Here is a 57,186-nt window from a genome sequence, read left to right as displayed (position 1 = left end):
CGCCGATGACGGCCAGGCGCTCGATCGGCGGGTAAGGCACGAAGTGCAGGTCGGCCTGGTCTTCGGCGGTCATGTGGTCAGTCATTGTTGGCGCTCGAACGAGCGGCTGAAGGCGTCGTGGAAGCGTGTGGCGACGCTCATTTGAAGCGGCCCGGCTGGTTCACCGTCGGCGTGACGTCGAGGCCGGTGACGATCATGGAACAGGGCTCGTCGCCGACGGTGCCGGACAGATGACCCTTGCGGCCGGTCCTCTCCCTCGTGTTCTGGTCCTCGCCCATCATCAGTTCGCCCGGGCCCATCTCGACGCGATGGCCGTCCATGGTCTCCACGAACCAGCGGCCGGTCAGTATGGCAATCCACTGGGGCTTCGGGTTCTCGTGCCAGTCGCCCACCCAGCCCACGGGCAGCACCGTGAAGGTCACGCCGGCCTTCGACGGATCCATCTTGTCGTTCCACTGCGGCGCCACCTCGGGGTTGACGCCCTTCAGCTCGAACTCAGTCAGCTCGAACTTGTCCTGGCGGCTCACACCGTCAGAGTCCGTATACACGTGCCAGTAGGGCATCTTGGGCTTGTCGGCAGCCTGGCTCATGGAGAGTTCCTCGATGTGTGAAGTCCGCGGTCTGCTCGCGCAGGACGTGGGTGGAAATTCGGCTTCGGATGCGTGTCGATCCCGCGCAGATGCATCCGTTAGCAGGGCGGGTCCTACTCTTCAGATATCGCCGTGCGCCGCGAGGGCCTCGATGCGGTCCGCCGTGCGCAGCGCGATGGCCTGGATGGTCAGCGACGGGTTGACGCCGCCCACCGTCGGGAACACCGAGCCGTCGCAGACGAACAGGTTCGGCACGTCCCAGGAGCGGCAGTCCGCGTCCACCACCGACGTGCGGCGGTCGTCGCCCATCTTCACGGTGCCGCCGAGGTGGTTGGCGTCCTCCTCCTGCCGGAACAGGTCGGTGACGCCCGCCGCCTCCATGCTCATCTCCATCTGGCCCAGCGCGTGCTTGATGAGCGCCTTGTCGTTCTCGCCCCAGCCGAACGTGACCTTGGCGACGGGCAGGCCGTAGCGGTCCTTCTGGTCGGCCAGGGTCACGGTGTTGTTCTCGCTCGGCAGGCATTCGCCCACCATCTTCACGCCGACCTGGTAATTGTAGTCCTGCATGGCGAGGCGCAGCTCATCGCCCCAGATCCCGCGCGAGGCCGTGACGGTCTTGGCCCACTCGATCGGCAGCGGCCCCTGCCCCATCCAGCAGTAGCCGCCGTGGAAGTCCTTGGCGTCGTCGTAGTTCCAGTGCTCGGTGATGGCGAGCGACGGCGGCCCCTTGTTCCAGCGGATCTCGTCCTTCGACTTGCCGTAGACCGCCTGGTTGGGCTGGGTCATCAGGTACTTGCCGACGAGGCCCGACGAGTTGGCGAGGCCGTCGCGGTGCCGGTCGGTCGCGGAATTCAGCAGCAGCCGCGGCGACTCCACCGCGTAGCCGGCGGCGACCACGTTGCGGGCGCGCTGGAAGCGCCACTGCCCCTCGCGGTGGTAGTGCACGCCGGTGGCGCGGTCGCGCGCGTCCGTCTCGATGCGACCCACCATGGCGAGGTCGCGGATCTCCGCCCCGGCGCGGATGGCGCGCGGGATGTAGGTGTTCAGCGTGCTCTGCTTGGCGTTGGTGGAGCAGCCGAAGCGGCAGAAGCCGCGGTAGGCGCAGGGATGCGCCTCGCCGCGCGGCGCCGACACGGTGGCGAGCGGCGTCGGCGTCCAGGCCATGCCCATGGCCTCGCAGCCGCGCGCCAGCACCTCGGCGGCGGCGTTCATCGGGTGTGGGCGGTAGGGGTAGCGCGGGCGCGGCGGGCCCCAGGGGTAGTCGACCGGCCCCGAGATCGAGAGATCCTTCTCGACCTGGTCGTAGTAGCGCCACATCTCCTCCCAGCCGATCGGCCAGTCGGCGCCGTAGCCGAGCGTGCTGCGCGACTTGAACCACTCGGGCCGGAAGCGCAGCGACACCATGGCGAAGTGCACCATGGAGCCGCCGACCGTCTTGCCGGAGTTCTTGCCGCCCATGACGATGGGGTCGGCCCCCTCCACCACGCGCGGGTCGTTCCAGTAGAGCTTCTCCTGCTCGGTCTCGTCGGAGGCGAAGTCCTCCAGCGGGCGGAAGTAGGGGCCGGCGTCGAAGGCCACGACGGAGTAGCCCTTCTCGGCGAGTCGCGCCGCCAGCGTGCCGCCGCCCGCGCCCGTGCCGACGATGGCGAAATCGACCTCGTCACTGTCCCGATGCTGCTGCATCGGGATCCAGCCGCCCATCTTGAAGACGTCCGGGGCGCGGCCGCTCGCGGCGCGGGGGCGCTCGAAGGGGTCAGACGACATGCTGGTTCTCCCGGAGCGCGCGCTCCTCCTGGCCGGGCTTGCCTTCCGCGGCTTCCCAGGGGTCGCGGCGGTTCTTGTCCATGCGCACGTAGCCGCGCGGCGCGGCGGGGCCGCCGAAGCCGATCTCGTTCCAGGCGGTCGGGTGGCCGTAGTAGGCGTCCGTCACGTCGTGGACGATCCGCTTGGTGAAGAACAGCTTCAGCGGCATGCCGCGCCAGTGGTCGCCCTCGAGACGCCCGTGCTGCATCTCGCGCAGGATGCCGTCCCGATCGGCGCGGCTGAGGTCGCGGAAGCGCGCGTTGTGGCGGGCCTTCGCCTCGTGGTCGAGCGCCGCCAAGCCGATGCGCCACGCCTCGCCCTGCGGCGGCAGGTCCGCGAAGCGGTAGCCGTCGCCCTTGCCCTCGAAGATCTTGGCGTCGACGGTGGCGGCGAGCGGCACGGGGTCGGCGCGGTCCGCGGGCTGCGGCAGGATGCGGTCGCAGACGGCTTTGAGCGTCGCGAACTCGTCCGAGGTGAAGAAGCGCGGCTCGCGCGGCACCGCCAGGCGCGCGTCGATGGCGCTGCGGGTGGCGTCGTTCCAGGACGGCGTATCGCGTTTGTCGAGGACGTCATAGCCGGGGAAGGACCGCTCAGTCATCGCCGTGCCGCTCCAGGAGTGCCAGGGCCGCGAGGCCGGCCATGGCCAGACCCGAGAAGGCCGGCGGCGCCGGGATCGGCGGGCCGTCGACGAGGTTCTGCCGCCAGTTGCGCCAGCCGCCCGAGTAGCGGGACGTGCCGTAGGCGTGGGCCGCGACGCCCGCGACGCCGAGCGCCGCCGTGATGCCGAGCCACAGCTTGGCCTGCGGCCGCGCCCGCCTGTGGGGGCGCAGCGCCGCCTCGGCGGTCAGCGCGGCCGCGATCGGCGGCAGCGCCACCGGAAGATACATCAGCTTGTTCTGGAAGTTGCCGCGGAAGTGCAGCAGCGATACCTCGGCCGTGGTGCCCATCAGCCCGAGCGCGGTCAGCCCGGCCAGGGCCGGGGCGGCCGGCAGGCCGAGCAGCCTCGGGCTCTCGCCCGGCGTCTCGTTCCGGATGCCTTCCGCGGCGAGACCGAGCAGGCCCGACAGCGACAGAGCCGCGGGCGCGCCGATCGGCGCCTGGTAGAACAGGTTCTCCCAGGAGATACCGCCGGGCTTCTTGGTGATGTTGTAGACGTGGAAAGCGGTGCCGACCACGCCCACTACCATGGCGATCCCGTAGGCGGCGAGGCGGAGCGGATGGGCAGCCCTCTCGGAGCGCAGCGCGCCGTCGGCGCTGGCGAGGATCGAAAGGCTGGCCGACACGAGCGGCGTGAACATCGCCGGGTTGTGGTACTGGCCGCGGCTGTGCTCGATGCCGCTGTCGGCCAGCACCGACAGGGCCAGCATGGCGGCGGCCCCATGAACCATGCGGACCTGACCGATCTCAACCGAGGCGAGTTTCGCTACCTCGCCGAAGCGGGCCGGGGCGGTGGCCAATGCGTCCCCCGGGCGGGGGACGCGTGCCGTGTGGGCGGGCGCGGGGTCGTCGGCGAGGGCGGCGAAGTCCGCCTCGCGCGTGGGTCCGGACATGAATGGGTTCCTCAAGCGACGCGATAGGGTTCGGCGTCAGCTCGCCGCAGCGCGAGCCCGTGGCCGGGGCGAGACAGGTCGGGCCGAATGGCGCCGTGCTCGGGCGCGGGCGCGCCGTCGAACAGCATGTGCTCGATGCGGACGTGGTCGTGGAACCATTCCAGGTGGCGCAGGTTCGGCGCCGCCAGCGCGGAATGGCGATGCATGGAGGGCGCGCAATGGCCAGACAGGTCGATGTGGTGCGCCTCGGCGAGCGCCGCCACGCGTAGGAAACCCGTGACGCCCCCGGTGCGCGTGGCATCCGCCTGCAGGCAGTCGACCGCGCCCGCGACGAGCATGCGGCGCGCGTCGTCGAGCGTGTATCCGTATTCGCCGGCCGCGACGTCCATGCCGGCGGGGGCGCGCTCGCGCACGAGCCGCAGCCCGTCGAGGTCGTCCGACGTCACCGGTTCCTCGAACCAAGCGACGTCGTATTCCGCGAAGACGTCCGCGAAGCGCAGCGCCTCCTTCACGGACAGCGCGCCGTTGGCGTCGACGAACAGCGTCGCGCCGCCGATGGCCCGCTTTGCGACGGCGACGCGGTGCGGGTCGCGCGACGGATCGGTGCCGACCTTCATCTTCATCCAGCGGCAGCCGTCGCGCTCGACCCAGCCGCCGAGTTGCGCTTCAAGCTCGGCGTCCGTGTAGGTCGTGAAGCCGCCCGAGCCATAGATCGGAACCGCGTCGCGCGCCTGGCCGAGCAGCCGGCAGAGCGGCAGCCCATGCAGCTTGGCCTTGAGGTCCCAGAGCGCGAGGTCCACGGCCGAGATCGCGGTCGCGCAGAGGCCCGGCCGGCCGAGGTTGCGCACCGCCCGCTGCATCGCGGTCCAGGCCCGCGGCGGGTCGAAGGCCGACAGGCCCTCGATCGCCTTCTTCAAGGGGCCGCCGATCAGCTCGGCCGCGGCCGTCCCCGTGTAGGAGAAGCCGAGGCCGGTCTCGCCGCCAGCCTCGACCTCGCAGAGGACGAGGGTGGTCTTGTCCCACGCGAAGGTGCCGTCGGCCTCCGGCCGGTCGGTCGGCACCGTGAAGGCCGAGGTCTTGACGACACCGATGGGCGGGGCGTCGCTCACTTGTCGCCGTGGCCCGGCAGCAGCGAGCCGATCACCTGGCGGGCGGCGCCGAGGATCACGTTCTTCTCGCGCTGGTCGCCCTTGGCCAGCGTCGACATGAAGTTCGTCGCCTGCTCGAAGGTGATGTGCGGGGGCAGCGGCGGCACCTCGGGATCGGTCTTCACCTCCAGCACCACGGGCACCGTCGAGCGCAGCGCCTCGTCCCAGGCTTCGGCGAGGTTCTCCGGGTCGTCGACGTAGAGGCCCTTGAAGCCGATCAACTCGCCGAACTTGTGGTAGGGAACGCTCGGGATCGCTTGCGAGGCGACGAACTTCGGGTTGCCCTCCATCACGCGCTGCTCCCACGTGACTTGGTTCAGGTCCTCGTTGTTCCACACGCAGACGATCCAGGTCTTGTTGGGCCACAGGTGGTGGTACTTCGCCACCGTGATCAGCTCGGCCATGTTGTTCATCTGCATGGCGCCGTCGCCCACCAGCGCCACGACGGGCCGGTCCGGATGGGCGAACTTCGCCCCGATGGCGTAGGGCACGGCCGCACCCATGGAGGCCAGCGAGCCCGACAGCGAGCCCATCATGCCGCGGCGGACCTTGATGTCGCGCGCGTACCAGTTGGCGCAGGAGCCCGAATCCGAGGTAACGATGCAGCGCTCGGGCAGGCGCGGCGACAGCTCAAAGGTGACGCGCTGCGGGTTGACGGGGTGCGCTGTCTTCTTGGCCTGCGCCGCCGCAACGGCCCACGAGCGCTTGCTCCAGCCGACGATCTTCTCCTGCCAGGAGCGGTCCTGCTTCTCCTGCAGCAGCGGCAGCAGCAGCTTCAGCGTCTCGGCGGCGTCGCCCTGGAGGTTGCACTCCATCGGGTAGCGGATGGAGAGCATGTCGCCCTTGATGTCGATCTGCACGCCGCGGGCCTGGCCCTCCTTGGGCAGGAACTCCGCCCAGGGGAAGCCCGAGCCGACCATCAGCAGCGTGTCGCACTCGGCCATCATGTTCGACGACGCTTCCGTGCCGAGCAGGCCGATGGTGCCGGTGTTCCAGGGCAGGTCGTCGGGCAGCACGAACTTGCCGAGCAGGGCCTTGGCGCAGCCGGCGCCGAGCTTCTCGGCCACCGCGATGACCTCGTCGACCGCGTCGACGCAGCCGGCCCCGATCAGCATGGCGACCTTCTTGCCCGCGTTGAGGATCGCGGCCGCCTCCTGCAGGTCGCGCTCGTAGGGCACGACCTTCGGCCGGGCGTAGCCGATGCCGGAGAAGGTGAAGCCGTGGGCGCGCTTGGGCTCCTCGTAGGGCTCGTCCTGGAGGTCGTTGGGGATGATGAGGGCGGTGACGACGTGCTCGGACACGGCGGTGCGCACCGCGCGGTCGACGAGGTGGCGCATCTGCGCGGGCGCCATGGCGGTCTGCACGAAGGCGCCCGCCACGTCCTTGAACATGGAGTTGAGGTCGAGCTCCTGCTGGTAATGCGCGCCGACCGAGGTGCGGGCCTGCTGGCCCACGATGGCCAGCACCGGCATGTGGTCCATGCGGGCGTCGTAGAGGCCCGTGAGGAGGTGCGAGGCGCCGGGGCCGGAGGTGGCGATGCACACGCCGAGTTCGCCCGTGAACTTGGCGTAGGCCGAGGCCATGAAGCCGGCCATCTCCTCGTGGCGCACCTGGATGAACTCGATCTTGCCCTCGGCCCGCTGCAGCGCGCCGAACACGCCGTTGATGCCGTCGCCCGGGTAGCCGAAGATCTTGCGCACGCCCCAGCTGTGCAGGCGCTCGATCAGGAAGTCGCCGACGGTCTGGCTCATCTGTAGTCTCCGGAGAACAGGTTGGGGAGGCCGGGCGCCGGCGCCTCGAATGAGAAGAGACCGCCCTCGTCGAGGTGGCGGGCACGCTCCTCCGGCGACAGGGCGTGCGTCGCCGAGGTGAGCCCCCGCATCGTCATTCATTCTGAAGCTGGAACTTCGGACCACGGTTCCCTTCGATCGTTGAACAAATTCCGATGCAGAGTGTCGGGAACTGGTAGAAGTACCTGCCGCTTTCACGACATCTCAACGAAATGAACCATCTTCGAGCGCCGGCGACCTCATCCTCTGAGATCAGAGCAAACCGCTGCCCCGATGGCACATGGGACGGCGGCAGGGCCTTTCCTTCAAATCCCGAACTGTTGCTCGATCGAGCTTCCACGCCGCCGCACGCGAGGTCAAGCGTAGTTGAAACATTTCCACTTAGGGTGTTTTGGTCACGAGGGACCCTATCACTCGCTCGTGCTCGTCCTCGGCGACCTGGTAGGCATCTCCGGCCAATTCGACCAGTTTCGCGCGGTTGCGGACCTCGATACGGCCGCGTTTGTTCCGGATCGAGCCCATCCCCTCCAGTGCATGCGTGGCGCTCGTGACACTGGGACGCCTCACGCCCAGCATGGCAGCCAGGAACTCGTGCGTAAGCAGCACCTCGTTGTCGCCGGTGCGGTCCTGGGTCATCAGGATCCAACGGGCGAGCCGCGCCTCGATGTTGAACGTGAGGTTCATGTAGGTGGTCTGGCCCATCTGGACGATCAGCGTATGCGTGAAGAGGAGAAGCGGGAGAAGGATGGACGGGGAGGTCTGGATCGCCGCGCGGAGGTCCTGCGTGCTGATCCGCAAGGCCTCACCGGCGCCCTGTACGACAGCTGCATGCGGGGTCCTGTCGGCGCCCTGGATGACCGGGAAGCCGACCAGCCCCTCATGCCCGACCAACCCGACCTCGATCCTGCCTTCTGCCGTGTCGGCAACCATGGAACTGATGCCGCTCTCCGGGAAATAGACATGCGGGATCGGCTGATGGGGCTGAATCAGCACCGTGTGCAAGATCATCGGGACGCGTTCGAGCTTCGGTTCGAGCAAGGCGAAATCGCTCCGGGAAAGGACCGAGAGCAGGCGATTGTGAACGATCGACGACTGAAAAAGGGCCACGTCACTCTCCCTTGAGGGGCAAGAGCGCGTGTCAGCGCCCAAGGCGTCGGCAGACGATCTCCTGTGCTAAACGTTCCGAACCGCAATTGCAGCCCCCAGTCGCTGATTGTCAGGTAGCAGACTCTTCTCTCGTTTCCAATGGCGCAGGATGAAACTGACGATGTATCTGCTGTGGTATAAGAGCAGGTGGCTCGAAACTAACCTATGATCATAATTTTCCAGAGTTCCCGAAAATGGTCCCACTGCGAGCCTCTGCAGGCAGTTCGGATCGAGCGCTGCGGTCCAAGCTGGACGGCTCGGAGGCGTTGCTTGAGGCCGTCGTGCGGGAGCGGACCGTGGAGGCGCGGTCGGACGTCTTGCGCCAGGGTGAGGTGCCGTCGGTCGCGCATGTCCTGCTGCATGGCCACACCTGCCGCTACCGGCTCCTGAGCGACGGACGTCGGCAGATCACCGCCGTGCTCTTGCCGGGCGACATGTGCGACCTGGAAGCCGTGATGCGGGGCCGGGCCGACTACGGCGTCGGCGCTCTGACCACCTGCATCCTCGGCGAGATCCCGGCGGAGCGGGTCGCCGACCCGACGACCCTCGACCCCGAGATGAGCCGTGCGCTCTGGCGGCGTCTGCTGAGGGACGAGGCGATCTCCAGAGAGTGGCTGGTCCGCATAGGCCGCCGCACCGCCCTGGAGCGCGTCGCGCACCTCCTGTGCGAGCTGCGGGTCCGTGTGGACGCGATCGGCCTCGCGGTGGCCGAGGAGTTCGACATGCAGTTCACGCAAGTCGAGTTCGCCGACATCCTCGGCATGTCGACGGGTCACATCGACAGAGTTCTGCAGCAACTGTGCAGGACCGGATTGATAGCCCTCTCGCGCGGGGTCATCACCGTCCTCGACATGCCCACCATGGAGATGGTGGCGGGCTTCGACCCCAGCTACCTGCGGGCGGCCTGAGGTGTCTGCGCTGCCGCGGTCCGAGTTCATTCGGAGCATCTGGCGTGTGCCTCCGCTGGCGGCCGCCCACAGCACTCCGGCTTTTCGCGTCCTCCGTCGAATCGTGAGGGGCCCGTGAGCACTCAGAAACCCGCATCGAAACGTCACTTCACCGCTGCGGCACGAGCGGCGGCCATCGAAGGGAGACGGCGCAAGAGGGAGGCAGCGCCTCCGAAGGACGCCCCGGAGGTGTTCGTCGTCCGGAAGCCCGACAACGATCTCGTGTTCGGATGGGAGATCCGCCGCTTCGGCGCCCTCGTCATCGAGAAGGGCGGCGCCGGCTATTCCACGATCCACGACGCCCGGACCGCTGGGGAAAGCGCCCTATCGGCTTTGGGGGTCGAGGCATGAGCGCCCGCTTCAACGCCGGCGAGCCGGTGCGGGAGGTCCCATCCACGGCACGACCGGCCCGTCGGACCATCACTCGCTCCCAGGCATCGGCCTGTCTTCGACGGCTCTGCGAAGCCGTGCTGTCGCGCATGGCTCGGAGGGCGATGCAGTGAATAAGATCGGCTCGAACTATCCCCAACGCGACATAATGCGCGAGCTTTTCAAGGCGCTCGGCGACGATCGCGAGATGGTCTGCTTGGCCTACATGGAGGCCGAGCGGGACGGAAAGGTCGCCAGGCCACGCGGCGCCGAGGACATGGCATCCGGCACTCACGCCAAGGCGCTCTGGCGGGAGGGCAAGCTCAAGGGCTGGTTCGCATGACGTCGGCGACCGAACCGCGCCCGATGTGTTTCACCCTGCGTCGCATTCGCCCTCTCGGCGACAGCGGTGGCAAGAGCCGCTGTGGATGGACGGTCTATTCCTACCCGGATCTTGCCCTCCTATGCGACGGTCGGATCATCGGCGACCTCGAGAAAGCCGAAGGCATGGCCCGCACCGCGATCACGGCCATGGGCGGGACACTCGAATTCCTGTGGGGCGCCCGACCGCACCGGAGAAGATCGCGCTTCGGAAGGTCATGAAACCTTGCGGGCTCTCGTGGAGCAACACGAGGCCTGAACTCGGGCGCTTTTTGCCGAGAATCGACGCTGCGGCCCATCATGCATCGAGACCGAACTCGTGACGCAACTGAACCTCACGGAACTGCTCACATCATGGCGCTCTACGCAGCATGATCATCATGTCGGTGTTTCACCGCGGCGAAGCGTCGATGGCGGGCGCGGAGGATCGGACCCACCGAGCGAGACGCCGGTCCGAGTCGGAGACGCAGCTCCCGCACAGCACCGCTACGCCATAGCGTCGTCGGCCGGCTCCGACCTCCTGCGCCGGGCTATCGGCGGCTTCGATGGCTACCTCAGTCTCTTTTGTGGCGTGAAACCCTACAGCCGCGACGCGCGCTGTCTCCTGCGCTGCGCCGTCATTCCCTCTCCTTGCGCCTTCACGCTGTCGGACGGCGCCGCGCTCCGGCCCGGCGACCTCGTGATCGACCTCCATCTCTGGAACGAGCACATCCCGCCGATGCCCGCGTCCGGGCCGGATCTCGCCTGGGGACGCCTCGTCGCGGCTTGGATGCGGCATTCCCTCGTCCTGCTCGCGGGAGCGCTCGACGTGGATCCCGGCCTGCGCGACGCCCGGGCGATCCGTGCCAGGACCAATTTCGTGGGCTGGGGGGAACGGAGCGAGAGCCTGACGCGCCTGATCGCGCGCTTCGGCTTCGAGGACGTCGATGAGCCGCCCTCCCTGCACGAGCGCGTCCACGACGCGTTCGAGAACATCCTGATCGGGGCACTCACCTGGACCCACAATCCCGAGGCGCTGCGGCGCGACCGGCTGATCCGCCAGCGACGTCCCGTGTGGATGTCGGTGGAGGCGCTCCGGCGCCTGCACGGAGGCTGACGGCGGTGCTCCTCGCGGCGGCGCTGTTCGACGCGGCCCTCCTGTGGGCCATCCTGCGGATGGTCGGGCAGGCCAGGGTCTACGAGAGCCTGCGGCCGCCGGATGATGCCGCGCCGTCGTCCGGCGGCGCCTCGGCCTGCTGTCGCTGGAGCCGTCCCAGGAACTCGGCGGAACGGTCGCGCGCGACGGGAAAGTGGAGCGGCCGCGTGGCGCCGAAAACCTGACGCCGGGCACCCGTGCCAAGGCGCCCTGAGACGAAGGCAGGCTTAAGGGATGGCTCGCCAGATGAGATCCTGGCCCCCCCGTGCGATGACGTTTCAGATTCGGCCGGCCGGAGACGGTGCCTCCGAGGCGCGATGGCGCTGGTTCGTGTACGACCGTGGCGGCGAGGATTTCCTCCGCAATGGTCAGACCATCGGCAGGCGCGAGGATGCCGAGAGGGCCGCCCAGGCCGCCATCGCGGTGATGGGCGGAGTGGTGGTGGAGCCGCCCCGGTGATCGACCGCGCGTGGCTCACGGTCTTCAAGACGCTCGCCGGCATCATCGGCTCGTCGCAGCCCTATGACGCTTCGGGCGGCTTCCTGCTCCTGCATTCCATCGATGCCACGCTGGAATCGCGCGAGCTCGGAGGATCGCATGCCGCGGCCCGCCACCACCTTATGGCGACCCTGGACGCGCGCGCGGATCGTCTCGAGGCTGCCCGGCGCTCGATGGTCAGGATCTGCTTCGAATTGGAGAGCCTTCTCCAATCGACCGCTTGAGCCGCGTTCGCGGACCGCTCATCGCAGGAAACGACAGCGACATGAACGACACCGAAGCCGCGTTCCGGATTGACGTCGGCCGTTCGCCCCTCCCGGTCGGGTCGCCCTTCACGGTCGCGTCCACCCGTGCTCCGGCACGGCTGAAACCTCGCCGAGGCAGGCGCCATGACCGGGCCTGAGATGTCCTGCGACCGCCGGAGCGGCGCGGAGCCGCCGGGCTGGGCCACGGCGGCGACGATCACCGGCGTTCTGGCGATTCTCTACTTCCTGCGCTACGCGCTGATGCCCATCCTGCTCGTCGCGGCCCTGGCCTTCGTGCTGCGCCCGATCGTGCGCTTCCTGCAGCGCCGCCTCCGCGTGCCGAAGCTCGCCGGCGTCCTCGTCGTCTACGTCGCGGTGCTGGCCGTGGCGGGGCTGGTGGCATGGTACCTCGTCGGAGAGGTTGGGGAGAAGGCCGTCAAGGGCGCGTCTGATGCGCCGCATCTGCTGACCGAGGAGATCAGGCGCCTGTTCGGGCCGCAGGTCCACGCCTTCGGCCGGGACGTCAGCGCCGAGGACCTGTCGCGACGCATCGTCGACGGCGTCGAGAACGCCGTCGCCAAGCCCGAGCTGGCGCTCCTGGCCGGAGGCGCAGTTGTGGGCGCCCCAGCGGTCAGCGTGTTGATGCTGGTGGTGCTATTCTACTTCCTCAACTCCGGCCGACAGCTTGTCCAGGGCCTGCTGCACCTGTTCCCGCCGCGCTACCGCGCCCACCTCACCCACCTCGGCACCCGGGTCGAGCCGATGCTGCGCCACTACGTGCGCGGCGTCCTCGTTGTGACGATCTACACGGCCGCCGTCTCCGAGCTGGTGCTGGGGCTCGTCTTCCACGTCTCCTTCGCGCCCCTGGTGTCGGTCGCGGTTGGCGTGCTGGAGATCATCCCCGTGGTGGGTCCGGCGGCCTCGATCGCCCTATTCGCCGTAGCGGCCGTGGTGGACGGCCACGGTCTGTGGACCTTCGCGAGCTTCATGGGGCTGGCGATCTTCCTGCGCGTTTCCACCGACAACGTCGTCGGCCCGCTCGTGCTGGGGCGCGCCGTCACGCTCCACCCCGTGGTGATCATCATCGCCTTCCTGATCGGCGCCTCCCTGTTCGGCATCATCGGCGTGTTCGTCGCCGTCCCGGTCGCGGCCGCGGTGAAGATCGTCCTCGCGGTGTGGTACGGCGAGGACGACGGCCAGGGCGAGAGGGCATCCTCGTGACGGACCGGCCGATCAACGCTGGCGCGATCTGGCCGAGCTACGGCCGCGTCCTGCGCTATGCCGCCGTGGTCGTGGGGGTGGCGCTCGTGCCCGTCCTGCTGTGGAAACTGTCCGACGTCGTCCTGCTGACGGTCGGTGCGGTGCTGCTCGCCACGCTGATCGAGGTCGTGGCCGAGCCGCTCGAACGCTGGACGCCGTTGCCGGGCTGGTCGCGCCTCGTCGTCGCGGGCCTCGTGGTCCTCGGCCTCTTCGGCCTTGCGGCCTGGGTGTTCGGCTCGCAGCTGGCGTCCGAGCTGACGGATGTCACCGAGCGGGCGACGGCCGCCGTGGACCAGTTGCGCGAGCACCTCGACCGGTCCGGCATCGGCCGCACCATCCTTGAGCGCGCGGGCAGCACGGATGTCTCGGTCATGGCGACCGGGCGGGAAGCGCTCGCGCTCGGCGTCTCGGCGCTCGAAGGCTTGGTGGTCATGGCGATCAGCGCCGTCTACCTCGTGGCGCAGCCGGAACCCTACCGGCATGGCATCGCGCTGCTGTTCCCGCCGCGCGCGCACGGCCGCGTGTATGCGGCCCTCGACGAGGTCTGGCGCACGCTGCGCCTGTGGCTCCTCGGGCAGCTCACACAGATGCTGATCATCGGCCTCCTGACGACGTTCGTCGTTTGGCTGATCGGCGTGCACTCGCCCCTGGCGCTCGGCCTTATCGCCTTCGTGGCGGAGTTCGTCCCCTACCTGGGCCCGATCCTGGCGGCGGTGCCCGCCCTGCTGGTCGCCTTCACGCAGAGCCCTGAACTCGCGCTGTGGACCCTGGGCGGCTACCTCGCCATCCACCAGGTCGAGGGCAACATCGTCACGCCGCTGATCCAGCGACGGCTGATCGTCATCCCGCCGGCCCTGATGCTGATCGGCATCGCCGCGGTGGGCTCCTTGTTCGGCACCGTGGGCGTGCTGTTCGCCGGGCCGATCGTGGCGATGCTCTATGCCGGCATCCGCCAGCTCTACGTGCGGGACGCGCTGGACGAGGAGGTTTGACGCCAGGTGTGGCCGAGCCTTCGGCCCTCCCCGAAGCTGGGCTCCCGCTTCGCCTCAACTCCAGTCCGGCGCGCTTTCCGTCGCCTCGGCATCGCCCCCGTAGAGCGCCTCCCGCGTCCAGGGCCGCGCCGCCATTGCGACATCGCTCTCCGGCTTGTAGGCCACCACCTGGGCGAGGCGCAGCCAGCCGCGATCGAAGGCGTAGCCCATGCCGGCCATGTACATGCGCCAGATGCGGTAACGCTGCATACCAGCGGCGGCCTGCGCGGCCTCGGCGTTCGCTTCCAGCCGCTCGACCCAGCGCGACAGCGTGCGGGCATAATGGGGGCGGAGATCCTCGACGTCCGTCACCTCTAGTCCAGCCTTGGACACTTCGTAGACGACGCGCGACAGATGCGGGATCTCGCCGCCCGGGAACACGTAGCGGTCGATGAAGTCGCCGCCGGCCGGACCCGTGGCGTGCCCGTTGGGATCGCCGGCCGTGATGCCGTGGTTGAGCGCGATGCCGCCTGGCCTGAGCAGCCGCGCCATCCCGGAGAAGTAGGTGCCGAGATTCCTGATCCCGACGTGCTCGTACATGCCGACCGACACGATCCTGTCGAAGCCTTCCGGGTCCTCCACGTCGCGGTAGTCCTGCAGGCGCACCTCGATCCGGTCGGCCAAGCCCTCGGCGGCGATGCGGGCGCAGGCGTAGTCGTGCTGCTCGCGGCTCAGCGTCACGCCGACGCCGGTGACGCCATAGTGCATCGCGGCCCAGCGCAGGAGCCCACCCCAACCGCAACCGATGTCGAGCAGGCGGTCCCCGGGCCGGAGCCGCAGCTTGCGGCAGATGTGGTCGAGCTTGCGCTTCTGGGCGACGTCGATGGTCTCGGTACCGTCGCCGAAATACGCGCAGGAGTAGATCATTTCCCCTTCGAGCCACAGCGCGTAGAACTCGTTCGACACGTCGTAGTGGATCGCGACGTTCTCGGCGTCGCGCCTGCGGCTGTGGCGGCCGGGGATCCTGGCCGCCAGCGGCGCGAGGCGCTGCACGAGCCGCGAGTGCCCGACGCCGTCGGCGATCTTCAGTCCGACGTGGAGCACGTCGCGCACCGCGCCCTCGACCGTGAGGTCGCCCCGCACATAGGCGTTGCCGAGGCTCGACATGTCGCCCAGGGCGAGGCGGCGGAGCACCGCAGCGTCATGGATCGCGATCGTGACGGCGGGCGCCGGCACGAAGTCGAAGCGCTCGCCGTCCCAGAAGGCCAGCCGCAGCGAAGGCGGGTCGGCCCTCATCCGCTCGCGGACGGCACCGAGGACGCGCTGGCGCAGGCTCATGGAAACCCTGTCTTCGTCACCCGACTGCTCTCCTCGGCTCTCGTCGGCAATGCGATCGATCCGAGACAGGTCCCCGGATGATCTCCCCGCGCAGGCGCCGCAGTGCATAGCCTTGGAACCCGGTCCCGTTCGGCATGGTCATCCGAGGCGGACCGAGGAAGAAGCCCCACGATCCAGCCCCGCGACGTCCCGATGGAAAGAACCGCCTCATGAAACAGGACACGTCGCTGCTCCCGGGCCGGCTGCTCCGCCAAGCCGGTGCATCGAAGAAGATCGAGAGCTTCACCGGCATCGAGGTCCACGACCGCCGTCTCGAAGAGGTGCTGTCCGCCGATGCCGAGCCGGCGATCCTGTACCAGTTCACCCTGCACGGCGAGGGGACGATCTGGGATGCGCCGAACAACCGGCTGGTGTGGTCGGACGTGCCGAACCGGCGGCTCCTCGGCTGGTATCCCGACGGCCACGTCGAGGTGGTGATCGACAACACCGAATTCATGAACGGCAACGCGCTCGGTGCCGACGGCGTGCTGGTCCATTGCGAGCATGGCCGGCGCTGCATCAGCCGCTCGGACGGGCGCGGCGGCGCCGACCCGATCGTCACGCACTACGAAGGCGGACGCCTGAACTCGCCCAACGACGTGACGGTGGCGGCCGACGGGGCGATCTGGTTCACCGATCCCACCTTCGGCATCCTGATGCCCAACCAGGGCTCCATCGTCGAGCCGGACCTCGACCACCGCAGCGTCTACCGCTTCGATCCCGCCACCGAGGACCTGCGGCGCATGGCCGACTTCGAGCAGCCGAACGGGCTGTTCTTCTCGCCGGACGGTCGGACCCTCTACGTGTCCGACACGGCGCGCTCGCTCGGCGAGATCATCGGCGGCCACGAGAAGGACACCCACGAGATCGTCGCCTTCGATGTGGCGTGCGACGGCACGCTGTCGAACCGTCGCTTCTTCCTGCGCACCGACCACGGCTATCCGGACGGCTTCGCGGTGGACGCGCGCGGGTGGGTGTGGACGACGTCGGGCGACGGCATCCAGATCTACGCGCCGGACCGCACCAAGCTCGGCTTCTTCCCGACCCCGGCCACGCCGTCGAACTGCTGCTTCGGGGGCCGGGGCATGGACCGCTTCTTCGTCGCCGCCAAGAGCGACCTGCTCGTCCTGGACCTGAAGGCAGCCGCCGCCTGATCTGCCGCTGCGCCTCGCGGCGATCGGCGCGCCTTCCCCTCGCCATGGAGCCGTCGCCTTGGGCCCTTCCCGTATCACGATCATCCGGCACGCGGAGCAGCATGCCGACCGAGGCGTGACCATCGAGGGGCAGCCCGAAGAGCACAGCCTCACCGTGCGGGCGTGGCAGCGCGCGGGCGCCCTCGCGCGCCTGTTCGGTCCCGACGGAGATTCCGCGCTGCGGCCGCAGGTCGTCTACGCTTCAACGGTCGGTCCAGGAACGCGAGATGCAACTGACCAGGAACGCTTGATGACGTTTTGCGAAACGCTCTCCGGCAACCCTCTTGGCCAATGAGAAAATCTGTACTCACCCTCGTTGGAGTGCGGTCGGTAAACGGAGGCTCACGCGTTGGTTGGACAGCCAAGTGGTAGCATCAATCAATAGCGTCCGCTTAGGAACTTCCAGGACCGAGGGCGGCCGATCCGCTGTCCACCCTGCCTCGCCATTCGATCGTTGCCGGCAGGTGTCGACCCAAGCCGGGCATAGCTACGCAGCCAAAGCACCGCCGAAAGCGGCCGTTCAGGGCAGCGAAGATCCTTACTGCCGAGCGCTCGCGGCGCTCAATGCCTCGCTCTGGGTCCCGGTGAGCGACGATCCCTCGGGCGTGCTTCCCAGGGCCGTCGAGGCCTCCCGCCGGCTGACGGCCGGCCTACTGGCGGCGGCTTGACCGCCGTCCCTTACCCCTTTCCGGGCGGCACGATCCCGAGGTTGTCCTTAGGGATCGCGGCCAGCGTCGCGTCGCTGAGGCCGAGATGCTGCTTGACCAGCTCCGGTGGCAGCGCCGCGATCCAGTTGTTCAGCGACACGTCCTGGTAGACCGGCGCCTTGAACATCTCCAGGTAAACGAGATCCTCCGTGCCCGTATTCTCGATGTAGTGGGGCAGGGTGGCGGGCGCGTAGCCGACGTCGCTCGGGTTGAAGTCGATGGTGCGCGCGTCCGAGTGGTTGGCGAACAGCGTCATACGCCCCTTGCCGGAGATCCAGAACTGCCACTCGTCGGCGTTCTGGTGCCAGTGCAGCGAGCGCATCGCGCCGGGCTTCACCACCACGTAGGCGGCCGCGACGTTGCGCGAGATGGTGAAGTTGCGCGAGTCGACGACGCGAATCGAGCCGTTGGCGTCCTCCTTGGTGGGCTTCATGTCGGTGAGGCCGAACGCGAAGTCGATCTTCGACATCGGGTGCGACGCCGTCATCGCGGCCGCGTCCTGCGCGAGCGCGGGCGGCAGCGGCGCGGGGAAGATGTAGCGGCCCTCCGGCGGGATGGCGTCGAAGGGCTTCAGGGCGTCGACGCCGACGCCGAAGTTCTTCGCCACCACCTCGCGGGGCGTGTGGATCAGCCAGTCCGAGATCAGCTTGGTGTCGTCCTCGGAGAAGGTGCCGTCGTCGAACACCAGGAGGAACTCGCAGCCGTCCGGCCCGAGGCCCTGGATCGAGTGCGGCAACCCCTGCGGGAAGTACCACAGGTCGCCGGCCTTGACGTCCTTGACGAAGGGACTGCCGTCGTAGTCGAGCGCGGTGATGCGGGCCGTGCCGGTCAGCATGATGGCCCACTCGTCGGCGGCGTGCCAGTGCAGCTCGCGGATGCCGCCGGCCTCCAGCCGCATGTTGACGCCGGCGATATCCTTCGAGATCGGGAAGTCGGTCACGTTGACCTGGCGCGCCCAGCCGCCCCGCTGGATGCGGCGGTGCGCGAGGCTCATCGAGGACCAGAACTGCTTCACCGAGCCGTGGTCGGAGACGGGCGGCATCCCCGAGTCGGGCAGCATGGTCCCGAGCGGCACGTTCTGCGGGCCGGGGTTGGTGGCGCTGGCGCCCGCCATGCCGGCCTCCGTCGAGGCCCGGGACTGCGCCAGCGCGGCGCTCGACAGCGCGGCGCTCGACGCCGCGAGGCCGAGCCCCGCCGCGCCGGCGCCAAGCAGCCCGCGGCGCGATGGGGCGAAGCCCGCTGGCTCGCGGCGGGGCGGGGGCGTGGCGGGGTCGGTCCGGTCGGTCATCGGGCTCTGTCCTCGGGGGCGCTGTCGTCGCGCTCCGAACGCCCGCGGCCGGTGCGGGGTCCCGCGCGGGCCCGGATGAGCTTGCCCACAGTCGGCGGGGAACCCCGGACGGCGCCGGCGGCGTTACGTTACGTCCACGGTGAAGCCGTCGCTGGTGGGCCGGAGTCCGCGCCTTGCCCCTGATCGACCGTCGCCTGCTCCTGTCCGGCGCCGCCCTCGTGGTGGTGGCCGGCACGGCCCGCGCCGGCACGATCGCAGGATCGCTGCCCTGGGCGCCCGGCGCCGGCGCCCCGCCGCAGCCCGTCGTGCCCGGCCCCTGGCACTTCTTCACGCCGGCGGAAGGCCGCACGGTCGAGGCCATCGTCGACCGGATCATCCCGCCGGACCCGGACGGCCCGGGCGGCAGGGAGGCGGGCTGCGCGGTGTTCATCGACCGGCAGCTCGCCGGGCCCTTCGGCCGCGCCGAGGGCCTCTACGACCGCGGCCCCTTCCTCACCGGCACGAAGGAGCAGGGGCCGCAGTCGCGCCTCGACCCTGCCACGCAGTACCGCGGCGCGCTCCGCGCTATCGACGCCTACGCGGCGCAGCACTACGGCGGCCACCCCTTCGTCGAACTGACGGCCGCCGACCAGGACGCGGTGATCGGCGCGATCGAGGACGGCAGCCTGCCGATCGAGGACGTGGTCACCAAGGACTTCTGGACGGTGCTCCTGAAGAACACGCGGCAGGGCTTCTTCGCGGACCCGGTCTACGGCGGCAACCGCGACATGGCGGCGTGGCGCTGGATCGGCTTCCCGGGCGCCCGCTACGACTATTCGGCCTGGATCGACCGCCACAACGAGCCTTACCCGCACGGGCCGATCGGCATCGCCGAGGCGCCGAGCTGGCAGCCCGCGGCCGCCAAGTAGCCCGAGGACCCAACCCCTTTGCGCAAGCTCCCCCACAAGGACGTGGCCATCATCGGCCTCGGCTGGACCGGCTCCATCATGGCGCACGGGCTCAGCGAGGCCGGGCTCGACGTGATCGCCTTCGAGCGCGGCCCCTGGCGCGACACCGCTCAGGATTTCCCGCCCACCTACGCGCCGGACGAGTACCGCTACCGCGTGCGGCATGAGCTGTTCCTGCGCCCCGCGCAGATGACCTTCACGTTTCGCAACAACGCTTCGCAGACCGCGCTGCCGATCCGCGACTGGGGCGCCTTCATGCTCGGCAACGGCGTGGGCGGCGGCGGCCTGCACTGGAACGCCGAGATGTGGCGCTTCGAGCCTTCGCAGTTCGTGCTGAAAACGCACCTCACCGAGCGCTACGGCGCGAAATTTCTGCCCGCCGGCATGACGATCCAGGACTGGGGCGTCACCTACGACGAGCTGGAGCCCCACTACGACCGCTTCGAGTACCTGTGCGGCACGGCCGGGACGGCGGGCAACCTCAAGGGGGTGGTCCAGCCCGGCGGCAACCCCTTCGAGGGCCCGCGCTCGCGGCCCTACCCGACCCCGGCGCAGAAGCAGCCCTACAGCGCGACGCTGTTCGCGAAAGCCGCGCGGGAGATGGGGCACCAGCCCTTCCCGCAGCCGTCCGGCAACATGAGCCAGCCCTACACCAACCCGCTCGGGGTGACGCTCGGCCCTTGCACGTTCTGCGGCTACTGCGAGTGGTTCGGCTGCGGCAACTATTCGAAAGCGAGCCCGCAGACCACGATCCTGCCGGCGCTGGTCAAGAGCCGGGGCTTCACGGCGCGCGACAATTGCGAAGTGCTGCGCATCACTCTCGACGGCGCGGGCAAGCGCGCCACCGGCGTCGTCTTCGTCGACGCGGACGGCGAGGAGTGGGAGCAGCCGGCGGACCTCGTGCTGTCCTGCGCCTTCACACCCTTCAACGTGCAGATGCTGATGCTATCTGGCATCGGCCGGATCTATGACCCCGCTACCAAGCGGGGAGTCGTCGGCCGCAACTTCACGCATCAGACGGTATCGACCGCCCAAGCGTTCTTCGACCCGAAGACGGTGCGATTCAACCCCTTCATCGCGTCGGGCGCGATCGGCATGTGCATCGACGACTACAACGGCGACAACTTCGACCACGGCCCCCTCGGCTTCGTCGGCGGCGGCTACATGGGCCAGGTGCAGACCAACGGCCGGCCCATCGAGACGACGCCGGTGCCGACCGGCACGCCGACCTGGGGCGCGAAGTGGAAGGCTGCCGTCAAGGAGAACTACAACTCCTCGATCTACGCCGGCTCGGGCGTCCACGGCTGCTTCTACGCCTACGACGACGTCTTCATGGACCTCGACCCGACCTACAAGGACCGCTTCGGCCGCCCGCTCGTGCGCATGACCATCGACTTCCACGAAAACGAGCACAAGATGAGCGCGTTCCTGACCGACCGCTATGCCGAGATACTGCGCGCCATGGGGGCCACCCGCGTCGACAAGCTGCCGCGCACGGGCCACTACAACGTCACCGACTACCAAACCTCGCACCTGTGCGGCGGCGCCGTGATGGGGGCCGACCCGCACAGCTCCGTGGTGAACCGGTACCAGCAGAGCTGGGACGTGCCGAACCTGTTCGTCATCGGCGCCTCGTCGTTCCCGCAGAACGCCGGCTACAACCCGACCACTACGGTCGGCGCGCTCACCTACTGGACGCTGGACGCGATCGTGAACCAGTACCTCAAGGCGCCCGGCCCCCTGGTGCAGGCCTGAGGGGGCCGTCATGCGCAAACTCCTCCTCGGCGCCGCCGCGGTCGCCTGCCTCGGCGCCGGCGCGCTCGCGGCCGCCTACGTGGTGACCGACCCCAAGCTGCCCTCCGGCCCGCAGGCCGAGAGCCACGGCGACGCGCAGAGCTTCTCGGAGGTCGAGTACGGCCGCACCATGCTGACGATCGCAGACTGCGCGGCCTGCCACACCGCCAAGGACGGCGGCGAGCCCTTCGCGGGCGGGCGGGCGATCGAGACGCCCTTCGGCGTAATTGTGTCCTCCAACATCACACCGGATCGCGAGACCGGCATCGGCTCGTGGACCGACGACGATTTCGCCGACGCGCTGTGGCACGGCTTCGGCAAGGACGGGCACCAGATCTACCCGGCCATGCCCTACCCCTACTACACGCACATGACGCGGCGGGACGTGGACGCCATTCACGCCTACCTCAAGACGCTGAAGCCCGTGCACAAGGAGGTCGTGTCGGACACGCTGCCGTTTCCGCTGAACATCCGGCTCGGCATGCGGGCCTGGAACCTGCTCTACTTCCGCGACGCCCGTTTCGCGCCCGACCCGGCCCACGACGACGTCTACAACCGCGGCGCCTACCTGGTGACCGGGCCGGAGCACTGCGGCGCCTGCCACACGCCGAAGACGATCCTCGGCGGCGACGAGACCGCGAAGCTCTACCAGGGCAACGTCATCCAGGGCTGGACGGCGCCCAACATCACCGGCGACCAACGGCGCGGCATCGGGTCCTGGTCGGTCGAGGACGTGGTCGAGTACCTCAAGACCGGCCACAATAGGCAGGCGGCCTCGTCCGGGCCGATGGCTGAGGAGGTCGGCCTGTCGTCCTCGCGCATGGGCGACGACGAGCTGCGGGCCATCGCGGTCTATCTCAAGGCGCAGCCGGGCCAGGACGACGCCGGCGCGCCCGTGCCGGCCGGCACGCCCGCCATGCAGGCTGGCGCCGCCATCTACGCGGACAGCTGCGCGTCCTGCCATCGCGGCGACGGCTCGGGCGTGCGCGGCCTGTTTCCGACGCTGGCCGGTGCGCCGGTGGTGCAGCAGCTCGACCCGACCAGCCTGATTCGGGTGGTGCTGCAGGGCGCCCGCAGCGCCGCGACGCCGAGCGCGCCGACTGGCGCCGCCATGCCGTCCTACGACTGGCGGCTCGACGATGCGCAGGTGGCTGCGGTGGTCACCTACATTCGCAACGCCTGGGGCAATCAGGCGCCGGCCGTCGAGGCCGGCGCGGTCGCCAAAAGTCGCAGAGCGTTCGCGGAGCAGGCCCACCCTGTCGAGTAGAGGTCAACGGCGCCCATCGAGATGGGATTGTAACGACGCCAGACACCGATTGAGGCCAACCCGGGGAAGCGGTTCGATCCGCCCAGCCTACTTCGCCATCAGGCCGTTGCCGGCTGGAGTCGACCCAAGGACGTCGTTCCAAGCGCCTTGTGGCGCACTCTTAAGCTGACGCCCGATGACTCCGGCGCTCGCTTTGCCTCGGTCGCAGCGACACTCAGCGGGGGCGGATGGAGGGATCATCGGCAAACGAACTTAGCCGCGCTCGATGGACGTCTCGGTCCTGTCCACCTTCGATCTGGTCATCCGCTTCCCCCTCCTTCGCGAGCGATGGGCCGCGCGAGCGCCGTCCGTTGACCTCGGTCGCGCTGCAGAATAGGAGTCGGGATAATTATGTTATAACGTAGCGCTGAGGTCCATGGACACGCCATCAGTCGGGACGCAGGTAGGCCCGCTCGCACCCTGGGGCATGTTTCTGCACGCTGATCCCGTGGTGAAGACCGTGATGGTCGGCTTGGCTGCGGCATCGGTGGTGACCTGGGCGCTGCTGCTCGGCAAAGGCGCCGCGCTCGCCGCCGGCGCGACGCAGGTGCGCCAAGCTCTCCGGCAGCTCGCAGAAGGCGACGCGTGGAAGGAGGTCGCGACCTCAGGGCCTGTGGCGGCCCTGATCACGGCCGCCCGCGAGGAGATCGAGCGGTCGGGGCCGCTGCCGTCGGGAGGCATCAAGGAGAGGGCGGCGCTGTCGCTGGCCCGCATCGAGGCCCGCGCGGCGCGGGGCATGGCCCGCGGGACGGGCGTGCTGGCCACGGTCGGCTCGGTGGCGCCCTTCGTCGGGCTGTTCGGAACCGTGTGGGGCATCATGGACAGCTTCGTCGGGATCAGCCGAGCCCACACGTCGAATCTGGCGGTCGTGGCGCCCGGCATCGCCGAAGCCCTCCTCGCGACCGCCATCGGCCTCGTGGCCGCCATCCCGGCCGTGGTGATCTTCAACGGCTTCGCGCGCGGCGTCGCGGGCTACAAGGCGCTGCTCGGCGACGCCTCGGCCGAGGTCATGCGCCGCCTGTCGCGCGACCTCGACAGACGGGACGCGGCCCGCGCGGCCGGCCTGCCGGCGCGGGCCGCGGAATAGCGCATGGCTGTCAAGCTGAATTCGGGCGAAGGCGACGACCTCGCGCCCCTCGCCGACATCAACGTCACACCCTTCATCGACGTGGCGCTGGTGCTGCTCATCATTTTCATGGTGGCGGCGCCGCTGTCGACCGTCGACACGCCGGTGGACCTGCCGATCTCGAATGCCGCCTCGCAACCTCGTCCGAAGGATCCCGTGTTCCTGTCGATCGGACGCGACCTGTCGTTGAAGCTTGGCGAGGCCGAGGTCGCCCGGGGTGCTCTCGCCGACGCGCTCGACCGCGCCACGTCGGGGGACCATGACGCGCGCATCCTGCTGCGCGCCGACCGGGCCATCCCCTACGGCGACCTCATGGGCGTGATGAACGCGTTGCGCCGCGCCGGCTATCTGCAGATTGCGCTAGTCGGCCTCGACCTCGGCGACGCGCCGGCGACGCCATGACGCGCCTCCCGGCCGGGCAGCCGGGCGAGAACGGCTCAGCGGCGCTGCGCTGGATCGCCGCCGCCGCCTTGGCGCTGGGGCTGCACGCGGGCGTCGCGCTCCTCCTGGTGCGCGAGGCCCGGCCGGAGCCGCTCGACGCCGGCGGCGGCGACGCCGTCGCGGTGGAGCTCGACCCCGTCGAGGGCGAGGTCGCCAAGCCCGACGAGGTTCCGCCCGCCGTGCCGGCCGACGAGGCCCGGGACGCGACCGCCGCGGCGGCGGCCGCGCAGGCGAGCCGGGCGGCCCAGCAGCCGCTTGCCGAGGTACCCCAGCCGACGCCGGTTCCCCCCGAGATTCGGCCGCCTGAGCCGCCCCCGTCCGAGGTCGTGCCCGACGCACCCGCGCCTTTGCTCCCCCCCGAGCCCCCACGGCCTGAACCCCGGCCGGAGCCGCAGAAGCCCGCGACGCCGCCGGTCCGGGCGGCGCAGTCATCGAGCGCATCCCCGTCCTCGGCTGCCGCGGACGAGGCCGCGCCCACGGTGCGGAGGCTGTCGGCGGCGCGCGTCGCGACCTGGCGCGGCAAGCTGGTGCCGCACCTCAACCGCTTCCGCCGCCCGCTGGCCGGCACCGAGGGCGGCACGGCGCGGGTCGGCTTCACGATCGACGAGGACGGCCGCGTCACCTCCGTGTCGCTCGCGGCGAGTTCGGGCGATGCGGCGCTCGACGCTGCCGCCGAGGCGATGATCCGGCGCGCGAGCCCCTTCCCGCCGCCGCCGCCCGGGTTGGGCGGCGCGGCGCTCAGCTTCGTCGTGCCTGTGCACTACGACGCCCGTCGCCCGTGATCGAGCTGATGCATCTGAGCAACAGCTCATCCGTCCTCGCCGCAGCCGCCGCGGAAGCATTGACGGCTGAGGAGCAACTCCGGCATGAGGTATGTTATAACGTAACTTGAATTGAGGTTCGTGATGCCGCCGCGAGATCGACTTCTGGCCACCGTCGGTCTGTCGGCCCTCGCCTGCGCGGCGCTGTCGGCGGCGGCCGCCGCGCAATCCGAACTCCCGCAGGTCACGGTCGCCGCCCCGAAGGCGCCCGCCGCGAAGCCGAAGCTCAAGGCGTCGCCGAGATCCAAGCTCATGGCGGCCGCACCGCGGCGGGAAGTGCCGCATCCCGTCCTCGTCCGGCGCGAGGAGGCGCCGGCCGTGCGAACCCCGCTGCGCGCCGCATCGGCGGCCGGGCTGGCCGCGCGGGGCGCTGTGGGAGCGGGCGGCGGCGCGGGCGCCGGGGGTGGGGCGGGCACGGGTGCCGGCCTCGGGGCCAGAGCGGGCGTCCCGTCCAATATCGGGCCGGACGCGCCGGTCCAGTCCCGCTTCGACGCCGCCGAACAGCGGCTGCAGACCAAGGTCGGCACCAACGAGACGACCATCGGCCGCAAGGGCATCGAGGAGCTGCCGCAGGGCGACAACACGCCCATCCAGGATGTGCTCCAGCAGCTGCCGGGCGTCGCGCGGGATTCCGCGGCGAGCGGCGACTTCCACGTGCGCAACGAGCACGCCAACGTCCAGTACCGCATCAACGGCATCCGCTTGCCCGATGGCGTGTCGGGCTTCGGGCAGCTCCTGGAAACCAGCTTCGTCGGCCGTCTGACGCTGGTCGACGGGGCGCTGCCGGCCGAGTTCGGCCTGCGCACAGCGGCCCTCATCGACGTCCAGAGCCGCACCGACGCCTTCGACAACGGCGGCAAAGCCAGCCTCTATGGCGGCACCTTCGGCACGATCACGCCGCTGTTCGAGGACGGCGGCCACGTCGGCGCCTGGGACTATTTCTTCACGGGCCGGTACTTCAAGAGCGACCTCGGCATCGAGAACCCGGCGCCGACCCAAGACCCGATCCACGACCTGACGCGTCAGGGCCGCTACTTCCTGTTCGCGGGCACGCAGCTCGATCCCGACACGCGCCTGAGCGTCATCAGCGGCGCCGACTATCAGACCTTCCAGATCCCGACGTTACGGGGCCTCGTGCCGACCTTCGCGGCCTACGGGATTGACAGCTTCGATTCGGCCAGGATCAATGAGAACCAAGTCGAGCGCAGCGCCTTCAACGTGGTGGCGGTGCAGCGCGTGGTGGGCCAGTGGGACGCCCAGCTCGCCTATTACTCCCGCTTCAGCGACCTGCGCTTCGCGCCCGACCAGATCGGCGACCTCGTGTTCAACGGCGTCGCATCGGGCGTGTACCGGCAGAGCTACGTCAACGGCCTGCAGGGCGACGCGTCTTTCGCGTTCAACAACGCCCATACGCTGCGCTTCGGCTTCTTGGGCGAGGTCGAGCGCTCGCGCGCCTCGTCAGCCTCGACGCTGCTGCCCACCGACGACGGTGGGAACCCGATCGACGCGCCGTTCCGATCCTTCGACGGCTCATCCCTGATCGGCGGCCTCGCGGGCGTCTACGCCCAGGACGAGTGGAAGATCACGCACGAGCTGACGCTGAACACGGGTCTGCGCTTCGACCAGCAGCTCCAATACACGGACGCGAACCAGCTCAGCCCGCGCGTGAACCTTCAATATGCGCCGTTCGTCGGCACGGTGTTCCATGCCGGCTACGCGCGCAACTTTACCCCGCCCGAGCAGTCGCTGGCGGCCCCGACGAACCTCGCAGCGGTGGGGAACACGACGCAGCAGCCCGCCGTGCCGATCGACGATCCCGTGAAGCCCGAGCGCGCCAACGTTTACGACGTCGGCGCGACGCAGCAGCTGACGCGCACCCTGTCGGCCGGGCTCGATTTCTACTACAAGAGCGCGCGCGACCTGCTCGACGACGGCCAGTTCGGCCAAGCCTACGTGCTCACCGCCTTCAACTACGCCAAGGCCTACAATCGCGGCGTCGAGGCCAAGGTAAACTACGACGACGGCGACCTGCGCGCCTACGGCAACGTGGCCGTGGGCAGCCAGCGCGCCAGCCAGGTGATCTCGAACCAGTTCCTGTTCGACCAGGACGAGTTCGACTATATCTCGAACCACTCCGTCTACACGGACCATTCGCAGACCGTGACGGCCTCGGCGGGCGCCTCCTACCTGCTGTGGGGCACGCGCTACAACGTCGACATGATCTACGGCTCGGGGCTGCGGAGCGGCTTCGCCAACACGAGCCACGTGCCGGGCTACGTCGTCTTCAACGCGGGCCTGACCCGCGACTTCGCCGGCATCGACGGCAAGCCCGCGACCTTCCGCTTCGACGTGATCAACCTCGCCGACCGCACCTACGAGCTGCGCGACGGCTCAGGCATCGGCGTGTTCGCACCGCAATACGGGGAGCGGCGGGGTTTCTTCGCCGGCTTGGCACAGAGGTTCTGACGCCCGACGGCCGTCTGTTTCTGCCATGCTCATGATCGAGAGCGGCCGTTCCGCTGTCTGAAGGGTTTCAGATGCCGGCCGTCGACGAGGGTTTGACCGGGCTCACGGCCGGCGTCTGAAAGCCTTGGGAGGAGGAAACCGCGAGCCGGTGATCCCGTCCCGCTCCGGTGCGCAGGGCGCCCCTATGGGGATTGGGGCCTGGTGAGCCGTCTCCGGAAGGGTGCCGCACGCCGGTGATCGCGGCTTCCGCGCCCCTGCCGGATCGCGCAGGGCCGTGCCGGAGCGGTTGTGAAGGAGGGACAGCCTTCGCACCGGCCTGTCCAGTGGCAGGACGGCCAGGATCGGGACGAGGCCCTGCGTGGCTCGGCGGCGAGCGGCCTGCGGTCGGGACGACAGTGGCTGTGGGCGGCCGTGAGCGAGGGCGTCATGACGTGTCCACCGTGAAGGCGGAAGGGAGCCGCGAACGCGGCGCATGGCCGCGCTCGAACGTCTCGATCACCAGCATGCGGCCGCCGCAGCACGGGCATGGGCGAAGCTCCCGGGACGGCTCCTCGGTTCGGTCCTCGGCCTTCCGGTCGGGGCGGTCCGGGGGCCGCGTCACGGCGAGGAGTTCGCGGGCGCGGGCGATGGCGGCGGCCCGAGCGCCGCTGGCCAGCAGGCCGTAGTGCCGGATGCGATGGAAGCCGCTCGGCAGCACGTGGATCAGGAAACGGCGGATGAACTCGTCCGCCTTGAGCGTCATGGTCTTGATCCAGCCCTGGCCCTCGGCCTTGCCGCGGGCGCGGTAGTCCTTCCAGCGGAAGGTGACGCCCTCCTCGTCGCTCCGGATCAGGCGGCTGTTGGAGATCGCGACGCGGTGCGTGTAGCGCGACAGGTAGGCCAGCACGGCTTCCGGTCCGCCGAAGGGACGCTTGGCGTAGACCACCCATTCGGCCTTGCGAAGGGGCGCGAGGTGGGCCGCGAAGGCGTCGCGGTCGGCCAGCCCGACGGCCTCGCCGAAGAAGGCGAGGCGGCCGGCCGCATGCAGGGCCAGGAGCCCGTCCAGGAACAGCCGCCGGAACAGGCGCGACAGCACCCGCACCGGCAGGAAGAAGCCGGGCCTGCAGGCGATCCAGCGCGTTCCGTCAGGCGACAGGCCACCGCCGGGCACGATCATGTGCACGTGCGGATGGTGGGTGAGCGCCGATCCCCAGGTGTGCAGCACGGCGGTGAGCCCGATGCGGGCGCCCAGGTGCCTGGGATCCGCCGCCACCGTGGTGACGGTCTCGGCCGCGGCTTTGAACAACAGGTCGTAGACCGCGGCCTTATTGGTGAACGCGATGGTGGCGATGGAGGCCGGCAGGGTGAACACCACGTGGAAGTTGAACCGCCCCGGGTTTCTCGGAGGCTGATTGGCTTGGAATTTACGCCGCCATCGGGGGGGCCTCAAGCGCGGCGTAGAAGGCTGCTTCGGCTTCGGCCGGCGGAACGTTGCCGATCGGCTCGAGCAGCCTGCGGTGATTGTACCAGTCGACCCACTCAAGTGTGGCATATTCGACGGCCTCGAACGACCGCCATGGACCCCGCCGATGGATCACCTCGGCCTTGAACAGGCCGTTGATGGTTTCAGCGAGGGCGTTGTCGTAACTGTCTCCTATGCTGCCGACAGAGGGTTCGATGCCGGCTTCGGCAAGTCGTTCTGTGTATTTTATGCTGACGTATTGTACTCCACGGTCAGAGTGATGAATGAGAGCGCCGACAGGTCGGCGCTGGTGTAGGGCCTGCTCCAGGGCGTCCAGCACGAAGCTGGTCTGAGCGGAGCGCGAAGCTCGCCAGCCAACAATGCGGCGGGCGAACACGTCGATGACAAAAGCCACATAGACGAACCCGGACCAGGTCGCGACATAGGTGAAGTCCGACACCCACAGCGCGTTGGGACGAGGGGCCTTGAACTGCCGGTTCACCCGGTCGAGCGGGCAAGCCGCCGAGGGATCCGGCACTGTGGTGCGGGCCTTTCTTCCCCTCACAACCCCTTGCAGCCCCAAGACACGCATCAGGCGCGCCACCGTGCAGCGGGCGACGCGGATGCCCTCGCGGTCGAGTTGCCGCCAGATCTTCCGCACCCCGTAGACGCCGAAGTTCTCGTCGAACACGCGGCGGATCTCGACCATCAGCGTCGCATCGCTCCTGGCCCGCGCCGATCGCTTGGTGGGGTCGGCCTGCCGGGCCGCGTGCGCGTGGTACGTCGACGGGGCGATCGGCAACACTTTGCAGATCGGCTCGACCCCATGAGCATCCCGATGCTCGTCGATGAAGGCTTTCATGTCCGTGAGCGGCGGTCGAGCTCCGCCATGGCAAAATACGCGCTCGCCTTGCGCAGGATCTCATTCGCCTGCCGCAGCTCGCGGACTTCGCGTTCCAGCGCCTTGATGCGCTCGCGCTCGTCCGATGCAGGGCCAAGCCTCGCGGCTTTGCTGCTCTCTGCTTCCTTGATCCAATTGCGCAGGGTTTCCCCCGAACAGCCGATCTTGGACGCGATCGAACGAATGGCCGCGTGCCGCGAGCTGTGCTCGCCTTGATGCTCCTGCACCATCCGGACCGCGCGCTCGCGGACCTCGGGAGAAAACGGGGGTGTGCGCTTCGTCATGGCTCCAGTCTCGCAAGATCAGGAGCCTCCGGGAAACCCGGGGCGGTTCAGTGCCCGCATTGTGCTGCTGTCGGACGAGCGTCTGCCCGTGCTGGAGGTGGCCCGGCAGGCTGGCGTGAGCCGCCCCATGGTGTGGCGCTGGCAGCAGCGCTTCGCCGAGGAGGGGCTGGATGGCCTGTTGCGCGACAAGACGCGGCCGCCCGGCACGCCGGCGACCCCGCAGCAGGACGTGCAGGCCGTGCTGGAGCGTACGCTCACGGGCGAGCCGCCGGGCGAAGCCACGCACTGGACGGGACGGGCCATGTCGGCGGCCTGCGGCCTGTCGCTCCGGACGGTACAGCGGATCTGGGACGCCCATCGCCTGCAGCCGCACCGCGTGCGCACCTTCAAGCGCTCGACCGACCCGCACTTCGCCGTCAAGCTCGACGACGTGGTGGGCCTGTACATGGCGCCCCCGCGCCACACGATCGTGCTGTCGATCGACGAGAAAAGCCAGATCCAAGCGCTCGACCGCACGCAGCCGGGGCTGCCGCTCAAGCCCGGCAAGTGCGCGACCTTCACCCACGACTACAAGCGCAACGGCACCACCACGCTGTTCGCGGCGCTGAACACGCTGGAGGGCACCGTATTCGGCCGCTGCGCGCCGCGCCACCGCCATCAGGAGTTCATCGCCTTTCTCAACCAGATCGAGGAGGCCGTGCCGGTCGGCAAGGTGATCCACGCCATCATGGACAACTATGCCACCCACAAGCACCCCGAGGTGCTGGCTTGGCTGGCCGACAACCCGCGCTGGACGTTTCACTTCACGCCGACCTCGTGTTCCTGGCTGAACGCCGTCGAGGGCTTCTTCTCCAAGCTGACTCGGCAAGCGCTTCGACGCGGCGTGTTCCGCTCCGTCGAAGATCTCGTGACCACCATCGACCGATACATCGCCCACGCCAACGACGATCCGAAGCCCTTCGTGTGGACCGCCTCCGCGGCCAGCATCATGGCCAAGCTGAAGATGCACCTTCCGTCTGAGTCAAAGCACTAGCACAATAACCGAGTGCCTCAAGAGGGTAGACCAAGCTATAGGAGCGGCGCTGTTCAAAGCCGACATAGGCGGATACGGATCTTCTCTCTCGCCAGCCGGTATAGAATTCATCCGGTCTGGCGAGATATTTCTCAAAATTTACCAGATTCTACGAAAGCAGGTCCAGAGAGCGGTCAATGATTTTTGATGCTCAAATCGCATCACAGCCGGACGGCAGGCCGGGGGAGGAGTTTACGCCCGAGACCGAAGGCCCCCCGCACCAGAGGCTCGGAGAGCTGACCTTCAGTACGCCTACGCCGAGCACCGCGGAAACGGCTCTTGCGGTTTCCGGCGTGGCGTGATCGCGGCTGGAGGTGGCGAGGACGGGGTCAGGGGTACCCGGATCAAGCCGCGGCGTCGAGGTCTGCGGCCGCCGAGGTCGATGTCCAGTTCCAAGGCAGCAGCTCGGTGAGGCGCTGGGCCGGGTGGGACGCGATGCGGCCGAGCACGTCGGCCAGCCAAGCCTGAGGATCGACGTCGTTCAGCTTCGCCGTCACGATCAAGCTGTTGAAGAACGCCGCCCGCTGGCCGCCGCGGTTCGAGCCGGCGAAGAGCCACGCCTTCCTGCCGAGGGCCAGGCCGCGCAGTGCCCGCTCCGAAGAATTGTTGGTCATGCACACGCGCCCGTCATCGAGGAAGCGGGCGAAGGACGGCCAGCGGTCCAGCATGTAGTCCATCGCCTTGGCCACCAGGGCGGCGCGCGGCAGGCGGGCCCGCTCGGCCCGCATCCAGGCTTCCAGGGCCGCCACGATGGGTGCCGAGCGCTCGCGCCTCATGGCCAGCCGTTCAGCCGCGGGACGGCCGTTCACCTCGCGCTCGATGGCGAACAGTTCGTCCATGCGCCGCACCGCCTCGAGCGCCAGCGGTGCGATCACCGCCACCTTCTTCCGGGCCCTCTGGCGCGCCACGGCCTCGATGTCGGCCAGCTCGAAGAACTTCCTCCGCCCGTGGGCCCAGCACGCGGCCTCGATGATCGGTGCGGGCTTGCGCTCGCCGAAGTACAGCTTGCCGTAGCCCCCGTAAGCGTCGGCCTGCAGCACCCCGGTCCAACCCGTGAGGTGCGCCTGCGGGTGCTCGCCGCGCCGGTCGGGCGAGAAGTGGAACAGGGCCGCCGGGGGATCGGCACCGCCGAAGGGACGGTCGTCACGCACGTAGACCCACACGTGCCCCGTGCTGGTCTGGCCCTTGGCCAGCACCGGCACGACGGTGTCGTCGCCATGGAGCCGTCCCGCTGCCATCACGTGCGTCTCGATGAGCCGGAACAGCGGCTCCAGCACGCCCGCGCAGGTGCCTACCTGGTCGGCCAGGGTGGACAAGCTGAGCGGCACGCCCTCGCGGGCGTAGCGCTCGGCCTGCCGGTTCAGCGGGACGTGCTGGCCGCACTTCTCGAACAGCACCATGGCGAGCAGGCTCGGCCCCGCCCATCCCCGCGGCACGGCGTGGAAGGGCGCGGGCGGCTGGGTGATGCTCTCGCAGGCCCGGCAGGCGAAGCGCTCGCGCACGGTCTGGATCACCGTCCATTGGCGCGGCACCACCTCCAACGTCTCGGTGATGTCCTCGCCCAGCTTTGACAGGCGCGCGTCCCCGCAGCACGGGCAGGCGGTCAGGCCCGGCACTACGACGCGCACGCGTGGCAGGTGGGCCGGGAAGGGCTGGCGCGAGGGCTTGCGCCGTTCTGCCGGCGCCGGCACCGCGGCCTTGGCGGCGGCCTTCTCGGCCGCGAGTGCGTCCGCGGCCGCCGAGGCTTCGAGTTCTTCGAGCTGGAGCTCGTATTGGTCGATGAGGCGCTGGGTGCGCTCGGAGCGCTGTCCGTAGAGGGTGCGGGTGAGCCTGGCGATCTCGAGCCGCAGATGGGCGATCAGCGCGGCGTCGCCCGACAGCCGCGCCTTCACGGCGGCGGCCTCGGCCTCGACGCGATCGACTGCGGCTTGAGCCTCGTCGGCACGCTGAGTGGCCTGATCAGCCCGGGCCTCGGCGGCCACGAGAGCCGCGCGCAGCGCTGCGACGTCGACGATCTCGGGCTTGATGCGCTTTGGCATGGGGAGAGTGGATCACAAGTTGGAAGGAAATGCCACGACGGTCCGAGTCGATCCTGTGTATATCTACTCCAATATCATCCAGCTTTGCTCGGCCGCCAAGTCTGCTGTGGGTGGCGCCAGTCTATCCCTTCGAGTAAGTATCCAAGCTGCGCGGGAGATATGGGCACGCTGTCGCCCGCCGTGGACGGCCACACGAAGCGGCCCCGGTCCAAGCGTTTCGAATACAGCGACAAACCCATCCCGTCGTGCCACAAGCATTTCAGCAGATCGCCGCGACGTCCACGAAAGACGTAAAGATCGCCCGCGAAGGGATCGCGCTTGAGGCCCTCCTGCACCAGCAGCGACAGCCCATTCATGCCGCGGCGCATGTCGGTGTGGCCGGCCGCGATCCACACCCGGATGCCGGACGGGACCGGGATCATCGCCGGTCCAGAACGTCGAGCACGCGGGCGAGCGCCTCGGCATCGACGGCACCGTCCACCACTACGCGCCGGCCCCGCCCCACCTCGATTACCATGCGGCCCTGCGCGGCCTGACGCGACGCTCTCCGGCGCGGGACGGGCTTGGCCGCGAGCGGCCGCTCCGACACGACGACGGCGGGCACGAAGGCCGGCACCGGAGCGGGCTCGGGAGCGATGCGCTCGACCTTCAGCGTCCGGCGCCAGTCCGAAAGCAGCGAGCGGGTGATCCCGTGCCGTCGCGCGACAGCCGACACCAGCCGCGGTGCAGCCAGGCTCTCCATTACGATCCGGAGCTTCTCTTCTTCCGACCAGCGACGGCGGCGGCCGAGTTCGACGACGGTGAGGCGCTCTGGCAAGACACTGACCTTATGGCTGTCCATACGGTCACTTTCCCTCGCCCGTACCCTCCCTCACAAGGCGGCCCTCACCGGACGAATACCACCTTCACGGCCTACCATGCCCAGGTGGCTGCGCTGTCCATCTTGACCAGTCACATCGACGGCCGAAGCCTGATGCCGACACTCTCGGCCGCGCACGTCGACATCCGGCCCCATCAGGTCGAGTGCGCGGTCTTCGCTCTCCAGTCCCCGCTCGCGCCGGGGGTGTTGCTGGCCGATGAGACGGGCCTGGGCAAAACGGTCGAGGCAGGCATCGTGGTCGCCCAGCGATGGGCGGAGCGTCGGCGCGCGATCCTCCTGATTGTGCCCGCTTCGCTGCAGGTCCAGTGGCGCGACGAACTCGCCAACAAGTTCGGGTTGCGGGCCGACATCCTAGGCGGACCTGGGATAGATGCGGCGCTTGAAGAGCGGAGCATTTTGGCGGACGCACGAATCCTGATCGTCTCGTTCGGCGTCGCGAGCGCGAAAGCTCTCGCCCTACAACAAACGCCGTGGGACCTCGTCGTCGTGGACGAGGCCCATCGCTTGAGAAATGTGTACAAGGCCGCATCGAAGAGTCAGTCGCGGGCCATCAGGACGGCCCTGCGGGGCCGCACCAAGCTCCTGCTCACCGCGACGCCCCTGCAGAACTCGTTGGCGGAGCTTCATGGTCTGATGTCGTTCATCGACGATGACATGCTCGGCGCGATCGATGACTTCGCCGTCCTCTACAAGAAAAACCCGAAAGCAGCCGACTTTGAGCGTCTGGCAGACCTGATCAGGCCCGTCGTCAAGCGTCACTTGCGGAGTGACGTACAGAAGAGCGGCCACGTCGCCTTCACGGACCGGATCGCGGCGACATGTGTGTTCGATCCATCGGAACAGGAGCACGCGCTCTACGAGTTGATCTCGGCGTACCTGCAGCGGGACGCGACGCTCGCCTTCGGGTCGCCGCCGAACCCGCTGATCATATCGACGGCGCGCAAGATCCTGGCCTCCTCCACCGCAGCGACGGCGGGGTTTCTGCGGCACGTCCTGCTTAGGCTACGTAGGTTCGAGGCCATGGACGCGGCGGCGCTCGACGATGTCGAACACGTGGTCGCCGCCGCGCGGGAGGCACGGGATGTCGAGGACGCCCGCGCCCGGCCCAGTACTGACGCAGTCCTGGCAGGCCCGTATCCACCAACCGATACCGGTCGTGGAGCAGCCCCATCGGCCTTCACCGGAGAGATCGAAGAGGTGGAAGGCTATCTCGCGCTGGCCGAAGCGATCACGGCCGACGCGAAAAGCGACAGGCTGATCGAGGCCCTTCCGGGCATGCTCGACGACATCAGTGCGCGAGGAGGTCGACGCAAGGCTGTGCTCTTCACCGAATCGCGCAGGACACAAGAGTTCCTCACGGCCCTGCTGCGCGAACGAAGCTTGGTGGAGGAGGTCATAACTCTCAATGGCAGCAACGCGGACCTCGAGAGCGCCATATTCTACCGAGAGTGGTGCGACCGTCACGCGACCGACGGCTCGGTCAGTGGCTCGCGTGGCGCCGACATGCGGGCGGCCATAGTCGAGGCTTTCCGGAACGCTGCGTCCGCAGTCCTCGTCTCGACCGAGAGCGGGGGGGAGGGCGTCAACCTTCAGTTCTGCTCTCTCGTCGTCAACTACGATCTGCCATGGAACCCGCAGCGGCTGGAGCAGAGGATTGGCCGCTGCCATCGTTACAGTCAAGCCGTCGATGTCCTGGTTCTCAACCTCCAGAACGGGCGCAATCGCGTCGAGGAGCGTGTGCTCCACCTCCTCACAAGAAAGTTCAAGATCTTTGAAGGCGTCTTCGGCGCCAGCGATACGGTGCTCGGGGCGGTCGAGGCGGCGGTGGACTTCGAGGCGGAGGTGTCCCGCATCGCGCAGTCGTGTCGGTCGGATGCGGAAGTAGAGCGCGAGTTCGCGGCGCTCGAGCGGCGTCTCGAAGTCGCCATCGCGGGAGATCTCGCGGCGGCCCGACGCGCGCTCTTCGATGCCGTCGACGAGGGTGTCATCGCACGGCTCGAGGCGCGCGACAGGAGCACGCTCGCCCTGCTCGATGACTTCACGCGTCGGCTCGGCATCGTGGTGCGGGCGGAACTGCCGGCTGCGGTCCTGGATGACCGTGCGCCGCTCACCTTCCGCATCAACGATATGGCCTGGACGACGCGGTGGACGGATGTGCGGGCGGACGGCGCCCGCCACTTCGCGCTCGGGGACGATAGCTGGGCGAGCGAGATCGTCGGTCGTGCAGCAGCACGTTCGCTGCCCGTCGCGGGAGTGCGGTTCGACCTCGACGCGTTGCGCCGGGCCGGCTTCGCCCGCTTCAGCGACGTCGAACACTATGCGGGACAAGGCGGCTGGTTCCGCGTCGCACATATGGCCTTCATCACCGCGCTCGAGACCGCCTCACCGCGGGGAGCGCTGGTCTTCGCAGGTTTCTCTGACGACGGTGAGGTACTCGACGCAGAGACGGCCCAGCGCTTCTTCCTGGTGCCAGGCCAATTGTTCGATATCTTGGACGTCGCAGTCCCTGGCGCGCAATTGGACGAGGTGGAGGGAGCCGAGCAGGCGCGGCTCATCGACCTCGCCAGGATGCAGAGTGCCGCTTGGCAGGCGGCGGAGGGCGACAAGCTCGATATGCGGGTGCGGGACGTGCGACGGGCGGAGGAGCTGCGCAGCAAGGAACTCAGCGAGGAGGCGGACGGGATGCGCGCGCGGCTGAGGCGGAGGCGGGACCTGTCGCCGATCGAGATGCTGCAGGCCCGCCGCGAGATCGAGAAGATCGAACGTGAGAGCGACGACATCATATTCAATCTGGCGCCCAGGCTGGAGGAGCTGAGGGCAAAGCGCGACCGCAGCCTCGACGACCTTGAGGCCGGCCTGAAGATCTCGCCTAAATCGAAGCACCTGTTCGAGATCCGTTGGGAGCTAACATAGCCGCAATTGTTCAGTCCGCTTGGAGGCTGGTGACGAATAGGTGGCGAAAGACCAACGCGATGGAAGATGTATCTTTTGCCACCTCGGGTCAGATATCGAGTCCGGCACGATCGCAATGGCGAAGCCGGTGAGCTATGGTGGAAGCTGGGTGACAGCACCGATCAGGCGACGCGGTCTTTCGGGACGTCGATGACTTCGGTCCCGTCTCTGAACGTGACACCGGCGACGACTTTGGGCAACAGCTTCTCGCCTTTCAGCCTCCGCCAGGTCCTGGCAGCCGCCATGACGAGCTTGAACACTATCAGCTTGGCGGTGGTCGGCGACAGCGCCCCCTTGGTGCGGACCGTCCGGTGACGGACCGTGGCAAAGAAGGGCTCGATTGGGTACGTGGTCCGCAGGTGGTCCCAGTGCTAGGCCGGCAGTTCGAAGAAGGCAAGTAGAGAGTCACTGTCCTTGCTGCGGCAATCTACTGCTTTGGAATACTTTGCCCCGTACTTCTCGACGAAGACCGCGATGGCCTTCTCGGCCTCGGCCCTGGTGGGCGCCGCCGAGATCCCGCGCAAGTCGGCTCTCATCCTGCCCTGGACGGACTTCGGCACCTTGTCGAGGACGTTCATGACGTTGTGCAGCCAGCATCTCTGATGGCGCGTACCGGGAAACACCTCGTCGAGCGCCTTCCAGAAGCCGAGCGCGCCGTCGCCGACCGCGATCTTCGGCGCGACCGACAGGCCGCGGCGCTTCATGTCGACCAGCAGCTCACGCCAGCTCTGCGCGCTCTCACGCACGCCAGCCTGAAAGCCGATCAGCTCCTTCTTGCCCTCCGGCGTGGCTCCGATGAGCACCAGCATGCACTCGGCCCGGTCCTCCATCCGGGCTTGAAGATAGATCCCGTCGGCCCACAGGTACACGTACTGTCGCGCCGACAGGTCCCGCGCCTGCCAACGCCCGTACTCGGCCTGCCACTCGCCCGTCAGCCGCCCGATCACCGAGGGCGACAGGTTCGGGGCGTCCTTGCCCAGCAAGGCCGACAGCGCTTCTGGAAATCTCCTGTCGACACGCCGCGCAGGTACAGCGTCGGCAGCAGGGCATCGAGGCTGCGCGTCCGCCGTGCCCAGCGCGGCAGGATCGTTGAGGTGAACCGGATGCGCTCCCCGTCCTCGCCAGCGCCACGGTCCCGCACCTTGGGGCGGGCCACCGCGACGGCCCCGATCCCGGATCTGCACGGCGGGCTCGGGCGCATGACCATGGCGCACAAGGCGCGCCCGCCCGTCCGGCAGCAGCCTCAACCCGGCCCGCTCGGCCAGAAAGGCCTACACCTCCAACTCCACGGCCCACGCCGGGAGCCGGCGCGCGCCGGCCCGCAGCACCTCCGTCAGGGGATCATCGATCGCGTCAGGCTGACGAAGGCCAATGACGTTGCCATGCTGTTCCATGGCGTATCGCTCTCTCCGGAGGGGTTCTTGCAGGCTTGGACACCCGCCTCGATACGTCGCCCTTCTCAGCCCGCCGTCACCCAAAATCCCGCATGGCTCACCAGCGATCGAACAGCGTCACATACCCCAAAAGCTGTTTCTGCGGCCGCCGGCGACGCGTGCTTCCCGCTCCCGTCCGTCGATCAGATAACGATCTCAATCACGTAGGTGTTTGAACCGCCCCGGGTTTCCCGGAGGCTCCTGATCTTGCGAGACTGGAGCCATGACGAAGCGCACACCCCCGTTTTCTCCCGAGGTCCGCGAGCGCGCGGTCCGGATGGTGCAGGAGCATCAAGGCGAGCACAGCTCGCGGCACGCGGCCATTCGTTCGATCGCGTCCAAGATCGGCTGTTCGGGGGAAACCCTGCGCAATTGGATCAAGGAAGCAGAGAGCAGCAAAGCCGCGAGGCTTGGCCCTGCATCGGACGAGCGCGAGCGCATCAAGGCGCTGGAACGCGAAGTCCGCGAGCTGCGGCAGGCGAATGAGATCCTGCGCAAGGCGAGCGCGTATTTTGCCATGGCGGAGCTCGACCGCCGCTCACGGACATGAAAGCCTTCATCGACGAGCATCGGGATGCTCATGGGGTCGAGCCGATCTGCAAAGTGTTGCCGATCGCCCCGTCGACGTACCACGCGCACGCGGCCCGGCAGGCCGACCCCACCAAGCGATCGGCGCGGGCCAGGAGCGATGCGACGCTGATGGTCGAGATCCGCCGCGTGTTCGACGAGAACTTCGGCGTCTACGGGGTGCGGAAGATCTGGCGGCAACTCGACCGCGAGGGCATCCGCGTCGCCCGCTGCACGGTGGCGCGCCTGATGCGTGTCTTGGGGCTGCAAGGGGTTGTGAGGGGAAGAAAGGCCCGCACCACAGTGCCGGATCCCTCGGCGGCTTGCCCGCTCGACCGGGTGAACCGGCAGTTCAAGGCCCCTCGTCCCAACGCGCTGTGGGTGTCGGACTTCACCTATGTCGCGACCTGGTCCGGGTTCGTCTATGTGGCTTTTGTCATCGACGTGTTCGCCCGCCGCATTGTTGGCTGGCGAGCTTCGCGCTCCGCTCAGACCAGCTTCGTGCTGGACGCCCTGGAGCAGGCCCTACACCAGCGCCGACCTGTCGGCGCTCTCATTCATCACTCTGACCGTGGAGTACAATACGTCAGCATAAAATACACAGAACGACTTGCCGAAGCCGGCATCGAACCCTCTGTCGGCAGCATAGGAGACAGTTACGACAACGCCCTCGCTGAAACCATCAACGGCCTGTTCAAGGCCGAGGTGATCCATCGGCGGGGTCCATGGCGGTCGTTCGAGGCCGTCGAATATGCCACACTTGAGTGGGTCGACTGGTACAATCACCGCAGGCTGCTCGAGCCGATCGGCAACGTTCCGCCGGCCGAAGCCGAAGCAGCCTTCTACGCCGCGCTTGAGGCCCCCCCGATGGCGGCGTAAATTCCAAGCCAATCAGCCTCCGAGAAACCCGGGGCGGTTCAGTTCTCAGTTTCATTCTCCCTGGCGCGCCAGAGTAATTCAGATGGGGTGATTGGGGCTCCAGCCCAGGCCCAACGGTGGCTGCTCCTGCCCGGATGGTTCAACGTGGTCCGTGTCGAGCGGCCACAAGCATCGCGACAGGAGCAACCATGACGTACTATGCCGGACTGGACGTGTCCCTGGAAGAGACCGCGATCTGCGTGGTCGATGACGCGGGTCGGATCGTGAAGGAGCTGCGCGCCGCGAGCGCGCCAGGGCCGCTGGTTGCGGCCCTGCAGGGCTTGAAGCTGCCGATCGAGCGGATCGGCCTCGAAGCCTGCTCGTTGACGGCTTGGCTGCACGAGGGCCTGCGCGCGGCGGGGCTGGCGGCGGTCTGCATCGAGTGTTGAATTCCGCTGAGAAGTGACCCAGGGGGCACGAACTTTTCCACTGAGATTTGACCCATGTTTTCACCTCCTCCCACGCGGCTGTGTGGGGGGCATCGGAGTGATCGACATGGAGTTATTGAGCGTCATCCGACGCTGGCACTACCGGGACCAGCTTTCGATCCGTGAGATCGCCCGACGCACCGGGCTATCGCGAAACACGGTCCGCAAGTATCTGCGCTCAGAAAACGTCGAACCCCGCTTCAAAGCTTCCAAGCGGTCGAGTAAACTCGACGCATATGCTGACAAACTTTCGGCGATGCTGCGCATCGAGTCGGCCAAGACGCGCAAACAGAAGCGGACGATCGGGCAGCTGCACGTCGATCTCGTCGGGCTCGGCTATGAGGGCTCTTACAATCGGGTGGCCGCCTATGCCCGTGATTGGAAGGCTGCCCGACAGCGTGAGCAACTGAGCAGTGGTCGCGGCACCTTCGTGCCCCTGGCGTTCACGCCGGGCGAAGCGTTCCAGTTCGACTGGTCAGAAGACTGGGCTCTGATTGCCGATGAGCGAACCAAGTTGCAGGTCGCTCATGTTAAACTGTCCTATAGTCGTGCCTTTACCCTCCGGGCCTACCTACTACAAACCCACGAGATGCTGTTCGACGCTCATGTCCACGCGTTCCGCGTCCTGGGTGGAGTGCCGCAACGCGGCATCTACGACAACATGAAGACTGCCGTCGACAAGGTCGGCCGCGGCAAGCAACGACAAGTCAACATCCGTTTCTCGGCCATGGTCAGCCATTATCTTTTCCAGGCTGAGTTCTGCAATCCAGCCTCCGGTTGGGAGAAGGGGCAGATCGAGAAGAACGTGCAGGACGCCCGTCATCGGCTTTGGCAGCCCATGCCGAGCTTCCCTTCCCTGGATGCGCTCAACGACTGGCTGGAGAAACGATGCAGGGAGTTGTGGGCTGTGACGCCGCACGGATCGCAGCCCGGCACGATCGCCGAAATTTGGGCCGAGGAAGTCCGGCATCTGATGGCTGTGCCTCGACCGTTCGACGGCTTCGTCGAGTACACCAAACGCGTTTCTCCGACTTGCCTCGTCCATCTGGAGCGCAACCGCTACAGCGTGCCTGCGTCCTTCGCCAACCGCCCAGTCAGTCTGCGCGTTTATCCCGACCGCATCCTCCTCGTCGCCGACGGACAAGCCATCGGTGAGCACCGTCGCGTCTTCGCTCGGTCCCATGATCGTCGGAGCGAGACGGTTTACGACTGGCGTCATTACTTGGCGGTCGTGCAACGCAAACCTGGTGCACTGCGGAACGGCGCGCCCTTCGCCAAGATGCCGGACGCTTTCAGGGCCCTGCAGCAGCACCTGCTCAAGACGCCAGGTGGCGACCGCGAGATGGTCGAGATCCTGGCCCTGGTCCTCCAGCATGACGAGGAAGCCGTGCTCACGGCCGTCGAACTGGCCTTGAAGGCCGGCGTGCCGGCCAAGACCCACATCATCAACCTGCTGCACCGACTGATCGACGGCACACCGCCGACTGCGCCGACGGTCGACACTCCCCAGGCGCTCACGCTGGTCACCGAACCGCGGGCCAACGTCGAACGCTACGACGCTTTGCGTCGGGCCAGGGAGGTGCGTCATGCGCCATAACCCGGCCAGCGGAGCCATCGTCATCATGCTGCGGAGCCTGAAGATGCACGGCATGGCCCAAGCCGTCGAGGAGCTGACCCAACAGGGCGCGCCGGCGTTCGAGGCGGCCATGCCGATCCTGTCGCAGCTCCTGAAGGCAGAAACAGCCGAGCGGGAAGTCCGTTCAACAGCCTACCAGCTCAAGGCTGCCCGCTTCCCGAGCTACCGCGATCTCAACGGCTTCGACTTCACCAGCAGCGAGATCAACGAAGCTCTCGTCCGCCAGCTCCATCGTTGCGAGTTCCTGGACGATGCTCACAACATCGTTCTGGTCGGAGGTCCTGGCACTGGCAAGACTCACATCGCCACAGCCCTCGGCATCCAAGCCATCGAGCAACATCGCAAGCGAGTCCGTTTCTTCTCCACCGTGGAACTCGTCAACGCCCTTGAACAGGAGAAAGCTCAAGGAAAGGGCGGACAGATCGCCGGCCGACTTGTCCATTCGGATGTCGTTATCCTCGATGAACTGGGATACTTGCCGTTCAGCGCCTCGGGTGGTGCCTTGCTGTTCCATCTGCTAAGCAGACTGTATGAACGTACCAGCGTCGTGATCACCACTAATCTGAGTTTTTCGGAGTGGGCCACAGTCTTCGGAGATGCCAAGATGACCACGGCCTTGCTCGACCGCCTCACTCACCACTGCCATATCCTGGAAACCGGAAACGACAGCTTCCGTTTCAGGAACAGTTCGGCAAAGGCCTCCAAACCCACCAAGGAGAAAGCAAAGGACTTGACCGCTCGCTGACCAACCAGCCACCATCAGGACGGGTCAGTTCTCAGTGGAAAGCCTGGGTCAGATCTTGGTGGAAATTAACAGCATCGAGACACGGCAGGCCAACGCCGCCATGAAGACCATGCCCAACAAGACCGACCGCAACGACGCGCGTGCCCTGGCGCAGATCATGCGCACCGGCTGGTTCCGGCAGGTGCACGTCAAGTCGCAGCAGTGCCGGCTGTGGCGCTCGCTGCTGGTCGCACGCCGCACGGTGCTGAACGAGATGCGGTCGATCGAGAACGTCGTTCGGGCCATGCTTCGGGAAGCCGGGCTGAAGGTCGGCACGCCGAGCCGGGCGGCCTTCGACAAGCGTGTGCGCGAACTCTGCTCGGACGACACAGCGTTGCTGGCGATGGTGGAGCCGTTGCTCACTGTACTGTCGACGATGATCCAGCAGCTCGCCCGATTGACAAAACAGGTGCTGAAGATCGTGCGCGAGGAAAAGATCTGTCGGCGGCTGATGAGCGCACCCGGCGTCGGCCCGATCACCGCCCTGGCGTTTCGCGCCACGATCGACCGACCCGATCGGTTCGGCCATTCGCGCGACGTCGGTGCCCATCTCGGCCTGACGCCCTCGCGCTACCAGTCGGGCGAGACCGACATTCAGGGCAAGATCAGCCGATGCGGCGACGAACTGGCGCGAACGGCCCTGTACGAGGCCGCTAACGCGTTGCTCGTGCGCAGCCAGAAATGGTCCAGCCTGCGGGCCTGGGGCATGACGATCGCCAAGCATCGCGGCATGGCGCGGGCGCGCGTTGCCGTAGCCCGAAAGCTGGCCGTGGTCCTGCACCGGATGTGGAGCGACGGTACCGACTTTCGGTTCGGCACCGGGCCGACCACCGCGCCCGCCACCGTAGTTGCCTGACGCTCGGAGGACACCGCGAGCCGCCACCCGCACGAGCTTCACCTGAAAGGGTGATGTGGACCGTTCCCGTGGGGACGATCGGTAAGGCCACCTCGTTGAGAGTCTTGAGCCCGCGGCGACGTCGCGAGGTCGTGAAACAGATCGAGGGACCGAGCCGGACTGACCCCATCATGCGGCGGCGAAACGCCGACCGCGAAGAGAAGCGTGTGACCCGCGGGAACGGGACAAAAAACCTGACAGGAGCGCTTGACCTCCAGAGCCCCAATCAGAGAAGGCTCTCAGAGTCGGTTCGAGTGAGCCAGGGTTGCGTTTTGTAGATCGGCTTGGGATTGGCGAGGCTTCCACGCCGGACGGGGTGACCGCGCGGGAGAGGCGTGCGGCGGCGACATCAAGGTGCCCCGCCCTCGACCGCATCGGACCGGCCATCGCTTCTCGACCACGATGAAGCCGCGCTGGCTCGGCGCTCGCTCGACCACACGATGTCGCATGCCGTGCAGGTGGCATCAGTCGCGGCTGTTTCATAAGGAACGTGTCGGCGATCAGGGCGCGGAGGCTATTCGAAGAGCCCCACCGAGAGGGTAGCGTCCGATCGAGTGGTGGAGATTTTGGGTCGAGAGCGGCGGGCGGAGCTCCGCCCATAGCGGAGGCCGCCGCTCTCCTGGGTGATCACCGTGCCCCCTGGTAGGGTCGGGTTGCTGACCAGCGACACGAACCGGAGAGCACGATGACCGATGACACACTGCCACTTCTCGACGCGTTGCTGAAGCGCGGCGGAGGCGATTTCATGAAGGAGCTGGCCGAAGAGGTCCTGGGACGGCTGATGGCCTTTGACGTCGAGGGCCAGATCGGCGCCGGCCGCTACGAGCGCAACGAGGAGCGCACCACGCAGCGCAACGGGTACCGCCACCGCGCCTTCGACACGCGGCTGGGAACGCTCGATCTCAAGATCCCGAAGCTGCGCAAGGGCTCGTACTTTCCCGGCTTCCTGGAGCCGCGCCGCACGACCGAGCAGGCGCTCGTGGCGGTGATCCAGGAGGCCTGGATCCAGGGCGTGTCGACCCGCAAGGTCGACGACCTCGTTCAGGCCATGGGGCTGAGCGGGATCTCGAAGAGCCAGGTGTCGGAGCTTTGCAGGGCATCGACGCCCGCGTGAACTCCTTCCTTGAGCGGCCGATCGAGGGCGAGTGGACCTACCTGTGGCTGGACGCGACCTATCTGAAGGTGCGCGAGAACGGGCGCATCGTGTCGGTGGCGGCGATAATCGCCACGGGGGTGAACACCGACGGGCGCAGGGAAATTTTGGGGCTCGGCCTCGGCCCGTCGGAAGCAGCGACGTTCTGGCTCGGGTTCCTGCGCGGGTTGGAGAAGCGCGGCCTGAAGGGTGTCAAGCTGGTCATCTCGGACTCGCACGAAGGCTTGAAGGCCGCCATCGCGCAGATCTTCCAAGCAACGTGGCAAAGGTGTCGAGTTCATTTCATGAGGAACGCGTTGGCTCATGTGTCCAAGCCTCAGCATCAGATGGTAGCTGCCGCGATCCGGACGGTGTTCATGCAGGCTGACCAGGCTGCGGCGTCGAAGACCTGGCGCCAAGTCGCCGATCAGCTGCGTCCCCGCATCCGCAAGCTGGCGGAGTTGATGGACGAGGCCGAAGCTGACGTGATCGCCTTCATGAGCTTTCCCAAACAGCACTGGCCGAAGCTACACAGCACGAACCCCATCGAACGATTGAACAAGGAGGTGAAGCGGCGCGCCGACGTGGTCGGCATCTTTCCCAACGAGGAATCGATCAAGCGACTGGTCGGTGCGGTCCTGCTCGAACAGAACGATGAGTGGCAGCTCCAGCACCGCTACATGACGCTCGAAACCATGGCCGGCCGCGCCGACGAGCCGACGGCCTTGACCCACATCGCAGCCTGATTGCCCGTCAGGGGACCGCGGTGAACACCCGACCAAACTACACCATCTTGACGGACGTGATCCACCGAGAGCGGGAATCTGTAGAGGCGGGTCGTGCTCTCAGAGGCGTAGAGGCCAGGCACGGATCGTCCCATGCGGAAGCTCAAGCGAGCTTGACAGCGGCAGTCACCTCGAACCTGCTGAAGAGGGTGTCTGCCGGGTGCCGGAAAATCGGGGTGCGGCGAGCCCGTCCCCTCATCTGCGTGACGAGTCGCCCGATGGCAGACCGACGGACGGCCTATCCGATGGGGTGGACGGGACCTCGGTCGCCTCCGTGGCGGGGGTCGATGAGCCGTCGACCTCTCGGCGACGGCGAAAGCCGGTCGCGGCAGCGAGACGAGGGAATGGATGTCCGGACCGATGGCCGCAGGCCGGCAACCCGCGACGGCGGCACCGCCTTGACGGGTCCTCATCAGGAGCACCCGCCATGTCCAGCCAACCCCATTCCGACGACGGCTCGTCGCTGGCCAACGCCAAGGCCATGCCGACCGAGGCGGCACCCTCGCGCGCGGGCGAGCCCGGCCCCGTGACCGAAGGTGGGAAGGTGCCGCACCCGAAGGAGAACAAGGGCGAGCCGAAGGCCTCGGCCTCCGCCGCGCACGCGAACGGCGCGCAGGACGACGGCACCACGAAGGGCGTCGTCGGCAAGGCCGAGAAGGAGGAGGCCGCGCAAAAGGGCGCCCTCAAGGACCAGCACGGCCGCGGCCACCGCAAGGACGATTGAGCCCCGCAGCGCGCCGGCTCTCAGCGGCCGCGCAGCAGCGGCAGCAGGTGCCGGCCCTGCCGCGCGATCTCGGACAGGTAGGGCGTGTCCGACAGGATGAAGTGCGTGACGCCGAGGTCCCTGTACTTCGCCAGGGAGCCGGCGACGTCCGCGGCCGAGCCCACCAGCCACGTCGTCGCGGCGCCGCCGCCGCCGAACCGGCCGGGCGCCGTGTAAAGGTTGTCGTCGAGCACGTCGCCGCGCGCCGCGAGGTCCTGGAGCCGCCGCTGACCCACCGCGCTCTCACGCCGGTGGTCGTGCCAGCCCGCCCCCTCCCGCCGCGCCATCTCGGCCACCTTGGCCTCGGCGTCGGCCCAGGCCTCCTCCGTCGTGTCGCGGACCAGCGTCGTGACGCGCAGCCCGAACTGGAGCGGCGGCAGGTCGCGGCCGAGGTCCCGGCTGAGTGCCCGGAGCCGCTCGATCCGCTCGCGGACGCCGTCGAGCGGCTCGCCCCAGAACAGCTGCACGTCGGCCTCCGCCGCCGCCACCCGCTCCGCCGCGTCCGAGGCGCCGCCGAAATACAGTGCGGGGTGCCGGCGCTCGCCGAGCGGCACCGGCCGCGGCACGACGGTCGAGGCGTCGACGCGGTAGAACGCGCCCGCGAAGGTGACGCCCTCCTCGGTCCACAGCCGGCGGACCAGCCGCATGAACTCCGCCGTGCGGGCGTAGCGGCGGGCCGGGTCGGATTCGGTGTCGCCGTAGGCCGCGAAGTCGTCCCGGCCCGACACGACGTTCACGCGCACGCGGCCGCCGGTCAGGTGGTCGAGCGTGGCCGCCGCCGAGGCGAACTGCGCGGGCTGCCAGTGGCCGGGGCGGATCGCCACCAGCGGCTCGAAGCGGGTGGTGCGGGCCGCGAGCGCGGCCGCCACCGTGAAGCAGTCCGGCCGACCCCAGCCGGTGCCGAGCAGCGCGCCCGTCCAGCCGTGCTCCTCGATGGTCAGCGCCTGGCGGGTCAGCGTATCGAGGCCGTTGTGGCCGGGCTCGGCGACGTCGCCCCGGTGGCCGGCCTCGGCCTGGTTGGGGATGTACCAGAGGAACGTGGACTCGGGGGTCATCGCGGAAGCCTACAGGTCTGGTTCGGGCGCGTCACCGAGGAGGGCGCGACGACGCCGGACGGCGGCCCGCGGCCCCTCCGATCCCGTCCCGCCGGCCCCTCTCCCCTCAGCCCCGCACCGGAGACGATCCGCCGGCGCGACGGCGCCCGTCGCCCGCGGCGGCGAGGCCCAGCCAGCGCAGCGCCCCCCGGGCGAGCGCGGCACCGGGCGGGACCGCATCCGAGCGGGTCGCCGCGGCCCGAGCCGGAGCGCAGTGCACCGCCGCGGCGATGTCGAGGCCGGTCAGGTCGCCGAGATCCTGCATGAACCGCTTCATGGCGGGGGTGCTCCGTGGGACGGAGCGAGGGGCGCCCGGCAGGCACGTTCCCGCTCCATCTCCCGGCCGACTCCTAGAGCACCATCCCCGTTTCGTCTATATACCTTATGAACATATACGACGAAGGCGCGGCGCCCTCCTGGCCCGGCGGCTCCCGGCCCTGCCCTGCGCCCCTCAGTCCAGCGCCCCGTAGACGACGGCGCGCATCGCGAGTTCGGGCGCGTCGAAGCTCATCAGGGACTGCGCCATGAAGACCGCGACGACCCCCTCCCTCGGGTCCACCCAGAAGTGCGTCTTGGCGGCGCCCGCCCAGCCGAACTCGCCGGCCGACCCCGGCGCGGCGCTGGCCGCGGGGTCCAGCAGCACGCGGGAGCCGAGCCCGAAGCCGTAGCCCGGGAGCGGGACGCCGCCGATCTCCAGCGGCATCAGCGCCGCGGGGATGCGGTTCGCGTGCATCAGCTCCAGCGTCTTGCGCCCGACGATGCGCCGCCCCTCGAACGTGCCGCCGTCGCACAGCATCTGCGCGAAGCGGAGGTAGTCGCCCGCCGTGCCGAACAGCCCGTGGCCGCCGCGCTGGAACACCTCCGGCCGGTCGACCGGGTAGGTCCGGGACACGTCGACCCGGCTGTTCTCGCCCTGCGCCCAGGCGGCCTGGGCGGCCGGGGAGGTCACGCCGGGGCGGAGGAGGTCCGGGCGGCCGTACATGGCGGCGAGCCGGCCGCGCGCGGCCTCGGCCACGCCGAAGCCGGTGTCGGCCATCCCGAGCGGCGCGAACAGGCGCGCCCGCAGCACGTCCCCGAGCGGCGCGCCGGCCACGACCTCGACCACGCGGGCGGCGACGTCGATGCCGACGCTGTAGATCCAGCGCGAGCCGGGATGGGCCGCGAGGGGGAAGCGCGCGAGGTCGTCGACCGCCTCGGCGAGCGGCACGTCGGCGCGCTGGATCAGGGCGGCGTCGTACATCTTCGAGACGGGCGAATCGCCGAGGAAGTGGTAGGTGAGGCCGCTGGTGTGGGCCATGAGGTCGCCGACCGTCATCGGCCGGGCGGGGTCGACGAGGCTGCCGTCGCCGGCCCGCACCTTCACGCCCGCGAAGGCGGGCAGGTGCTTCGCGACGGGGTCGACGAGGGTGAGCCGGCCCTCCTCGACCAGCGTCATCAGCGCCGTGCAGACGACCGGCTTCGTCATGGAGTAGAGGCGGAAGACCGTGTCGGGCGCCATGGGCGTGCCCGCCTCGCGGTCGCTCCAGCCGTAGGAGCCGGCGTGCACCAGGGTGCCGCGGCGCGCCACCACGGTGGCGATGCCCGCGTAGACGCCGCGGTCGACGTAGCCCTGCATGAGGGCGTCGATCCGGCCGAGGCGCCCCGCATCGACGCCGACGCTCCCCGCATCCCCGAGCGTGATCGCCACGGCTCCCCTCCCCTCACCGCCGCCCCGCGCGGGGCCGGGCGGCCCGTCCTGCGCGGACGTCGCCTCCGCCGACCCGCAGTCTGGGGCGAAATCGCGGCTCCGCCAACCCTCGCGGCGCAGCGCCCGATCCAGCCGCGCTCACTCCCCGTAGGGCACCCACACGTTCTTGATCTGCGTGGCCCGGCGCAGGTACTCGCGCCCCTGCGCGTCGCGGGGGTCGAACCAGTCGCGGGCCGGGGGAGCGATCGCCCAGGTCGGCTTCAGGTTGCCGGCCGAGGCGCGCTCCACCGCGGCGATGCCGTCCCGCGGCCCGGCGTACCAGAGCGCCGCCACGCCGTCGTGCTCCGCCAGTGTCTTGGCCAGAGCGTCGCGCTCGCCGGTGACGATGTTGACCGCGCCGGGCGGCACGTCGCTGGTGTCCAGCACCTGATAGAGGTCCGTGGCCGCGAGGGGATGGACCGGCGAGGGCACCACGACGGCCCGGTTGCCCATGGCGAGGGCCGGCATCAGCAGCGACACGAGCGCGAGCAGCGGCGCCTCGTCGGGGCACACGAGGCCCATGACGCCGAAGGGCTCGTTCATGGCCAGCGTCACGTGGCGGGCGCGCGTCGCGTGGACCTGCCCGTCGTACTTGTCGGCCCAGGCCGCGTAGAAGAACGTCCGGCGGACGGAAGCCTCCACCTCGCGCGCGGCCGCCTCGGCGGAGGCGCCGGTCATCAGCCTCAGCCGGTCCGCGAACTCGGCCGCGCGGGCCGACAGGTTCTCGGCGACGTAGTAGAGCACCTGCGCGCGGTTGTGGCCGGTCGCGGCGCTCCACCCCGCCGCCTTCTCGGCCGCCTCGACGGCGTTGCGGATGTCCTTGCGGTTGCCCAGGGCCGCCTGCCCCAGCGGCGTCCCGTCGGGGCCGAACACCGTCGCGCTGTGGCCGCCGTCCGGCCGCACCTGCTTGCCGCCGATGAACAGCTTCGCCGTGCGGTCGACCGTGGGCAGCGCCGCGGAGCCCGCCGCGGAGCCCGCCGGCAGGGCGGAGAGGCCGACGGGCCGGGCCGCCGGCGGCGCCCGCTCCGCCTCGCGCGCGGGCCAGGTCAGGTAGTCTTCGAGCCCTTCGCGGCCGCCTTCGCGCCCGAAGCCGCTCTCCTTGAAGCCGCCGAAGCCGGCCGCGGCGTCGAAGACGTTGGTGGCGTTGATCCACACGACGCCGGCCTTCACGCGGGCGGCGACGTCGAGCGCGAGGTCGATGGTCTCCGACCAGATCGAGGCCGCGAGGCCGTAGCGCGTGTTGTTGGCGAGCGCCACGGCCTCGTCGGGGGTGCGGAACGTCATCGCCACCGCGACAGGGCCGAAGATCTCCTCCGTCGCGACGGTCGAGGCCGGCTCGACGTCGGTGAACAGCGTCGGCGGGAAGAAGCAGCCCGCGGCGGGGAGGTCCGCCTCCGCCTGGAACAGGGTGCCGCCCTCGGCCTCGCCGGCCGCGACGAGGCTCCGGATGCGGTCGAGCTGCACGGGCGCCACGATGGCGCCGACGTCGGTCGACTTGTCGAGCGGGTCGCCGGTGCGCAGGGTGCCCATGCGCCGGCGGAGCTTGGCGGTGAAGCGCTCGGCCACGCCCTCCTGCACGAGCAGGCGCGAGCCCGCGCAACAGACCTGCCCCCCGTTGAACCAGATCGCGTCGACCACGCCCTCGACCGCGGCGTCGAGGTCGGCGTCCGCGAAGACGATGAACGGCGACTTGCCCCCGAGCTCCAGGCTGAGCTTCACCCCGGAGCCGGCCGTGGCCTCGCGGATCCGGCGCCCGACCTCGGTCGAGCCCGTGAAGGCGAGCTTGGCGACGCCCGGGTGGCGCACCAGCGCCTCGCCGGTCCGGCCGTCGCCGGTGACGATGTTGACGACGCCCGGCGGCAGCCCCGCCTCGCGGCAGATCTCCGCGAAGGCCAGCGCGGTCAGCGGCGTGTGTTCCCCGGGCTTCAGCACCAGGGTGTTGCCGGCCGCGAGCGCGGGCGCGACCTTCCACGCCAGCATCAGCAGCGGGAAGTTCCAGGGGATGATCTGGCCGCAGACGCCGACCGGCACGCGGCCCGGGAACTCGGACTCGATCAGCTCGGCCCAGCCGGCATGGTGGGTGAAGTGGCGCGCCACGAGGGGCACGTCGATGTCGCGGGATTCGCGGACGGGCTTGCCGTTGTCGAGCGTTTCCAGCACGGCGAGGAAGCGCTCGCGCTTCTGCACCAGGCGGGCGAGCGCGTAGAGGTGGCGGGCCCGGACGTGGCCCGGCGTCGCCGACCAGCCCGGCAGGGCGCGGGTTGCGGCCTCGACGGCCGCGTCGACCTCCGCCGCCGAGCCCTGCGCCGCGGTGGCGAGCACCTCGCCCGTGGCGGGGTTCATGACCTCGAAGGCGTCCTCACCCGGCGCCGTGAAGGCGCCGTCGATGAAGTGGCCGAAGCCGCCCCGGTGGGCGGCCAGCCAGGCGCGCGCGACGTCGGACGCCTCGGGGGCGGGGCCGTAATCCATGGTGTCGAGGATGTTTCTGACCTGCGGCATGGGGGGACCCTCTCCTCACGCCATCGCGTGGTGGGCGGCGGCGCTGTAGCGGCCCGTCGCCCAGTGTTCGATCTGGCGTTCGATGTCGGCGAGCAGCGAGGAGGCGCCGATGCGGAACAGGTCCGGCTCCAGCCAGGGGCGGCCCAGCTCCTCCTTCATCAGCACCAGCCAGTTGAGCGCGTCCTTGGCGGTCTTGAGGCCGCCCGCGGGCTTGAAGCCGACCCGGTAGCCGGTCCGCTCGCCGTAGTCGCGCAGGGCCCGCACCATGGTGAGGCTCACGGGCAGCGTGGCGTTGACCTCCTCCTTGCCGGTCGAGGTCTTGATGAAGTCGGCCCCGGCCTGCATGGCGACGGTGCTGGCCTTGTACACGTTGCGCAGCGTCCTGAGGTCGCCCGTGCCGAGGATCGCCTTGAGGTGCGCGTCGCCGCAGGCTTCCCGCATGGCCGCCACCTCGTCGTAGAGCGCGGCCCATTCCCCGAGGAGCACGTGGGAGCGGGTGATGACGATGTCGATCTCGTCGACGCCCTCCCCCACCGCGTATCGGATCTCGGCGAGGCGCTGCGGCAGCGGCGTGAGGCCGGCCGGAAAGCCGGTCGCGACCGAGGCCACCGGGATGCCGGACCCGCTGAGCGCCGCGACGGCGGGGCGCACCATGGTGGGATAGACGCAGACGGCGCCGACGGTCGGCGGGCCGTCGGCGAGGCCGAGAGCCTCGACGAGGTCGGGGCGCAGCGGGCGGCGCGCCTTGGCGCAGAGGCGGTGAACCCGGCCCGGCGTGTCGTCGCCGGCCAGAGTGGTGAGGTCGATGCAGGTGAGCGCCTTCACGAGCCAGGCCGCCTGGAACTCCTTCTTCACCGACCGCCGCGCGCCGAGCGTCGCGGCCCGCCGCTCGGCGGCCGACAGGTTGACCGCGACGCCGTCGAACCAGTCGGGCTGGAGCGCGGTGCCGGGGTTGCGGGGGGGCGGGTGGGTCGCGGTTCGCCCGGATGCGGGCTCTGCCGTCGCGGATGCGGTCTGGTCGTCCATGATGATCCGCCTCGATGGGAAGGTCAGGAGTGTCGGGCCGGGCCGGCCAGCAGGAGCGGCCCGGAGAAGGCGGCCCGGACGGCCTCGACCTGCCCCTCGGCGGCATCCGGCGCGCCGGTGGTCACGAGGGCGTCGAAGGCGTCGAGGCCGGCGAAGGGCGCGGGCCGCACCTTGCCGAGCTTGCTGCCGTCGACCACGAGGGTCCGGTGCACGGCGCGGCGCAGCACGGCCTGCTTCACCGCGATCTCGTGGAAGTTCGAGCAGCTCACGCCCTTCTCGGCGTGGACGCCGCCGGCCGAGATGAAGGCCCTGTTGATGCCGAGGCGGTCCAGCGTCGCGAGGCCGTCGTCGACCGAGAAGGACGCCGACGACGGGTTGTAGAGGCCGCCGAGCAGGATCAGCCGCACGTTCGGCAGGGCCGCGAACGGGACGGCGATGTTGAGGGCGTAGCACACCACCGTCACGGCGAGGCCCGGCGCGAGGTGGCGGGCCAGGTGCGGCATGGTCGTGCCGCAGTCGACGAAGATCGTGTCGCCCTCCTCCACGGTCGCCGCCGCGAGGGCGCAGACCGCGGCCTTGGCGGCCGAATGCGTGCCCTGCTCCTCGGCCATGACGTAGGGCCCGTCCGCCGTGCGCGGGACGATGTAGCCGCCGAGGTAGCTGAACCGCTCCGGCACGCCGGCCACGTCGCGCCGCACCGTCATCTCGGACACGCCGAGCACCCGCGCGGCGTCCCTCAGGCGGAGCACGCCGGGGCCGCTGAGCGCTTCCGCCAGGGCGTCGAGCCGGCCGGGACTCCCGCCCCCGGAGGGGCGGCCTTTGCGCGCGATTTTGGGCGGTGCGGACACGCTTGACGGTCGTCCTCGGCGGTGCGATGTTCACATCGTTGATATAATCATCACAAAAAATCAAGTCATTCGGGAGGAACGGAACATGCTGAAGCTGCTGTCGTCCGCCGCCGTCGCGGCCCTGGCCCTCACGGTCTCGCTCGGTGCGGCCCGCGCCGAGGGGCCGCTCGACACGTCCAAGGTGACCAAGGACATCCGCGTTTCGGCCACGGGCAAGGCCTACACCATCGCCACCGTGGTCAAGGTCGACGGCATCGCCTGGTTCGACCGGATGCGCGAGGGCGTGAAGCAGTTCAAGGCCGACACCGGCCAGGACGCCTACGAGGTCGGCCCGAGCCAGGCGGACGCGGCCGCGCAGGTCGAGATCATCGAGAACCTGATCGCCCAGGGCGTCGACGCCATCTGCGTGGTGCCCTTCTCGGTCGAGGCCGTCGAGCCGGTGCTCAAGAAGGCGCGCGACCGCGGCATCGTGGTGATCTCCCACGAGGCCTCCAACATCCAGAACGTCGACTTCGACATCGAGGCCTTCGACAACAAGGCCTACGGCGCCATGCTGATGCAGAAGCTCGGCCAGCAGATGGGCGGCAAGGGCGACTACGTCGCGACCGTCGGCAGCCTGACCTCGAAGTCGCAGAACGAGTGGATCGACGGCGCCGTCGAGTACCAGAAGCAGCACTTCCCGGACATGAAGCTCGTGACCGGGCGCCTCGAAACCTACGACGACGCCAACCAGGACTACAACAAGCTGAAGGAGGCGCTGACCACCTACCCGAAGGTCACCGGCATCCTCGGCGCGCCCATGCCGACCTCGGCCGGCGCCGGGCGGCTGATCGCCGAGCGCAACCTCAAGGGCAAGGTGTTCTTCTCCGGCACCGGCCTCGTGTCCGTGGCGGGCCAGTACATCAAGAACGGCGACATCGACTACATCCAGTTCTGGGACCCGGCCGCCGCCGGCTACGCCATGGACGAGCTCGCCGTCATGGTGCTGCAGAAGAAGGGCGCCCAGATCAAGGCCGGCCTCGACCTCGGCCTGCCGGGCTACACCGACCTCAAGGTGCCGGACCCGAGCCGCCCCAACATCCTGTACGGCTCGGGCTGGGTGGGCGTGAACGCCGCCAACATGAAGGACTACAACTTCTGACGCCGCCGGCCGCGGAACCGGGACCGCCCGGCATGGCGACGAGCCTGATCGAACTCCGCCACGTCGGGAAGCGCTTCGCCGGCATCAAGGCGCTCGACGACGTGTCGCTGTCGGTGCGCCGCGGCGAGATCCACTGCCTCGCGGGCGAGAACGGCTCCGGCAAGTCGACGATCATCAAGGTCATGTCGGGCGTCTACCAGCCCGACGAGGGCGAGGTGCTGATCGACGGCGAGCCCGTGCGGCGCCTCACGCCCGCCGGGTCCGTGGCCCGCGGCATCCAGGTGATCTACCAGGACCTGTCGTTGTTCCCGAACCTCAGCGTCGCCGAGAACTTGGCGATGAACGGCCTCCTCAAGGAGCGGCGGCGGACGCTGCGCTGGGGCGAGGTCCGCTCCATCGCCCGCGCGGCCCTGGACCGGCTCGGCATCGATCTGCCCCTCGGCGCCGAGGTGGGCAGCCTGCCGACGGCGGCGAAGCAGATCGTCGCCATCGCCCGCGCCCTGCAGGCGGAGGCGCGCCTCATCGTCATGGACGAGCCCACCACCGCCCTCACCCGCAACGAGGTGGACCGGCTCCTCGACATCACCCGCACGATCCAGAAGGGCGGCGTCGCGGTGCTGTTCGTGTCCCACAAGATGCGCGAGATGCTGGAGATCAGCGAGCGCCTGACCGTGATGCGCAACGGCCGCGTCGTGGTGGAGGGGCCGATCGGCGGCTTCACCGAGGCCTCGATCACCCGCCACATGACGGGCCACGACCTCAGCCACGAGGTCTACGTCCGCCCGCCGGGGCACGCGGGCCTGCCGCCCCGCCTCGCGGTCGAGAACCTGACCGTGCCGGGGGCGGTCGAGGGCGTCGACCTCACGCTGCGCCCCGGCGACGTCGTCGGCCTGTCGGGGCTGATCGGGTCGGGGCGGACCGAGCTCGCCCTCGCGCTCTTCGGCCTGCGCCCCGACCACGGCGGCACGGTCCGCATCGACGGGCAGCCCGTGCGCCTCGGCGGCGTCGAGGACGCGATCCGGCACGGCATCGCCTACGTGCCGGAGGACCGGCTGAGCGAGGGGCTGTTCCTGACGCAGTCCGTCGCCCGCAACATGCTGGCGAGCTCGCTCGACCGGATGACGCGGGGGCTGACGGTCGACCGGGCGCGGGCGGCCCGCGCCAGCGACGACATGATCGCCGCCATGCAGATCGCGACGCGCAGCGGCGCGACCCCGGTGGGCTACCTGTCGGGCGGCAACCAGCAGCGCGTGGTGATCGCGCGCTGGCTGATGACGCGAGCCCGCATCCTCATCCTCAACGGCCCGACCGTCGGCGTCGACGTCGGCTCGAAGGCGGAGATCCACCGCATCATCCGCGACCTCGCCGTCCGCGACGGCCTCGCGGTGCTGATGATCTCGGACGACGTGCCCGAGCTGCTCCAGCACTGCAACAGCATCATCCTCATGCACCGCGGCCGCTTCGTCGACCGCTTCGAGGGCGGCACCGCGTCCGAGGACACGGTCGGCGCCGCGTTGAAGAACCTGAGGTAGCCCCCCTTGTCGCTCCTGCGCCGCCCCGAAGCCGTCGTGGCCCTGGTCCTCGCCGCCGCGATGGTCCTCATCGGCGCCGTCAACCCGGCGTTCTGGAGCCTCGACAACCTGTTCGGGCTCCTGAAGAGCAACGTCGTCACCGGCATCATGGCGCTCGGCGTGCTGCTCGTGATGATCTCGGGCGGCATCGACGTGTCGTTCCCGGCCTTCGCGGTCGCGGCCATGTACCTCGTCGTGCGCTGGATGGTCGACACCGGCTATCCCGGCGTGGTGCTGCCCTTCGTGGCCGCGACGGCGATCGGCCTCGCGCTCGGGGCCTTCAACGCCTTCTTCATCCGCACCTTCCGGATGATCCCGCTCATCGTCACACTCGGCACGGCCAGCGTCGTGCGCGGATTGCTGCTGGGGCTCGTCGGCACCAGCGTCGTCAACATCAACAAGTTCCCGCCGCAGCTCATCGCCTTCGGCAGCCAGGACGTCGTCGGCGTGGTCCACGCGGACGGCACGCGGTTCGGCCTGTCGGCCATGATCCTGGTCTACGGCGCCTTGGCCCTCCTGATCCACCTCGTGCTGCGCCACACCATGATGGGCCGGAGCCTCTACGCCTACGGCGGCGCGCCCGAGGCGGCGTCGCGGGTGGGCTTCGACACGCGGGCCACGCTGTTCTTCGCCTACTGCACCGCGGGCGCGCTCGCCGGCTTCGCCGGGCTGCTGCACTCCTCCATGATCTGGCTCGCCAACCCGCGCGACTTCGTCGGCTTCGAGCTCGACGTCATCGCCGCCGTGGTGCTCGGCGGCGCCAGCATCTTCGGCGGCCGCGGCAGCGTGGTCGGGACGCTGCTCGGCGTGTTCCTCCTGGTGATGATCAAGAACAGCCTCATCCTGATGCACGTCGCGACGACGTGGCAGCAGGTCGTGGTCGGCGTCATCATCGTGTCCTCGACCGCGCTGACGGCTTGGCGCGACCGCAAGCGACTGGCCTGACCGCATGACCGCGCAGATCCCGACGAACCGCGTGCCGACCACCAAGCCTCGCCACGACCTCCGCCGCCTCCTCGACCAGGACGACAACATCGTCCAGCTCGTGCTCATCACGGCGCTGGTGTTCGTC

49 protein-coding genes, 5 pseudogenes and 2 other annotated features (2 of these 56 only partly in view) are annotated in these 57,186 nt (G+C 68.9%); of the genes and pseudogenes, 31 read left to right on the top strand and 23 right to left on the bottom strand.

Annotated features, from left to right (window positions below):
- The 9 genes from L7N97_RS16165 to L7N97_RS16130 form a co-directional block, all read right to left on the bottom strand.
- Positions 1-73, bottom strand: the beginning of a protein-coding gene (locus tag L7N97_RS16165) for a glycoside hydrolase family 15 protein (RefSeq protein ID WP_237479332.1). It extends 1,763 nt beyond the left edge of the window; the window shows 73 of its 1,836 coding nt (coding positions 1-73); it begins with the start codon at positions 71-73; the stop codon falls past the left edge of the window.
- Positions 74-137: 64 nt separating this feature from the next.
- Entirely contained in the window at positions 138-590 is a 453-nt protein-coding gene (locus tag L7N97_RS16160) for a cupin domain-containing protein (protein ID WP_237479331.1), read from the bottom strand.
- A gap of 120 nt (positions 591-710) precedes the next feature.
- Positions 711-2,354, bottom strand: a complete 1,644-nt coding sequence (locus L7N97_RS16155) for a GMC family oxidoreductase (RefSeq protein WP_237479330.1) — start codon at positions 2,352-2,354, stop codon at positions 711-713.
- Complete coding sequence (locus L7N97_RS16150) at positions 2,344-2,991, bottom strand: gluconate 2-dehydrogenase subunit 3 family protein (RefSeq protein ID WP_237479329.1); 648 nt, start codon at positions 2,989-2,991, stop codon at positions 2,344-2,346. The genes L7N97_RS16155 and L7N97_RS16150 overlap by 11 nt, the downstream gene beginning before the upstream one ends.
- Positions 2,984-3,943: a hypothetical protein gene (locus L7N97_RS16145; RefSeq protein WP_237479328.1), complete on the bottom strand. Its 960-nt coding sequence runs from the start codon at positions 3,941-3,943 to the stop codon at positions 2,984-2,986. Before L7N97_RS16145 ends, L7N97_RS16150 begins: the two co-directional genes overlap by 8 nt.
- A gap of 11 nt (positions 3,944-3,954) precedes the next feature.
- Entirely contained in the window at positions 3,955-5,052 is a 1,098-nt protein-coding gene (locus L7N97_RS16140; protein ID WP_237479327.1) for an enolase C-terminal domain-like protein, read from the bottom strand.
- Entirely contained in the window at positions 5,049-6,842 is a 1,794-nt protein-coding gene (locus tag L7N97_RS16135) for a thiamine pyrophosphate-requiring protein (protein WP_237479326.1), read from the bottom strand. The genes L7N97_RS16140 and L7N97_RS16135 overlap by 4 nt, the downstream gene beginning before the upstream one ends.
- On the bottom strand, positions 6,839-6,973 hold the full coding sequence (locus tag L7N97_RS29805; protein WP_255721680.1) for a hypothetical protein: 135 nt from the start codon (positions 6,971-6,973) through the stop codon (positions 6,839-6,841). The genes L7N97_RS16135 and L7N97_RS29805 overlap by 4 nt, the downstream gene beginning before the upstream one ends.
- 289 nt (positions 6,974-7,262) lie before the next feature.
- Entirely contained in the window at positions 7,263-7,988 is a 726-nt protein-coding gene (locus tag L7N97_RS16130) for a Crp/Fnr family transcriptional regulator (RefSeq protein ID WP_237479325.1), read from the bottom strand.
- 335 nt (positions 7,989-8,323) lie between these two features.
- Here L7N97_RS16130 and L7N97_RS16125 point away from each other — a divergent pair, with 335 nt between their 5' ends.
- The 9 genes from L7N97_RS16125 (at position 8,324) to L7N97_RS16085 (ending at position 13,854) form a co-directional block, all read left to right on the top strand.
- Positions 8,324-8,935: a Crp/Fnr family transcriptional regulator gene (locus L7N97_RS16125; protein ID WP_237479324.1), complete on the top strand. Its 612-nt coding sequence runs from the start codon at positions 8,324-8,326 to the stop codon at positions 8,933-8,935.
- A 228-nt stretch (positions 8,936-9,163) separates the two neighbouring features.
- The gene (locus L7N97_RS16120) at positions 9,164-9,325 is read left to right on the top strand and encodes a hypothetical protein (protein ID WP_237479323.1); all 162 of its coding nucleotides are present in this window, start codon (positions 9,164-9,166) and stop codon (positions 9,323-9,325) included.
- Between the two features lie 187 nt (positions 9,326-9,512).
- Positions 9,513-9,686 (top strand): hypothetical protein, encoded by a 174-nt coding sequence (locus L7N97_RS16115; protein ID WP_237479322.1) that lies wholly within the window; start codon positions 9,513-9,515, stop codon positions 9,684-9,686.
- Between the two features lie 609 nt (positions 9,687-10,295).
- Positions 10,296-10,820: a YkoP family protein gene (locus L7N97_RS16110; RefSeq protein ID WP_237479321.1), complete on the top strand. Its 525-nt coding sequence runs from the start codon at positions 10,296-10,298 to the stop codon at positions 10,818-10,820.
- 5 nt (positions 10,821-10,825) lie between these two features.
- Positions 10,826-11,044, top strand: a complete 219-nt coding sequence (locus tag L7N97_RS16105) for a hypothetical protein (RefSeq protein ID WP_237479320.1) — start codon at positions 10,826-10,828, stop codon at positions 11,042-11,044.
- A gap of 61 nt (positions 11,045-11,105) precedes the next feature.
- Entirely contained in the window at positions 11,106-11,318 is a 213-nt protein-coding gene (locus L7N97_RS16100; RefSeq protein WP_237479319.1) for a hypothetical protein, read from the top strand.
- Positions 11,315-11,581, top strand: coding sequence for a hypothetical protein (locus L7N97_RS16095; protein WP_237479318.1), 267 nt, complete (start codon positions 11,315-11,317; stop codon positions 11,579-11,581). The genes L7N97_RS16100 and L7N97_RS16095 overlap by 4 nt, the downstream gene beginning before the upstream one ends.
- Before the next feature lie 165 nt (positions 11,582-11,746).
- Positions 11,747-12,823, top strand: coding sequence for an AI-2E family transporter (locus L7N97_RS16090; RefSeq protein WP_237479317.1), 1,077 nt, complete (start codon positions 11,747-11,749; stop codon positions 12,821-12,823).
- A complete protein-coding gene (locus L7N97_RS16085; RefSeq protein ID WP_237479316.1) occupies positions 12,820-13,854 on the top strand; it encodes an AI-2E family transporter in 1,035 nt (344 codons plus the stop codon). The genes L7N97_RS16090 and L7N97_RS16085 overlap by 4 nt, the downstream gene beginning before the upstream one ends.
- Before the next feature lie 54 nt (positions 13,855-13,908).
- Here L7N97_RS16085 and L7N97_RS16080 read toward each other — a convergent pair whose 3' ends face one another.
- Positions 13,909-15,171, bottom strand: coding sequence for an SAM-dependent methyltransferase (locus L7N97_RS16080; RefSeq protein WP_237479315.1), 1,263 nt, complete (start codon positions 15,169-15,171; stop codon positions 13,909-13,911).
- Positions 15,172-15,380: 209 nt separating this feature from the next.
- Between L7N97_RS16080 and L7N97_RS16075 the strand changes: the two genes are divergently transcribed.
- Complete coding sequence (locus L7N97_RS16075) at positions 15,381-16,364, top strand: SMP-30/gluconolactonase/LRE family protein (RefSeq protein ID WP_237479314.1); 984 nt, start codon at positions 15,381-15,383, stop codon at positions 16,362-16,364.
- 115 nt (positions 16,365-16,479) lie between these two features.
- Positions 16,480-16,698 carry a hypothetical protein gene (locus L7N97_RS16070; protein WP_237479313.1) on the top strand — a complete coding sequence of 73 codons (219 nt, stop codon included), beginning with the start codon at positions 16,480-16,482 and terminating at the stop codon, positions 16,696-16,698.
- Between the two features lie 383 nt (positions 16,699-17,081).
- Here L7N97_RS16070 and L7N97_RS16060 read toward each other — a convergent pair whose 3' ends face one another.
- Complete coding sequence (locus tag L7N97_RS16060) at positions 17,082-18,398, bottom strand: cupin domain-containing protein (protein ID WP_237479312.1); 1,317 nt, start codon at positions 18,396-18,398, stop codon at positions 17,082-17,084.
- Between the two features lie 173 nt (positions 18,399-18,571).
- Between L7N97_RS16060 and L7N97_RS16055 the strand changes: the two genes are divergently transcribed.
- The 7 genes and pseudogenes from L7N97_RS16055 (at position 18,572) to L7N97_RS16025 (ending at position 27,299) form a co-directional block, all read left to right on the top strand.
- A complete protein-coding gene (locus tag L7N97_RS16055; RefSeq protein ID WP_237479311.1) occupies positions 18,572-19,306 on the top strand; it encodes a gluconate 2-dehydrogenase subunit 3 family protein in 735 nt (244 codons plus the stop codon).
- Positions 19,307-19,384: 78 nt separating this feature from the next.
- The gene (locus tag L7N97_RS16050; protein WP_237482266.1) at positions 19,385-21,100 is read left to right on the top strand and encodes a GMC family oxidoreductase; all 1,716 of its coding nucleotides are present in this window, start codon (positions 19,385-19,387) and stop codon (positions 21,098-21,100) included.
- Positions 21,101-21,110: 10 nt separating this feature from the next.
- The gene (locus tag L7N97_RS16045) at positions 21,111-22,406 is read left to right on the top strand and encodes a cytochrome c (protein ID WP_237479310.1); all 1,296 of its coding nucleotides are present in this window, start codon (positions 21,111-21,113) and stop codon (positions 22,404-22,406) included.
- Between the two features lie 451 nt (positions 22,407-22,857).
- Positions 22,858-23,532, top strand: a pseudogene (gene exbB / locus L7N97_RS16040) (tonB-system energizer ExbB); the annotation flags it as partial.
- Positions 23,533-23,535: 3 nt separating this feature from the next.
- Positions 23,536-23,973: a TonB system transport protein ExbD gene (gene exbD / locus L7N97_RS16035; RefSeq protein WP_237479309.1), complete on the top strand. Its 438-nt coding sequence runs from the start codon at positions 23,536-23,538 to the stop codon at positions 23,971-23,973.
- Positions 23,970-24,794 (top strand): energy transducer TonB family protein, encoded by an 825-nt coding sequence (locus tag L7N97_RS16030; protein ID WP_237479308.1) that lies wholly within the window; start codon positions 23,970-23,972, stop codon positions 24,792-24,794. Before exbD ends, L7N97_RS16030 begins: the two co-directional genes overlap by 4 nt.
- 123 nt (positions 24,795-24,917) lie before the next feature.
- Positions 24,918-27,299: a TonB-dependent receptor gene (locus L7N97_RS16025; RefSeq protein ID WP_237479307.1), complete on the top strand. Its 2,382-nt coding sequence runs from the start codon at positions 24,918-24,920 to the stop codon at positions 27,297-27,299.
- 424 nt (positions 27,300-27,723) lie between these two features.
- Here the strand turns inward: L7N97_RS16025 and L7N97_RS16020 are convergent.
- Positions 27,724-28,659, bottom strand: a pseudogene (locus L7N97_RS16020) (IS91 family transposase); the annotation flags it as partial.
- 43 nt (positions 28,660-28,702) lie between these two features.
- A protein-coding gene (locus L7N97_RS16015; RefSeq protein ID WP_237479301.1) for an IS3 family transposase occupies positions 28,703-29,925 on the bottom strand; the annotation gives its coding sequence in 2 pieces (ribosomal slippage) (positions 28,703-29,637 and positions 29,637-29,925; 1,224 coding nt in all).
- Positions 29,528-29,644 (bottom strand) — a sequence feature (AL1L pseudoknot). (Overlaps the previous gene by 117 nt.)
- On the opposite strand from L7N97_RS16015, the gene L7N97_RS16010 reads away from it, so the two are divergent.
- Positions 29,924-30,958 (top strand): IS630 family transposase, encoded by a 1,035-nt coding sequence (locus L7N97_RS16010; protein WP_237479306.1) that lies wholly within the window; start codon positions 29,924-29,926, stop codon positions 30,956-30,958. The two genes, L7N97_RS16015 and L7N97_RS16010, sit on opposite strands and share 2 nt — an antisense overlap.
- Before the next feature lie 383 nt (positions 30,959-31,341).
- Here L7N97_RS16010 and tnpC read toward each other — a convergent pair whose 3' ends face one another.
- The 3 genes from tnpC to tnpA all read right to left on the bottom strand — a co-directional run bounded on the left by tnpC (position 31,342) and on the right by tnpA (position 33,877).
- Positions 31,342-33,036, bottom strand: a complete 1,695-nt coding sequence (gene tnpC, locus L7N97_RS16005) for an IS66 family transposase (RefSeq protein ID WP_237479305.1) — start codon at positions 33,034-33,036, stop codon at positions 31,342-31,344.
- 74 nt (positions 33,037-33,110) lie between these two features.
- Complete coding sequence (tnpB, locus tag L7N97_RS16000) at positions 33,111-33,458, bottom strand: IS66 family insertion sequence element accessory protein TnpB (protein WP_237479304.1); 348 nt, start codon at positions 33,456-33,458, stop codon at positions 33,111-33,113.
- Positions 33,455-33,877: an IS66-like element accessory protein TnpA gene (gene tnpA / locus L7N97_RS15995; protein ID WP_237479303.1), complete on the bottom strand. Its 423-nt coding sequence runs from the start codon at positions 33,875-33,877 to the stop codon at positions 33,455-33,457. Before tnpA ends, tnpB begins: the two co-directional genes overlap by 4 nt.
- A gap of 84 nt (positions 33,878-33,961) precedes the next feature.
- Here tnpA and L7N97_RS15990 point away from each other — a divergent pair, with 84 nt between their 5' ends.
- Positions 33,962-36,829, top strand: coding sequence for an SNF2-related protein (locus L7N97_RS15990; RefSeq protein ID WP_237479302.1), 2,868 nt, complete (start codon positions 33,962-33,964; stop codon positions 36,827-36,829).
- A gap of 161 nt (positions 36,830-36,990) precedes the next feature.
- Here the strand turns inward: L7N97_RS15990 and L7N97_RS15985 are convergent.
- A pseudogene (locus L7N97_RS15985) lies at positions 36,991-38,262 on the bottom strand (IS256 family transposase).
- Between the two features lie 262 nt (positions 38,263-38,524).
- Between L7N97_RS15985 and L7N97_RS15980 the strand changes: the two are divergent.
- The 7 genes and pseudogenes from L7N97_RS15980 to L7N97_RS15950 all read left to right on the top strand — a co-directional run bounded on the left by L7N97_RS15980 (position 38,525) and on the right by L7N97_RS15950 (position 46,170).
- A protein-coding gene (locus tag L7N97_RS15980) for an IS3 family transposase (protein WP_237479301.1) occupies positions 38,525-39,747 on the top strand; the annotation gives its coding sequence in 2 pieces (ribosomal slippage) (positions 38,525-38,813 and positions 38,813-39,747; 1,224 coding nt in all).
- Positions 38,806-38,922, top strand: a sequence feature (AL1L pseudoknot). (Overlaps the previous gene by 117 nt.)
- A gap of 188 nt (positions 39,748-39,935) precedes the next feature.
- A pseudogene (locus tag L7N97_RS15975) lies at positions 39,936-40,169 on the top strand (IS110 family transposase); the annotation flags it as partial.
- Between the two features lie 112 nt (positions 40,170-40,281).
- Positions 40,282-41,811, top strand: coding sequence for an IS21 family transposase (gene istA, locus L7N97_RS15970; RefSeq protein ID WP_237482264.1), 1,530 nt, complete (start codon positions 40,282-40,284; stop codon positions 41,809-41,811).
- Positions 41,801-42,595 carry an IS21-like element helper ATPase IstB gene (gene istB, locus L7N97_RS15965; protein ID WP_237478210.1) on the top strand — a complete coding sequence of 265 codons (795 nt, stop codon included), beginning with the start codon at positions 41,801-41,803 and terminating at the stop codon, positions 42,593-42,595. Before istA ends, istB begins: the two co-directional genes overlap by 11 nt.
- A 34-nt stretch (positions 42,596-42,629) precedes the next feature.
- Positions 42,630-43,490 carry an IS110 family RNA-guided transposase gene (locus tag L7N97_RS15960; protein WP_309242807.1) on the top strand — a complete coding sequence of 287 codons (861 nt, stop codon included), beginning with the start codon at positions 42,630-42,632 and terminating at the stop codon, positions 43,488-43,490.
- Positions 43,491-44,214: 724 nt separating this feature from the next.
- Positions 44,215-45,407 (top strand): annotated as a pseudogene (locus L7N97_RS15955) (IS256 family transposase).
- Positions 45,408-45,873: 466 nt separating this feature from the next.
- On the top strand, positions 45,874-46,170 hold the full coding sequence (locus L7N97_RS15950; RefSeq protein ID WP_237479300.1) for a hypothetical protein: 297 nt from the start codon (positions 45,874-45,876) through the stop codon (positions 46,168-46,170).
- Between the two features lie 20 nt (positions 46,171-46,190).
- On the opposite strand, the gene L7N97_RS15945 is transcribed toward L7N97_RS15950, so the two are convergent.
- From L7N97_RS15945 to L7N97_RS15920, 6 genes are all read right to left on the bottom strand, one after another.
- Entirely contained in the window at positions 46,191-47,264 is a 1,074-nt protein-coding gene (locus L7N97_RS15945; RefSeq protein WP_237479299.1) for an LLM class flavin-dependent oxidoreductase, read from the bottom strand.
- Between the two features lie 106 nt (positions 47,265-47,370).
- Complete coding sequence (locus L7N97_RS15940; protein WP_237479298.1) at positions 47,371-47,580, bottom strand: hypothetical protein; 210 nt, start codon at positions 47,578-47,580, stop codon at positions 47,371-47,373.
- 174 nt (positions 47,581-47,754) lie between these two features.
- Positions 47,755-48,990 (bottom strand): serine hydrolase domain-containing protein, encoded by a 1,236-nt coding sequence (locus L7N97_RS15935; protein ID WP_237479297.1) that lies wholly within the window; start codon positions 48,988-48,990, stop codon positions 47,755-47,757.
- A 138-nt stretch (positions 48,991-49,128) separates the two neighbouring features.
- Positions 49,129-51,528, bottom strand: coding sequence for an aldehyde dehydrogenase family protein (locus L7N97_RS15930; RefSeq protein ID WP_237479296.1), 2,400 nt, complete (start codon positions 51,526-51,528; stop codon positions 49,129-49,131).
- 15 nt (positions 51,529-51,543) lie between these two features.
- Positions 51,544-52,554 carry a deoxyribose-phosphate aldolase gene (gene deoC / locus L7N97_RS15925; RefSeq protein ID WP_237479295.1) on the bottom strand — a complete coding sequence of 337 codons (1,011 nt, stop codon included), beginning with the start codon at positions 52,552-52,554 and terminating at the stop codon, positions 51,544-51,546.
- 23 nt (positions 52,555-52,577) lie between these two features.
- Complete coding sequence (locus L7N97_RS15920; protein ID WP_237479294.1) at positions 52,578-53,402, bottom strand: DeoR family transcriptional regulator; 825 nt, start codon at positions 53,400-53,402, stop codon at positions 52,578-52,580.
- A gap of 85 nt (positions 53,403-53,487) precedes the next feature.
- Between L7N97_RS15920 and L7N97_RS15915 the strand changes: the two genes are divergently transcribed.
- The 4 genes in view from L7N97_RS15915 to L7N97_RS15900 are tightly spaced (at most 32 nt apart) and all read left to right on the top strand, a layout consistent with a single transcriptional unit that may run on beyond the window.
- Complete coding sequence (locus L7N97_RS15915) at positions 53,488-54,543, top strand: autoinducer 2 ABC transporter substrate-binding protein (RefSeq protein WP_237479293.1); 1,056 nt, start codon at positions 53,488-53,490, stop codon at positions 54,541-54,543.
- A 32-nt stretch (positions 54,544-54,575) separates the two neighbouring features.
- Entirely contained in the window at positions 54,576-56,075 is a 1,500-nt protein-coding gene (locus tag L7N97_RS15910) for a sugar ABC transporter ATP-binding protein (protein ID WP_237479292.1), read from the top strand.
- A 6-nt stretch (positions 56,076-56,081) separates the two neighbouring features.
- Entirely contained in the window at positions 56,082-57,059 is a 978-nt protein-coding gene (locus L7N97_RS15905) for an ABC transporter permease (RefSeq protein ID WP_237479291.1), read from the top strand.
- A 4-nt stretch (positions 57,060-57,063) separates the two neighbouring features.
- Positions 57,064-57,186, top strand: the start of a protein-coding gene (locus tag L7N97_RS15900) for an ABC transporter permease (RefSeq protein ID WP_237479290.1). It continues 906 nt past the right edge of the window; only the first 123 of its 1,029 coding nucleotides appear in the window; the start codon lies at positions 57,064-57,066; its stop codon lies beyond the right edge, outside the window.

The sequence above is a fragment of the Lichenibacterium dinghuense genome, from assembly GCF_021730615.1.
Lineage (GTDB): Bacteria > Pseudomonadota > Alphaproteobacteria > Rhizobiales > Beijerinckiaceae > Lichenihabitans > Lichenihabitans dinghuensis.
Note: the sequence above shows the minus strand (reverse complement) of the source record. Positions and strands in the feature narration are given on the sequence as shown.

What these genes read in the sequence shown, in the direction of transcription:
- L7N97_RS16160 (WP_237479331.1), bottom strand. Translation starts at nt 590, where the DNA reads ATGAGCCAGGCTGCCGACAAGCCCAAGATGCCCTACTGGCACGTGTAT.
- L7N97_RS16050 (WP_237482266.1), top strand. Translation starts at nt 19,385, where the DNA reads ATGGCGCACGGGCTCAGCGAGGCCGGGCTCGACGTGATCGCCTTCGAG.
- deoC (WP_237479295.1), bottom strand. Translation starts at nt 52,554, where the DNA reads ATGGACGACCAGACCGCATCCGCGACGGCAGAGCCCGCATCCGGGCGA.
- L7N97_RS16145 (WP_237479328.1), bottom strand. Translation starts at nt 3,943, where the DNA reads ATGTCCGGACCCACGCGCGAGGCGGACTTCGCCGCCCTCGCCGACGAC.
- tnpA (WP_237479303.1), bottom strand. Translation starts at nt 33,877, where the DNA reads ATGGACAGCCATAAGGTCAGTGTCTTGCCAGAGCGCCTCACCGTCGTC.
- exbD (WP_237479309.1), top strand. Translation starts at nt 23,536, where the DNA reads ATGGCTGTCAAGCTGAATTCGGGCGAAGGCGACGACCTCGCGCCCCTC.
- L7N97_RS16010 (WP_237479306.1), top strand. Translation starts at nt 29,924, where the DNA reads ATGGCTCCAGTCTCGCAAGATCAGGAGCCTCCGGGAAACCCGGGGCGG.
- L7N97_RS16080 (WP_237479315.1), bottom strand. Translation starts at nt 15,171, where the DNA reads ATGAGCCTGCGCCAGCGCGTCCTCGGTGCCGTCCGCGAGCGGATGAGG.
- L7N97_RS16155 (WP_237479330.1), bottom strand. Translation starts at nt 2,354, where the DNA reads ATGTCGTCTGACCCCTTCGAGCGCCCCCGCGCCGCGAGCGGCCGCGCC.
- L7N97_RS15915 (WP_237479293.1), top strand. Translation starts at nt 53,488, where the DNA reads ATGCTGAAGCTGCTGTCGTCCGCCGCCGTCGCGGCCCTGGCCCTCACG.
- L7N97_RS15930 (WP_237479296.1), bottom strand. Translation starts at nt 51,528, where the DNA reads ATGCCGCAGGTCAGAAACATCCTCGACACCATGGATTACGGCCCCGCC.
- L7N97_RS16045 (WP_237479310.1), top strand. Translation starts at nt 21,111, where the DNA reads ATGCGCAAACTCCTCCTCGGCGCCGCCGCGGTCGCCTGCCTCGGCGCC.
- L7N97_RS16150 (WP_237479329.1), bottom strand. Translation starts at nt 2,991, where the DNA reads ATGACTGAGCGGTCCTTCCCCGGCTATGACGTCCTCGACAAACGCGAT.
- L7N97_RS16025 (WP_237479307.1), top strand. Translation starts at nt 24,918, where the DNA reads ATGCCGCCGCGAGATCGACTTCTGGCCACCGTCGGTCTGTCGGCCCTC.
- L7N97_RS15945 (WP_237479299.1), bottom strand. Translation starts at nt 47,264, where the DNA reads ATGACCCCCGAGTCCACGTTCCTCTGGTACATCCCCAACCAGGCCGAG.
- istA (WP_237482264.1), top strand. Translation starts at nt 40,282, where the DNA reads ATGGAGTTATTGAGCGTCATCCGACGCTGGCACTACCGGGACCAGCTT.
- istB (WP_237478210.1), top strand. Translation starts at nt 41,801, where the DNA reads ATGCGCCATAACCCGGCCAGCGGAGCCATCGTCATCATGCTGCGGAGC.
- L7N97_RS16100 (WP_237479319.1), top strand. Translation starts at nt 11,106, where the DNA reads ATGAGATCCTGGCCCCCCCGTGCGATGACGTTTCAGATTCGGCCGGCC.
- L7N97_RS16030 (WP_237479308.1), top strand. Translation starts at nt 23,970, where the DNA reads ATGACGCGCCTCCCGGCCGGGCAGCCGGGCGAGAACGGCTCAGCGGCG.
- L7N97_RS16060 (WP_237479312.1), bottom strand. Translation starts at nt 18,398, where the DNA reads ATGACCGACCGGACCGACCCCGCCACGCCCCCGCCCCGCCGCGAGCCA.
- L7N97_RS15940 (WP_237479298.1), bottom strand. Translation starts at nt 47,580, where the DNA reads ATGAAGCGGTTCATGCAGGATCTCGGCGACCTGACCGGCCTCGACATC.
- L7N97_RS15950 (WP_237479300.1), top strand. Translation starts at nt 45,874, where the DNA reads ATGTCCAGCCAACCCCATTCCGACGACGGCTCGTCGCTGGCCAACGCC.
- L7N97_RS16115 (WP_237479322.1), top strand. Translation starts at nt 9,513, where the DNA reads ATGCGCGAGCTTTTCAAGGCGCTCGGCGACGATCGCGAGATGGTCTGC.
- L7N97_RS16090 (WP_237479317.1), top strand. Translation starts at nt 11,747, where the DNA reads ATGACCGGGCCTGAGATGTCCTGCGACCGCCGGAGCGGCGCGGAGCCG.
- L7N97_RS16075 (WP_237479314.1), top strand. Translation starts at nt 15,381, where the DNA reads ATGAAACAGGACACGTCGCTGCTCCCGGGCCGGCTGCTCCGCCAAGCC.
- L7N97_RS16135 (WP_237479326.1), bottom strand. Translation starts at nt 6,842, where the DNA reads ATGAGCCAGACCGTCGGCGACTTCCTGATCGAGCGCCTGCACAGCTGG.
- tnpB (WP_237479304.1), bottom strand. Translation starts at nt 33,458, where the DNA reads ATGATCCCGGTCCCGTCCGGCATCCGGGTGTGGATCGCGGCCGGCCAC.
- L7N97_RS15910 (WP_237479292.1), top strand. Translation starts at nt 54,576, where the DNA reads ATGGCGACGAGCCTGATCGAACTCCGCCACGTCGGGAAGCGCTTCGCC.
- L7N97_RS29805 (WP_255721680.1), bottom strand. Translation starts at nt 6,973, where the DNA reads ATGCGGGGGCTCACCTCGGCGACGCACGCCCTGTCGCCGGAGGAGCGT.
- tnpC (WP_237479305.1), bottom strand. Translation starts at nt 33,036, where the DNA reads ATGCCAAAGCGCATCAAGCCCGAGATCGTCGACGTCGCAGCGCTGCGC.